Raw genomic sequence first — 43544 nt, 5'->3', positions numbered from 1 at the left:
GGGCAGCGGGTGCCGGGGCAGCAGCCGGAGTGGGAGCCGGGGCGGGTGCGGGGGCCGCACCGGCGCCGATCCGTGCGAGGGTCGCGCCCACGGCTACAGTCTCGTCCTCGGCGACGAGGATCTCTTGCAGGGTGCCCGCGACGGGTGAGGGAATCTCGGTGTCGACCTTGTCCGTCGAGATCTCCAGCAACGGCTCGTCGACGGCGACGTCGTCGCCGACCTGCTTGAGCCAGCGAGTGACGGTCCCTTCGGTGACGCTCTCCCCGAGCTCGGGCAGGACGACATCCTTCGCGTCTCCAGCGGGGGCCGAAGCGGCAGGAGCGGGCTCCGCGGGCGCCTCCGCAGCTGGAGCGGGAGCGGGAGCGGGCTCCGCGGGAGCCTCGGCGGGCGTCGCGGCGGGTGCGTCGTCGGCGGCGGGCTGACCGGCACCGTCGCCGATCTTCGCGAGGACTGCGCCGACCTCCACGGTCTCGTCCTCTTGCACGAGGATCTCCTCGATGACGCCGCTGACGGGGGAGGGGATCTCCGTGTCCACTTTGTCGGTCGAGATCTCGAGCAGGCCCTCATCGGCCTGGATCGTGTCACCGACCTTCTTCAGCCAGCGGGTGACCGTTCCCTCGGTCACGCTCTCGCCGAGCGCGGGGAGGACCACGGATGTGCTCATGACTGTGTCTCCTTCAGAAAGTCCGATGTCTGGTCTAGCTTAGTGACCCCCGCGACCGCCGGTGCGGAGACGGGAGTGCGGGCGTTCAGATGGCGTGCAGCGGCTTGCCCGCGAGGGCGAGGAAGGCCTCACCCAGCGCCTCGCTCTGCGTCGGATGGGCGTGCAAGAAGGGGGCGATGTCCTCCGGGTGGGCCTCCCACCCGACGGCCAGCTGTCCCTCGGTGATGAGCTCGCCGACGCGGTCGCCGACGAGGTGCACGCCGAGCACGGGACCGTCGGTGAGTCGCACGACCTTGACGATGCCCGCGGTGCCGAGGATCTCGCTGCGGCCGTTGCCGGCCAGGTTGTACTCGTAGGCGATCGCGGTGTCGCCATACGTCGCGCGCGCCGCGGCCTCGGTCACGCCGACCGAGGCGACCTCGGGATGAGAGTAGGTGATGCGCGGGATCGTGTGTTCGGGCACCGCGGTCGGGTTCAGTCCCGCGAGCTGCTCCGCGACGAAGATGCCCTGCTGGAACCCGCGGTGCGCGAGCTGGAGGCCGGGGACGATGTCGCCGGCTGCCCAGACGTGGGCCACGCTCGTGCGCAGCAGATCGTCGACGACGATGAAACCGCGGTCGGTCGCCACCCCGGCCTCTTCCAATCCGAGGCCCGCCGTGACGGGGCCCCGTCCAACGGCGACCAACAAGTAGTCGGCCGACAGCTCCGCGCCGTCCTCCAGCGCGACGGTGACGCCGCCGTCCGTCTGCGTCACCGAGGCGAACCTGCTCGCCAGCCGTGCCGTGATCCCTCGCTTGCGGAATGCGCGCTCGAGGGACTTGCTGACGGAGAGATCCTCGGCCGGCACCAGATGATCAAGGGCCTCGACGATCGTGACCTCGGTCCCGAGGGAGCGCCAAGCGCTGGCGAACTCGACGCCGATGACGCCGCCGCCGAGCACGATGGCGGATGCCGGGATCTCGCGCAGCGCGAGCGCCTGCTCGCTCGCGATGATCCGGCCGCCGAGGTCGAGACCCGGGAGGGTGCGCGTGTACGAACCGGTCGCGAGGACGACGTCGGCACCGCGGTAGAGGTCGTCGCCGACCGCGACCGCCGGGCCGGCTGCATCGACGACGAGCCGACCGACACCCGTGACGACGGTGATGCCGCGCGCCGTGATCAGACCTTCGAGCCCTCGGAGCTTCTTCGCGACGATGCCTTCGCGAAACGCTGCGACGGCTTCGGCATCGATGCTCTCGAGCGATGCCGTGATTCCGACGGATGCGGCACCGCGAACCTGATCGGCGACCTCGGCGGCGTGCAGCAGCGCCTTCGTCGGGATGCAGCCGCGGTGGAGGCACGTGCCGCCCAGGCGATCCTTCTCGACGAGGACGACCGATCGCCCGAGTTCGGCGGCGCGCAGTGCCGCGGCGTAGCCGGCGGATCCTCCGCCCAGGACGACGAGGTCGGCACCATGCTCGGTCATCGGGTCTCCCCCTCGATGAAGGCGAGCAGCGATCGCACCGTCGTGGCGGTGGGCCCCTTTTCGGTCGCGCCCGCGGCCACCTTCGTAGTGCCGCTGCCGGCGATGTCCAGGTGCACCCAGGGGATGCGGGGGGCGTCCTGCTGGTCGGAGACCCTGCCGACGAACCGGCGCAGGAACAGCCCGGCGAAGAGCGCTCCGCCCGTCGGGTCGCCGATCTTCGCGTTCTGAAGATCGGCGATCGGGGAGTCGAGCTCATCCTCCATGTGTTCGGGCAGCGGCAGTGGCCATGCCGCTTCGCCGACGGCGGTGGCGGCGGCGAGGTAGCGCGCCACAGCATCCTCTTCACCCATGACACCGGTATGCCGGGTGCCCAGCGCAACGGAGATCGCCCCAGTGAGAGTGGCCACGTCGAGGATCACATCGGGTCGGGTGCGGCTGGCTGCGACCAGTCCGTCAGCGAGCACGAGGCGTCCCTCGGCATCGGTGTTGAGCACCTCGACGGTCGTGCCACCCAGCATCCGCAGCACGTCGCCGGGACGGATCGCGCGGCCGGACGGCATGTTGTCGGCGACGCACATCCAGCCCGTGACGCGTACCGGAAGGGCGAGCTTCGCCACCGCCTGCACGACGGCGAGCACCGTTGCAGCGCCGCACATGTCGTACTTCATCCCGACCATGCTCGTCGGTGGCTTCAGGGAGAGGCCACCGGTGTCGAAAGTTATGCCCTTGCCGACGAGGGCGATATGGCGGTCGGCCCCGGTCGGCGCGTACTCGAGGCGCACCAGGCGGGGCGGGCGATCGGATCCCTGCCCCACGCCGAGGATGCCCCCGAAGCCGCCATCGGCCAACTCCCGCTCGTCGAGCACGGCCACATCGATGGGCAGTCCCGTCGCTGCCTCGAGTGCCGCCTCGGCGACATCCTGTGGGCCGAGCCACTCGGCAGGGGTGCTCACGAGATCCTTGACGAGTGCCATCGCGGCCCCGACCGCGCGGGCGTGCGTGAGCGCGTCGCCGGCCGCTTCGGCATGCAGGACGACACGAGACGCCCGGGTCGGTGCCGGCGACGACTTGTAGCCGTCGAAGCGGTACCCGCCGATGACAGCGCCCTCGGCGATCGCCCGCCACTGCGCCCCGGCGGCGTCGTTCGCAATCTTCGGCGCGCCGACCGCGAGCGTCCCGAAGCCGGTCGTGGTCCGCACTGCGCAACCGACGGCGTCGCGGAGCGCATCGGCACCCGGTGCCGACCCGGTTCCGACGACGACCAGCGGCTTCGTCGTCGCCTCCGGCGCGTAGGCGCGCACAATCGCCCCGGCCGCCCCGGAAAAGCCCACCGCCTCCAACGAAGCCCGCAGACCCGGCCAGTCGTCGAGTGCGTCGGCGGCATCGGCCAGCGGGGGAAGTGCGAGGATCAACGCGTCGGCCTCGGCCTCGCGCAGCGGATCGGTGGAGTGCGACAGCTCGGGGAACGCCATGCGTCCATCCTAGGTACGGCCCCCGCACCGCTTCCGACGACCGCTCCTGTTCGCTGTCAGCGCGACACGGTCCTGCCATGGCCGCAGCCTCGTACAGTGGTTTCATGCCCCTGAGCGGTCCCCTCTATGAGCGTGTCGCATCGGCGCCGCCGGTACCGGCTGGTCTGCCGATGGTCGTCGTGCTGACAGGGTTCACCGATGCCGGCGGCGCCGTCTCGCAGATGATCGAGGTGTTCCGCGACGACCTCGCCCCCGCCCCCGTCGTGGCCTTCTCTGCAGACGTGCTGCTGGACTACCGTGCGCGCCGACCGATCATCACGTTCGATGCCGATCACCTCGCCGACTACCGCCCGCCGCGCCTCGAGCTCTCGCTGGCCCACGACGCCCTGGGTCAACCGTTCGTGCTCCTCGCGGGCTTCGAGCCCGACTTCGCCTGGGATGCCTTCACCGAGACCGTCGTCGGCCTGGCGGAGGGGCTTCAGGTGGCGACGGTCACCTGGGTGCACGCGATTCCGATGCCCGTGCCGCACACGCGACCCATCGGCACCACCGTCAGTGGCACGCGCCGTGAACTGACGAAGGCGCACTCGGTGTGGCAGCCGCACACCCAGGTGCCCGCGACGGTCGGCCATCTGCTCGAACACCGCTTCGCCGAGAGTGGGGCGGCCGTCTCGGGGTTCGTGCTGCTCGTGCCGCACTACCTCGCCGACACGGACTACCCGGCGGCGGCACTCGCAGGGCTCGACAGTCTGTCAGTGGCCACAGGGCTCGTCTTCGACGCCGACACCGTGCGTGAGGAGAACCGGGAGTACCTCGCGAAGGTCGACGATCAGGTCGAAGGCAACGCCGAGCTCACGGCGATGCTGCACACTCTGGAGGAGCGGTACGACGCCTATATGGCCGGGTCGAGCCTCGGCCAGCCGATCATTCACACCGGCGACCTGCCGAGTGCCGACGAACTGGCCGCCGAGCTCGAACGGTTCCTCGCCGACCGGCGTCCCGACGACGACAAACGCGGGCTCCGTTGACGGAATGCCCCGGCCGGCGCGGGTGTTGATGATGTAGCGATGTCCCGGGTGCATTCGGCTCTTGCGCACGGCCGGGGCGATCATGTATGCGACAATGGAGGCCTGACCCGTTGTCAGCACCAGGGCGATTCCTCCATGAGAAACCCGGGGGCTTGACAAGGGTCATACTCCTGTCCGAAAACCCGGCTACTCCGCCGGTGAAAGGCAAGACGTGACCTCAGGCACGAAGACCACCCGCACTCGCAAGGTCGATGAGACCGAAGCAGCGGAGACCACCGCGGACCAGGCGGTGGCGCAGACGCCGAAGGCCGCGGCCAAGAAGGCGTCCACGCGCGCTGCCGCCTCGTCCGCCAAGACGACGCCGAAGACCAAGGCCGCGGCGAAGACCGCCTCGAAGACGGTGGCCCCGCACGAGGACGAAGAGGAGATCGACGACGACGTCGAACTCGATGAGGCCGATATCGACACTGCCGACGACGTCGTCACGGCAGACGATGCCGACACGGACGACGCGGACGAGGCTACGACGTCGGACAAAGGCGCGAAGAAGGGCGCTTCCGCTCAGGAGGACGACGAAGAGGACGAAGAGGGCACCACCAAGCCCGCGTTCACGGAGCCGTTGCCCACCGGTGCGATCGTGATCACGTCGAGCGACGAAGACGACGTCCCGGTGTACTCGACGCAGATCACGGGAGCGACTGCGGACCCGGTCAAGGACTACCTGAAGCAGATCGGCAAGGTCCCGCTGCTGAACGCGGCCGAAGAGGTTGAGCTCGCGATGCGCATCGAGGCGGGCCTGTTCGCCGAGGAGAAGCTGTCGCACATGTCTGCGGCCGAGAAGTCCGGCCAGCTGGGCCTCGACCTCCAGTGGGTCGCCCGTGACGGTCAGCGCGCGAAAAGCCACCTGCTCGGCGCGAACCTCCGCCTCGTCGTCTCGCTGGCCAAGCGCTACACGGGTCGTGGCATGCAGTTCCTGGATCTCATCCAGGAGGGCAACCTGGGCCTCATCCGCGCTGTCGAGAAGTTCGACTACACGAAGGGATTCAAGTTCTCCACGTACGCGACGTGGTGGATCCGCCAAGCCATCACGCGCGCTATGGCCGACCAGGCGCGCACGATCCGCATCCCCGTCCACATGGTCGAAGTCATCAACAAGCTGGCGCGCGTGCAGCGGCAGATGCTCCAGGACCTGGGCCGCGAGCCCACACCGGAGGAACTCAGTCGCGAACTCGACATGACCCCCGAGAAGGTCATCGAGGTGCAGAAGTACGGTCGCGAGCCGATCTCGCTGCACACGCCGCTCGGCGAAGACGGCGACAGCGAGTTCGGCGACCTCATCGAGGACACCGAGGCGGTCGTGCCGGCGGATGCCGTGGGTTTCACGATGCTGCAGCGTCAGCTCGAGTCGCTCCTCGATTCGCTCTCCGAGCGTGAGGCGGGCGTCATCCGCATGCGCTTCGGTCTGGGCGACGGCCAGCCGAAGACGCTCGACCAGATCGGCGACACGTTCGGCGTGACGCGCGAGCGCATCCGCCAGATCGAGTCGAAGACGATGGCGAAGCTGCGGCATCCATCGCGCTCGCAGTCACTGCGGGACTACCTCGAATGAGCGCCGACGTCCCGAACGACGGCAAGGCTCTCACGGTCACCGTCGACGGGACGGCGTTCGCGCGGATCCCGATCCGCACGCGCGTCGTCCTGCGCGGTGACGACCTCGACACGTTCATCGCCGAGTACGCCGCCCCGGTCGTCCGTGACGGCGACGTCCTGTTCGTAACGGAGAAGATCGTCGCGATCACCCAGGGACGCTCGTTCACGCTCGATGAGATCCAGCCGCGCGCGCTCGCCCGGTTCCTGTCGAAGTACGTCACGCGCACGTCGTACGGAATCGGGCTCGGCATGCCCGAGACGATGGAGATGGCGCTCCGGGAGTGCGGCACCCCGCGCATTCTGTTCGCCGCGGTCGTCAGCGCGGTGACGAAGCTCTTCGGTCGGCGCGGAGACTTCTACCGCATCGCGGGCGACAAGGCACGGGCCATCGACGGGCCTACCAGCGGCACGATTCCGCCCTACAACAAGGCCGTCGTGCTGGGACCAGATCGGCCCGCGGAGGTGTCCGCGCGCCTGCGGACGCTCCTGGCGGAAAAGAGCGGCGTCACTGTCGATGTCGCGGTCGTCGACATCAATGACATCGGCGGCAACATCCTCGGTTCGACGCTCGACAAACCGGGTGAGCAGCGTCTGGTGCGTATCCTGCGCGACAACCCCCTCGGCCAGGGGCATCAGTCGACGCCGCTGGGCGTCATCCGCGCCGCGTAGTCGTCGGTGGACGCGGCCGGTATCGTTGCGAAGGTTTCGATACGCCGCGCACAGGCGCGCGGCTACTCAACCTGACACGCAGACGGATCAACGCCGCTGCGCGGCATTGATCCGCCTCGTGTCACCAGCCCATGGCGGCGCGGTACCGCGGCAGGTGACCGTGACGGATGCCGGTGGCGGTCGGCTTGTTCTCGAAGACGCCCGCCCCCCAGTTGCCCTCGACGAGCACGGGACCGGATGCCGTCGCGACGATGTCCCAGCCCACGTACCGCACTTGGGGAACGACGAGGGCGACCTCGGTGATGAGCTCGCGCACCCGATCCACGTCGGGCAGCACGAAGTCCGCGATGCGGACGCCCGTATCGGGGTGCGTCCCATACAGTTCGCCGTGGATGTCGTAGCCCATGCCCATGGCGCGCCCGTCCTCGTGGAGCGTCGTGTAGAAGCCGCCGAACGCGCCCTGGTCGCTGACCTGGCCGCGGCCGAACTTCTGGGCCATGTTGATGATCTCCGCGGTGCCGTCGTCTTTGACGAACGTCGTGACGCGCGTCGTGTTCGCGGTGCCAGGGGCGATGCGCTCCAGCTCGGGATGCTGCACGATCCGCTCCTCGACGAGCACCTGACCGCGGCTGATCAACTCGGCGCGGAAGGCTTCCCAGTTCGTGATGCCCGTGGTGTCGTAGCGGCTGACCCCGAAACCGGACTTGCTGACCGGTTCCTTCCCGATGAGCACCGGGTGCCGCTGCGCGAACTCGCGCAACTCCTCGGCATCCGTGTTCTCGACGTCGAGCCACTCCCGTCCGAGGAACCGGTCGAACAGGCGGTTGAACTCCAGTTTGTCGTGGAAGTGATGCACGAATGCCGGGTCGTCGAACTTCTTGGACAACTCCAGCGCGAGGGGGCTCGTCACCCAGGTAGCGCGCTCACTGCGCGTGAGGATCGCGAAATCGAACTCGATGTAGTCGTTGAAGCCGACGCGGTGACGCGCCGCGGACCAGAGCATGTCCGCAAGCACGAGGGGGTAACTCTTGCCGTGGACCCGCGCTGTCTTACGGGCGCGCCCCGTCACCGAACCGAGGTCGAATCCGCGCGCCCGCTGCAAGAGGAAACGGAGGCGGTCGTGAAGAGCGAGACCGCTCGTGGTCATGGGCGTCCTTCCGGACCGATGGAACAAACGTCCCCAGTCTAGAAGGATCGTCCCGGAAGGGCCGGGTCAGCGCGCGTCGGCGAGCCGGGCCGTCTCGTCGTGCCAGCTCGTGGCGACGGCGCGCAGCTTCTCCTCGTACTTGCGTCCGTGGTGAGCACAGAACAGCAACTCGCTGCCGTTGACCTCGGCGGCGATGTAGGCCTGCGCACCACACGAATCGCAACGATCGGTCGCGGTCAGGCGGTGCTCGAGGACGGGCTCTGCGGTGGTTGACATGCTCATTTCGGGTTCCTCCTCGATGCGTCGGCTGTGGTGCGAGTGCTTCACATACAACCACGGGTCGGGCGCACGAATGCCGCGATCCGGTCACATTTCGCTGTACGCGTACGGTGTCCGGCGTTCGCAGCTGTCAAGAGGCCTTACTAGAGTGTGTCAGCGACGAGGTGTCGACGTGCCTGGATACGCTTGAGGATTGTGACCGCCGAGTACTCCGCCCATCACCTCCAGGTGCTCGAAGGACTCGAGGCCGTCCGCAAGCGTCCTGGGATGTACATCGGGTCGACCGACTCGCGCGGACTCATGCACTGTGTGTGGGAGATCATCGACAATTCGGTCGATGAGGCCCTCGCCGGGTTCGGCACGAGGATCGAGATCCTCCTGCACCCCGATGGCAGCGTCGAGGTGCGCGATCGTGCGCGCGGAATCCCGGTCGATGTCGAGCCGCGCACGGGGCTGACCGGCGTCGAGGTCGTGTTCACGAAGCTCCACGCCGGCGGAAAGTTCGGCGGCGGCTCGTATGCGGCATCCGGCGGCCTGCACGGCGTCGGGGCCTCCGTCGTCAACGCGCTGTCGGAGCGACTCGACGTCGAGGTCGACCGCGGCGGGAAGACCTACGCGATGTCGTTTCGTCGCGGCGAACCGGGGGAGTTCGCGGGACCGCGCCCCGACTCGCCCTTCACGCCCTACGACCGCTCGTCCCAGCTCCGGGTGGTGGGCAGGGCCCCCAAGGGCGTCACAGGCACTCGCATCCGTTACTGGGCCGACCGCCAGATATTCACGAAGGATGCCGCGTTCCACCTCGACGAGCTCGAACAGCGCGCTCGCCAGACCGCGTTCCTCATTCCCGGCTTGGAGATCGCGATCACAGACGATCGCGGCGATGAGCGGGTCGAGACGCGCTATCGCTTCGACGGCGGCATCTCGGAGTTCGCCGACTTCCTCGCCCCTGACGCGGGCATCACCGACACCTGGCGTCTCGCCGGTTCGGGAACGTTCACCGAGACCGTCCCGGTGCTGCAGCCGGGCGGCGCGATGGTCCCCACCGAGGTCCAGCGTGAGTGCGAGGTCGATATCGCGCTGCGATGGGGGACGGGCTACGAGACCGTCACGCGCTCATTCGTCAACATCATCGCGACGCCGAAGGGCGGGACGCACCAGTCGGGGTTCGAACAGGGCCTCATGAAGGTCATCCGAACGCAGGTCGAGCAGAACGCCCGACGGCTGAAGGTCGGGACGGGCGAAAAGCTCGAGAAGGACGACATGCTCGCGGGCCTTACCGCCGTCCTGACCGTACGGTTGCCCGAACCGCAGTTCGAGGGGCAGACCAAGGAGATCCTCGGAACACCCGCCGTGCGCACGATCGTCGCGAACGTCCTCGCGAAGGAGTTGGGCGCCCGCTTCGCCTCGACCAAGCGCGACGACAAGTCGCAGACGGCGCTACTGCTGGAAAAAATCGTCTCTGAGATGAAGGCGCGCATCTCGGCGCGGACCCACAAGGAGACGCAGCGCCGCAAGAATGCCCTCGAGTCGTCATCGCTGCCGGTCAAGCTCGCCGACTGCCGCACGAACGACGTCGAGCAGTCCGAACTGTTCATCGTCGAGGGCGACTCGGCGCTCGGCACGGCCAAGCTCGCGCGCAACAGCGAGTTCCAGGCCCTACTGCCGATCCGGGGCAAGATCCTCAACGTGCAGAAGGCCTCGATCAGCGACATGCTCGGCAACGCGGAGTGCGCCGCGATCATCCAGACGATCGGTGCCGGCTCCGGCCGCAGCTTCGACCTCGATGCCGCCCGCTACGGCAAGATCATCCTGATGAGCGACGCCGATGTCGACGGCGCGCACATCCGCACACTGTTGCTCACGCTCTTCTTCAGGTACATGCGTCCGCTCATCGAAGCCGGCCGAGTATACGCGGCCGTGCCACCCTTGCATCGCGTCATCGTCGTCCACCCAGGCTCCAAACCCAATGAGACCGTCTACACCTACAGCGAGCAGGAACTGCACACCCTGCTCGCGAAGCTGCAGAAGGCGGGACGACGCTGGCAGGAGCCCGTGCAGCGGTACAAGGGTCTCGGTGAGATGGATGCCGACCAACTGGCGGAGACGACGATGGATCGCGCGGGCCGACTGCTGCGCCGCGTGCGGGTGCAGGACGCCGAGGCGGTGTCCGGCGTCTTCGAGTTGCTGATGGGCAGCGACGTCGCCCCTCGGCGGGACTTCATCGTGACCTCGAGCGACCGCCTCGATCGCGAGTCCATCGACGCCTGAGTGCCCGGGAACGACGCGGGGCCCGAAACCGATCTGGGGGGATTCGGTTTCGGGCCATCGCCGCGGCATCGAACGCATCACTCCCGGATGACGATGGCGCCCGATGGGCTGCCCCTCGTCCCCGAAATCACGGGAGTCATGCGTTGTGCTCAGTGAAGAACTGACTGGGGACCAGTTCTTCGGCTGCCATCAGCTTACGGGCGCGCCTGATGGCCCGCATGTGGACGAACGGATGAATCGTCTGCAACTTTCGTCTATGCCGCGGGGCTGCTCAGTCGCTGAGCGGGAGGGCAGCGGTCACCACCCAGCCCTCCGGCCGGTGCCCCGCTTCGAAGGTGCCCCCGAAGACCCGGAAGCGCTCGCGCAGCCTGACGATGCCATAGCCGGATGACGGAAGGCCCGCTGTCTGGGCCAGTGGCGAGTCATCGGAGATTCGCAGGTGAACCCAGTCATGCTCAACGTACAGCGCGATCTGCACCGAGCGTGCTCCCGTCGCGTGCTTGAGGACGTTGGTCGCGCTTTCTCGGATGACGCGGATCAGCGCGAGAAGCGGGGCGTTCGGCAGCCGGAGTTCGTCGGGAACATTCACCTCGACGTCAATGCCCGCGTCGCGCAACTCCCGCACGGCGGTCGTGAGCGCGCCTTCCAGACTGTCGGGCGAAGGTACGCGCTCGGGCCAGAGGTTCTCCTCACCACGAACCATCCCGAGCACGCGGCGGATATCGCTGAGCGCCTGGACGGCGGCGTCGCGAATGGCGGTCTGAGACTGACTGCGCGTCTGCGTGTCCTCGGTGCGTTCCAGCACGGCGGCGTGGAGTGCGACGATCGTGATCTCGTGCGCCACGATGTCATGGAGCTCGTCGGCGATGAGGTCGCGCTCGTGGCGCAGTTGCTCGGCGACTTCACGCTCGGTTGCTTCCAGTTGCATAGCCAGTGTCTTCGCTCTCTCGAATTGCTGTCTGATGGTGAGGCCGATCACCAGGCTCAAGACGCTCAGCAGAGCTATGACGACCCCTCCGAGCGGCTGAAAACCGGATTGGGGGTTGGTGATCGCGACGAACAGCCAGATGCACCATGCGAACGCGTAGACCGCGGTCAGGGCAGCGCTACAGGTGAAAGCCACGAGACCGAGAATCGCCGCGGCCGTCAGCAGACTGGTTGCGACCCCTACGATGCTTGCTGCGATGATCATGCAGATCAGCGCGACGGTCGCAACCGGCGGTCTCCAGGCGAATACGGCCACAGCGAGGGTCAGACTCGTGGTCGCCACTGCCGACGCGACGTTCGTCGCATCGACGTTCGTCGCGCGAAACAGCGAATCCAGAATGAGCGTGGCGGCGACGACCGCAATGAGGGTGCGGCGAGCCAGCGTGCTCAATGGGCGGTACGCCCAGAAGGGGGCGCGCAAGTACTCACGCACGCTCGCGCTGACGGTGGTCACCTCGCGATTATCCCGCGATCGGTCGCTGGGAAGACGACGCGTCAGCGATCACTTCCAGATACCGAGCTGTTGTCCGAGCCAATACCACATTCGATTCACCTCCTGCAATGTCTCGAATCGATTCTTCAAACAGAGGTCCCGAAGCACGACCGACGAACGTCTATTGAGCTTGCGACTTTTGTCGATCTCGACGACGACGGGCGAGCGAACAGGCGTCCGTAAACTGTCGTTGTGGCTGAGGCGATCCGGGTGGTCATCGTCGACGACGAGTGGCTGGTACGCGCGGCGCTGCGTGTCTTCCTAGAGTCGGCGGACGGTTTCGAGCTCGTCGGCGAGGCGGAAAACGGTGCGGATGCCGTGTCGATGGCGCGTGCCGAGCGTCCCGATGTCGTGCTCATGGACGTCCAGATGCCGAAGATGGACGGCATCGAAGCGACGCGCCGTCTCACGCAGGAGTTCCCCGGCATCAAGATCATCGCCCTCACGACTTTCTCGACTGAGCGCGTGATCGTCCCGATGCTCAGCGCGGGCGCCTCGGGGTTCCTCGTGAAGGATACGTCGCCCGACCGGATACTCGACGCCGCTCGTCTCGCCCACGAAGGCGGCTATGTGCTGTCGCCGCGCGTAGCCAAAGAGCTCGTGGCCTCGGTGCAGCAGTCGGCGGCCGCATCGCCCCGGGGCCTCACACGTGAGGAAGAACTGACCGATCGCGAGCTCGAGGTGGTCACGCTACTCGCCCAAGGCATGTCCAACGCCGAGATCGGGGCGGCCATGTTCGTCTCCGAGGCCACCGTGAAATCGCATCTCGGCCGTATCACCGCCAAGTGGAGAGTCCGCGACCGCGTGCAGGTGCTCATCCGAGCGACGCAACTCGGGCTCGTCTCGCTCTCGTGACCACCCCTATCAGGAGATGACCGTGCCCACAGCGGCCACGACGGCATCAAGCGGCTGTCCCGATGCATCTCGCTTCGCGCCGGTGGACGGCAGCTGACGTACGGCTCCATCGGCACCGAGCGCCCGCGGCTCGACACCCACCCATGCGAGGGTGAGCGTGTTCTCGCCCTTCAAGAAGCGGTGCGCGCGCACCCCGCCGGTCGCGCGCCCCTTGGCGGGGAACTCTTCGAGCGGGGTGACTTTGCCGCTGCCCGCATCCGTTCCCACGATCGCCTGCGACGAGCCCGCGATCGTCACGACGACCACGCCGGTCGGAGCGGACACCGCGTCGAAGGAGATGGTCTCCGCGCCGTCGGAGAGTCGGATCCCGGCCATTCCACCCGCGGCACGGCCCTGCGGGCGCACGGCCGCCGCGTCGAAGCGCAGCAACTGCGCGTCGCTGGCGATGAAGACGAGTTCGGCGCCGTCCGGCGCAAGGGCCGCGCCCACGACGTGATCACCGGGCTTGAGCGCGATGATCTCGACGTCGTGCTTGCCGGCGACGAGTTCCGACGTGGCGACTCGCTTGACGACGCCCTGCGCGGTGCCGAGGGCGATGAGCACGTCTCCGAGCGGCACGATCGCGACGACGTGCTCGCCGCCGGGCAGACCGAGGTACTGGTCGGCGCGGGTGCCGGCCGCCAGTTGCACGGCATTTGCCGGAACCGAGGGAAGATCCACCGGTGAGAAGCGCACGAGCCGCCCCGCGGTGGTGATCGCACCGAGATCGCCGCGCGTGGTGGCGTCAACGGCGACGCGGATGCCGTCGTGCTTCGCCCGGCGGGACGGCACGACGACTCCTCCCTCGGCGGTGACCTCGGACCTCACCATTCGCCCCGTCGCGGAGAGGAAGACTCGGCATGGCTCGTCGGCGATCTCCAGATCGGTAGGCGCGGCGCTGCGCGAACGCGGCGCCACCGGGCCGCCATTGAGCAGCAGCGTGCGGCGCGGTGTACCGAAGGTCTCGGCCGCGGCATCCAGTTCTCTGGCCACCTGCCGACGCAGGAGCGCATCGCTGGCGAGCAGTTCCTCGAGCTGTGCGATCTCGGCACGGAGCGTGTCGCGCTCGCTTTCGAGCTCGATACGCGAGAAGCGGGTGAGGCGGCGCAGCCGAAGCTCGAGGATGTACTCCGCCTGCGGCTCGGAGAGGTCGAAGACGCTCATGAGCTTGCTGCGCGCCTGCTCCGTGTCGTCGGAGCCGCGGATCACCTGGATGACCTCGTCGATGTCGAGGATCGCGATGAGCAGACCCTCCACGAGGTGGAGACGCTCCTGCTTTCGGGCGAGCCGGTAGCGGCTGCGTCGCGTGACGACCTGGATGCGGTGATCGAGGTAAACGCGCAGCAGTGGCTTCAGGCCGAGGGTCTGCGGCTGCCCGTCCACAAGCGCGTTGTTGTTGATGCCGAACGACTCCTCAAGGGGGGTCAGCCGGTACAGCTGCTCGAGCACCGCGTTCGGATCGAAGCCCGTCTTGATTCCGATCACGAGGCGCAGGCCGTGATTGCGGTCCGTCAGGTCGTTGACATCTGCGATCCCGGTGAGCCTCTTCGCGCCGACGGCGTCCTTGATCTTCTCGATCACCCGCTCCACCCCGACCATATAGGGCAGTTCCGTGACGACGATGCCGGTCCGGCGAGGCCCGAGCGACTCGATCGATGCCTTCGCGCGGGTACGGAAGGAGCCTCTACCGGTCTGGTAGGCCTCCGTGATGCCGTCGAGTCCGACGATGATTCCACCGCCGGGCAGGTCGGGTCCCGGGACGAACTCCATGAGCTCCGCCGTCGTGGCGTCGGGGCTCTCGAGGAGATGCACGGCCGCGGCGACGATCTCGATGAGGTTGTGAGGCGGCATGTTGGTCGCCATACCGACCGCGATGCCGGAGGCCCCGTTGACGAGCAGATTCGGGAAGGCCGCCGCCAGGACGGCGGGCTGCTGGAACTGGCCGTCGTAGTTGGGGATGAAGTCGACGACGTCCTCGTCCAGGTTCTCGGTCAGCGCCAGCGCTGCCGGTGCGAGGCGCGCCTCGGTGTACCGAGCGGCGGCCGGTCCGTCATCGAGCGAACCGAAGTTGCCGTGGCCGTCGACGAGCGGCACGCGCAGCGCCCATGGCTGCGCGAGACGCACGAGGGCGTCGTAGATCGCCGAATCACCGTGGGGATGCAGCTTTCCCATGACCTCGCCGACGACGCGGGCACTCTTGACATGGCCGCGGTCGGGACGCAGCCCCATATCCGCCATCTGGTACAGGATCCGCCGCTGGACGGGCTTGAGACCGTCCCGGGCGTCAGGGAGCGCACGTGAGTAGATGACCGAGTACGCGTACTCGAGATACGAATCCTGCATCTCCGCCGAGACGTCGACGTCCTCGATGCGTCCATGATCCTCCGGGATGGACGCGCTGCGCGAAGCTGCCATGAATCTGCGAGGCTCCCTGTGGTCGGGCGGAGTCGGGACGGCGACGAAAAGAAGGATGGGCCTCGTCCGCCGTGTGCGAGACTGGCCCCGATGTCCCTCAGCCTACCCGCGGACCCGCCGTCGGCCCGGAGCCTCACCGACGTCGTGCCGCAACTGGTCGCCTCGCTCGATGGCGCGTCCGACTGGTTCGCGTCGGCGCGCTCGGCGGTACTGGTGCTCGTGGACGGTCTCGGCCGGGGCAACCTGACCGCGCGTGCTGGTCACGCGCGATTCCTGACCTCGAGGATGGGAAAGAGGGATGCCGCCCGCACCGTGTTCCCCACGACGACGGCGACGGCGCTGACGAGCCTCCTGACCGGCACCGATGCCGGAGTCCACGGCATCGTCGGTTACCGCGCCCGCATCCCCGGCACGCTGCGTGCCCCGAACCAGCTGAAGGGTTGGGAGACCGATGGATTGGATCCGCTCACCTGGCAGCGTGCGCAGCCACTTCTGGAACGGGAGGCTGCGGGCGGCCGACGCTGCTTCGTGGTGTCCGAAGCGGCCTACGCGACTACGGGGTTCACCCGCGCGCTCCAGCGCGGCGCGGAGTTCGTGAGTGCGGCCACCCCTCGTGAACGGCTGCTCGCCGCTGCGGACCTCGCCGCCGCCCACGCCGGCGCGCTGATCTACGTCTACCTCCCCGAACTCGACAAGATCGGCCATGCGCACGGCTGGGAGTCGGCGCAGTGGGTAGCGGGCCTCGAGATCGTGGATGCCGCCATCGCCGAGTTCGGGGGGCGCCTTGACGCACGGACCGGCGCCGTCGTCACGGCCGATCACGGCATGGTCGACGTCCCGGCTCACCGCCACGTGCTGCTGCGGGAAGGGGACGCGCTCTTGGGAGACGTCGAGATCGTCGCGGGGGAGCCGCGGCTGCTGCAGCTGTATGTGAGCCGCGGCGCGACCGAGGATGTGGCGGCACGTTGGCGTGCCGCCGAGGGCGGTCGATCCTGGGTGCTCACGCGCACCGAGGCGATCGCCGCCGGGCTGTACGGTGCGACGGTGGATGCCGAAGTCGTTCCGCGCATCGGAGACGTGCTCGTGGCGGCGCGTGCGATCGTCGCCTACTACGACGACCGGCTCGCGGACAAGAAGGCGCAACGCATGATTGGACAGCACGGTTCGCTCGCCGATCAGGAGCGGATCGTGCCGCTCATCCGGCTGGGCGCCTCCGCCGGTTGAACACCGCCGTCAGGAACCATCCTCGGTCCGCGCTCCGAAGACGATCTCGTCCCATGACGGCATCGAGGTGCGGCCCTTGCGGCGAGACACCTCGTTCATGACGGTGGGCTCGAGGTGCTCGTCGCCGTCGGAGCTCTCGCCGCCGTCGGCGTCGGCGGGTGCTTCGTCGTACCCGGGCTCGAGCGCATCGAACAGCGCAACGGGAGAATGCTGTGGCTCCTGCGTCGCCGCGGCGGGCACTCCGTCGCGCTGACCGCGTCGACGCCGCAGCGCTTCGAGGAGATCGGCGGTCTCGGCCGAGGTCACCGTCTGATCCGGTGCGCGTTTGATCGCGGCATCTTCCACCGCCGCAGCCACGGGAGTACGCACTTCCTGGCGAACGATATCGATCTCGGGCGCCCCGGACTCGCCGCCACCGTCACGCCGACGCGGCCCGAAAGCGCCGGAGTCGAACCGCGAGGAGTCCTTCAGCGGCGAGGAGTCCAGTGCGCGCAAACGGGGGATCAGGCCCTCGGGCAGCGATCCCTGGCGGGAGAGCTGGGTGGCATCGGCGTTCTGCGGCGCCAGGCTGCTACGGCGAGGGTCGAAGCCCCAACGGGCGTCGTGGTCGATGTCGTTCGCGGTGAACTCGAGCTTGACGACCCAGCCGGACTCCTCCTTCCAGCTGGTCCAGCGTTCACCGACGGCGCCGGCCTCGGCGAGCTTGGCGCGCACGGCGACGCCGAAGGTCGGCTGGGCGGTGCCGTCGATCTCCCCGGCGACGAGCACGGGTACGGCGAGTGCCTGGTCGACGACGTGCTCGCGCTCGGCCAGCACGGGGTGCTCGAAACGCTGCACATCCTCCAGCCGCGCGCCGAGTAGTTCGGCGACCTCTTCCGCGGAAAGCCCCGAGCGGATGTGGGACTGAATCTCGCGAGGACTGGGCCGAGAACCGCGGGGCTCGGCGTCGCGTTCGATGCGACGCAGTTGCGATCGCAACGTCTCGTCGACGGCGAGCGCGAAACGATCGCCCGCCTCCGTAGCGAGGACGAGCACGCGCTCTTCGATCCCGATGACTTTGAGCTGCTCCATGAGAATCGCCCCTCCAGATCTCTGCGTGGGCATCATTCGACTTCCCGGCCCATGCTGGCACGGCCGACCCCGCCGATCCGGGAATATCCCGGGCGCGCCGTCAGTTTCACGCGTCGCACCCGCCAGAAGCGGGGCTCACCGCGGCGGTCATTTGCGAAATGGGGAACCGTCGTGCAAACTATCGCCGCCCGCAGGACGCGCCTCGCGTTCGACCGCGGGCCGGCACTGGCACAACCTGGAAGTTGAGAGCATGGCGACCGACTACGACGCCCCCCGCAAGACCGACGACGACAGCGAGTCGATCGAGGCCCTGAAGGAGCGCGTCCCCGACAAGTTGTCCGCGTCCGTCGACGTGGAGGACGCCGACAATCCGTCGGGGTTCGAACTGCCCGGCGCCGACCTGTCCGACCTCGAGCTCGATGTCGTCGTCCTTCCGCCGCAGGAGGACGAGTTCACGTGCATCGAGTGCTTCCTGGTCAAGCACCGCACGCAGATCGACCACGAGACCTCCGCCGGGGCGGTGTGCATCGAGTGCGCCTGAAGCGAGAGTCCTCGTGACGTGACTCAGACTTTCTCGCCCCCACAGGGCGGCGACGCCCCTGAAAAGCGACAGCGCCCCTGAGAAAGCTGATGCGCTGAGTCTCCTTCGTGACGCCGGCCCGATGGCCGGCGTCAGTCGTGTCGGGTCTTCTCCGCGGCGCGTTGCGCTCGTTCGATGGCTGCGACCACCCGGTCGGGCGTCCGCGTGGAAAAGACCCACTCCGTCACGGGATCACGCGGGTCGGTGACGGGCACGCGCACGACCGGGTCGATCCCGCCGCGGAGGAGATGCCACGCGCTCCGCGGCAGCGCCGGACCCCGCGCAGAACGCGCCTCCGCCCCGACAAGACCGACGGGCGCCCCCAGTTGCGACACCGGGATATGCGCCCGCCCGACGCGTAGTTCGCCCCCCGACACGATCACGAGCGGGGAAGCGAACAAGAGCACGGTCATGAGGGACGCGGCGACGAGGATGCCGACGACGAGCGCGACCGTCGCGTCCAGCGGCACGAACACGAGAGCCACCATCGGCGCGACGACCGCGGCGCTGAGCAACACCCACAGCGAAGGGCTCAGCCGCTCGCGATAGTGGACATCGGTGGGAGAGGCGGCAGCGGTGGCGATGTGCATTACCCTCGTGGAGTGATCGATTCCGTGGACGTTCCCATTATCGCGTCGCACGTCCCCGCCTACGCCCACCCGGGTGACGCGGGTGCGGATCTCGTCGCCACCGAGGCTGTGCACCTCGAGCCCGGCGAACGCGCACTCGTCGGAACGGGCGTGCGGATCGCATTGCCTGAGGGCTTCGTGGCATTCGTCGTCCCGCGCAGCGGTCTTGCGGCGCGGCACGGCATCACGATCGTCAACGCCCCTGGCACCGTCGATGCCGGTTACCGCGGCGAGATCCGGGTGTCGCTGCTGAACACCGACCTCCACGCCTCGTACGACGTCTCGGTCGGTGACCGCATCGCCCAGGTGATCGTCATGCCGGTGCCGCGGGTACGCTTCACCCCCGTCGAGGAGCTCCCGCAGTCTTCGCGCGGCGAGCGCGGTTTCGGGTCGACGGGCTATCAGACAGGAGTCTCTTCGTGAGCGACGTCAACGGAACCGCCGCCGATGGCGGCCGGGCATCCACCGGTCCATTCGACGAGTCGGAGGCGAACCCCGTCCGCCCCTACATCGACCTCGGCGGCATCAAGGTGTTGCCCCGCGAGGGACTCAACCTGCGCCTGGAGGTCGAGGAGCAGTCCAAACGCATCGTCGCCGTCGGCCTCGACTACGCGGACTCGACGTTGCAGGTCCAGCCGTTCGCGGCACCGCGCTCCACCGGGCTGTGGGACGAGACGCGCGACCAGATCCGACAGCAGATCCGGCAGCAGGGTGGTCGCGTGGAGGAACGGGAGGGACCGCTGGGTCCCGAGTTGCTCGCCGAAGTCCCGGTCGCGGGTGCTGATGCCGCCACGGGCAAGCGTGTGGCCCGTTTCGTCGGCGTCGACGGCCCTCGCTGGTTCTTGCGCGGTGTCATCGGGGGAGCGGCCACGGGCGACATCGAGGCGGCCGGAAAGGTCGAAGACCTGTTCCGCTCGATCGTCGTGGTGCGCGGCGGAAGCCCCATGCCCCCCCGCGATCTCATCCCGCTGAAGATGCCCGCCGCACCGGGCACCGCATGAGCACGCCCGACGACGAACAGCCCGGCTCCCGTCTGTCGGGCGACGGCGACCGCACCGATCCCGTCGTGCCGCCGCCGGCATCGGCGTCGGAGATCCTCGGTCAAGCCCTGGGGGACGCTGCTCGCAAGGCGGGCCTGGACCCGAGCACCCAGGCACACACCGGTCACGTCGTGTGGGGAGCGATGGGTGGTTGGCGCGGCCTGCTGGAGAGCGTGATCCCGGGGCTCGCGTTCGTCCTCCTGTTCACGTTCACGCAAGACCTCGTGCTCTCGCTCGTCGTCTCCGTCGGGCTCGCCGCCATGCTCACCGTGGTCCGCCTCATCCAGCGTTCGACAGCGAGCGCGGCACTCGGCGGACTTCTCGCCACAGCTGCCGCAGCCGCGTTGGCGCTGTGGACGGGTCGGGGTCAGGACAACTTCGTTCCAGGGCTCGTCACGAACGCCGCTTACGGGACGGCGTTCCTCGTATCCGCACTCGTGGGGTGGTCGATCATCGGACTCGCGGTCGGCTTCCTCATGAACGAAGGCACAGCGTGGCGCGCTGATGCGCGCAAGCGGCGGGTGTTCTTCTGGCTCGCCATCGCGTGGGCCGCATTGTTCTTCGCGCGGCTCACCGTGCAACTGCCGTTCTACCTCGCTGGCGACGTCACGACGCTGGGAACGCTCAAGCTCATCATGGGACTTCCGCTGTTCGCGCCGCTGATCGCCGTGACCTGGCTGGCGGTGCGCGCCGTATATCCACGGCCGGATTCCCCTTCGCAGGCATGATAGATTTATCTTGACATCAAGATAAATTCTTCCCGGCACGGCGACGCGCGAGTAAGGGCTACCTCACTAGCCGGAGGCCGCGCCCGCGGGGAAGATGGAAGAGCGCGCCACACCCCGTGCGGTGCGAAGCGCACGCCGACGAAGGCGCCTGCGACCCAGGACGAAGGAGAGCACAGCATGTCCACTGTTGACAGCTTCGGAGCCAAGAGCACCCTGACGGTCGGTGGCACCGACTACGAGATCTACCGCATCGACACCGTCGCCGGCTACGAGAAGCTCCCATTCAGCCTCAAGGTGCTTCTGGAGAATCTGCTGCGCACCGAGGACGGTGCGAACGTCACGAAGGCGCAGATCGAAGCGCTCGGGACATGGGATCCGGATGCCGATCCCGACACCGAGATCCAGTTCACCCCCGCCCGCGTCGTCATGCAGGACTTCACCGGGGTCCCCTGCATCGTCGACCTCGCGACGATGCGCGAGGCGGTCACCGCTCTCGGTGGCGACCCGAGCAAGATCAACCCGCTCTCACCGGCCGAGATGGTCATCGACCACTCCGTCATCGCCGATCTGTTCGGCACCGAGAACGCCCTCGAGCGCAACGTCGAGATCGAGTACGAACGCAACGGCGAGCGGTACCAGTTCCTGCGCTGGGGCCAGACCGCCTTCGACGACTTCAAGGTCGTCCCGCCGGGGACCGGCATCGTCCACCAGGTGAACATCGAGCACCTCGCAAAAGTGATCTACGACCGGGTCGGGCGCGATGGCGTGCTGCGGGCTTACCCCGACACCTGCGTCGGAACCGACTCGCACACCACCATGGTCAACGGGCTCGGCGTGCTCGGGTGGGGCGTCGGCGGCATCGAGGCCGAGGCGGCCATGCTCGGTCAGCCCGTGTCGATGCTCATCCCGCGCGTCGTCGGCTTCAAGCTCACCGGCGACATCCCGGCGGGCGTCACCGCGACCGACGTCGTCCTCACGATCACCGACATGCTTCGGGGGCACGGTGTGGTCGGAAAGTTCGTCGAGTTCTATGGCGCGGGCGTCGCGTCGGTGCCGCTGGCCAACCGTGCCACGATCGGCAACATGAGCCCGGAGTTCGGCTCGACCGCCGCGATCTTCCCGATCGACGACGTCACGCTGGAATACCTGCGTCTGACGGGACGCGACGAGCAGACGGTCGCCCTCGTGGAGGCCTACGCCAAGGAGCAGAAGCTCTGGCACGATGCCGCGCACGAGCCGGTGTTCAGCGAGTACATGGAGTTGGATCTCGGGACCGTCGTCCCCTCGATCGCAGGCCCCAAGCGTCCGCAGGACCGCATCCTGCTGTCGAAGGCGAAGGAGCAGTTCGAGAAGGACATTCTGAACTACGCCGCGCCGAGCGTCTCGAACGACATCGTCGACCTCGAGTCCCAACACTCCTTCCCGGCCTCCGACCCGGGCGGCGCCCCCGGGGAGGAAGAGCCCGCGACCAGGCCGGTGCACATCTCCAGTGGGGCGCCCGCCTCGGCATCCAACCCTGTCAAGGTCACTCCGCCGGAGGGGTCGGCGTATCTGCTCGACAATGGCGCGGTGACGCTCGCAGCGATCACGTCCTGCACGAACACGTCGAATCCGTCGGTCATGATCGCGGCCGGTCTGCTGGCGCGCAAGGCTCGCAACAAGGGACTGAAGCAGAAACCGTGGGTGAAGACCACGCTCGGCCCGGGCTCCAAAGTCGTCACCGACTACTACGAGAAGTCCGGGCTCGACAAGGACCTCGAGGGCCTCGGCTTCTACACCGTCGGCTACGGCTGCACTATCTGCATCGGCAACTCGGGACCGCTCATCGAGGAGGTCTCCACCGCCATCAACGAGAACGATCTGGCGGTGACCGCCGTCCTCTCGGGCAATCGCAACTTCGAGGGTCGCATCAGCCCCGACGTCAAGATGAACTACCTGGCCTCGCCGCCGTTGGTCGTCGCCTACGCTCTGGCGGGTTCGATGCACTTCGACTTCGACACCGATCCGCTCGGCAAGGACACCGCCGGCAACGACGTGTTCCTCAAGGACATCTGGCCCTCGCCCGACGAGGTGCAGGAGGTCATCGACTCGTCGATCTCGCGTGACCAGTTCATCAAGCAGTACGCCACCGTGTTCGACGGTGATGAGCGCTGGACGAGCCTGCCGACGCCCGAGGGGCCGATCTTCGAGTGGGATGCCGATTCCACCTACGTCCGCAGAGCTCCCTATTTCGAAGGGATGTCGATGGACCTCACGCCCGTCGCCGACATCCACGGCGCGCGGGTGATGGCGACACTCGGCGACTCCGTCACGACCGACCACATCTCGCCGGCCGGCAACATCAAGGCCGGAACCCCCGCCGCGCAGTACCTGACCGAGCATGGTGTCGCGCAGAAGGACTTCAACTCCTACGGTTCACGCCGCGGCAACCACGAGGTGATGATCCGGGGCACTTTCGCCAACATCCGGTTGAAGAACGAGCTGGTCTCGGCCGTCAACGGCGGCCAGATCGTGGAGGGCGGATTCACTCGCGACTTCACACAGCCAGGCGGTCCGCAGTCGTACATCTTCGACGCGTGCCAGAACTACGCTGCCCAGCAGACGCCGTTGGTCGTCTTCGGCGGCAAGGAGTACGGTTCCGGTTCTTCGCGCGACTGGGCTGCGAAGGGCACTTCCCTGCTGGGCGTGCGGGCCGTCATCACCGAGAGCTTCGAGCGCATCCACCGCTCGAATCTCATCGGCATGGGAGTCGTGCCGCTGCAGTTCCCGGAGGGCCAGTCGTGGAAGTCGCTGGGTCTCGACGGCACCGAGATCGTCTCGATCGAGGGGCTGCAACAGCTCAACGAGGGCATCACGCCGAAGACCGTCAAGGTCACCGCGGCCCCGAGCGAGTTCTCGCCTGAGGGCAAGGAGACCGTCGTCTTCGACGCCAAGGTTCGGATCGACACCCCTGGAGAGGCCGACTACTACCGCAACGGCGGCATCCTCCAGTTCGTGCTTCGCTCGCTCGTGTGAGCATCGGACAGTTCGTTTCGCCCACTGCGCCGGTCCGCGCCGAGCGCACCGGTCGTGGCACGTACGCAGGCGGTCCGCTCGTGCACAACCGGCGCACTCTCGTCGGACGCGCGTGGGCGAGACCGCGACGTAGACTCGTGTGATGAGCCTGCTCGAGAAGGTCACGGGTCCCCGCGACCTCGACGACCTGTCGGCGGCGCAGCTGACGCAGCTCGCGCAGGAGATCCGTGACTTCCTAGTGCAGAACGTGGCGCGCACGGGCGGCCACCTCGGGCCGAATCTCGGCGTGGTAGAACTGACGATCGCACTGCACCGCGTGTTCGACTCGCCGCACGACCCGTTCGTCTTCGACACCGGTCACCAGTCGTATGTGCACAAGCTGCTGACCGGGCGCCAGGACTTCAGTGGACTGCGTTCGCGCGGCGGCCTGGCCGGGTACCCGCAGCGGTCGGAGAGCGAGCACGACGTCGTCGAGTCGTCGCACGCATCGAGCTCGCTCAGTTGGGCCGACGGCATCTCGCGTGCGCTGTCGCTGACGGGTCGCAAGGACAGGCACGTGGTGGCAGTCGTCGGCGACGGAGCGCTCACCGGGGGCATGACGTGGGAAGCACTCAACAACATCACCGACGACAACGACCGCAACCTCGTCATCGTCGTCAACGACAACGGCCGCTCCTACGCTCCGACGATCGGCGGCATGGCCCGGTACCTGAACCGGGTGCGCACGACGCAGCAGTACGAGAGTCTGCGTAAGGGGTCAGCCTCCTTCTTCCGGAGGCTGGGGCCAGCCGGCCACGCCGTGTATCGCGGCGTCCGCGGCGGAACGCACGGCTTTCTGTCACGATTCACGGATAACGCCGCCCTCTACTCGAACCTGGATATCAAGTACCTCGGGCCGATCGACGGCCACGATCTGGACGCCCTCGAGGAGACGCTGCGCCTCGCGAAGGCCTACGGCGCGCCGGTCATCGTGCACGTCATCACCGAGAAGGGACGCGGCTACGAGCCCGCCCGCAACGACGACGCCGACCAGTTCCACGCCGTCGGCAGGATCGATCCCGCCACCGGCGAACCGCTCGGCGCGACGGACGCCGTGGCCTGGACCGACGTGTTCGCGGACGCGCTGGTCGCGGCAGGTGAGCGACGGCAAGACGTCATCGCGATCACCGCCGCAATGCTGCGTCCGACCGGGCTGCAGCCGTTCGGGCAGCGCTTTCCCGACCGCGTCTATGACGTGGGCATCGCGGAGCAGCATGCCGTCACCTCCGCCGCCGGCCTCGCGTTCGGTGGACTGCACCCGGTGGTCGCGATCTACGCGACGTTCATGAACCGCGCCTTCGACCAGGTGCTGATCGATGTCGCGCTGCACCGCGCCGGGGTGACGTTCGTGCTCGATCGCTCCGGTATCACGGGACCCGACGGGCCGAGTCATCACGGCGTGTGGGACCTCGCGATGCTGCAGTTGGTCCCCGGCATCCGCATCGCCGTCCCCCGCGACGCCACGCGCCTGCGCGAAGAGTTCGACGAGGCGATCGCCGTCGGGGATGCGCCCACCGTCGTCCGGTTCCCCAAGGGCGCCGCCGCTGCGGAACAGCCCGCCGTCGAGCGGCTGACCGACGGCACAGACGTGCTGTGGCGTCATGGCGAGCAGGACGTGCTGCTTGTGGGCATCGGATCCATGAGCCAGTTGGCGGTCGACGTCGCCGAGCGACTGCGCGCGCAGGGCATTGGCGCGACGGTCGTCGATCCGCGCTGGGTCGTGCCGGTGCAGCCGTCCATCGTGACACTCGCGGCATCCCATCGCCTCGTCATCACGATCGAGGACGGGATCCGCGTCGGCGGGATCGGGACGCGCGTGCGTCAAGTGCTGCGCGAGGCCGGCGTCGACACCCCCGTCGACGAGTTGGGGCTGCCCGACGAGTTCATCGGCCATGCGACACGGGAGCAGATCTTCGAGGATGCCGGCCTCTCGGCCACCAAGATCGCACAGGACGTCGTGGCGCAGGTGCTCGGTACGCGCATCCCCGTCGCCCGTCCCACCAGTGACACCGGCGCGATCTGGACCGTCGCCGATCATGAGCAAGAGCAGCCTCGCCCCGAGCCCCGCAGCGAGCACCAGGGGCTCTGACCCGAAAGTCTCGCATCCCCGACGCAGACTTTCTCGCCCCACGGCGCGGCAGCGCCACTGAAGAGCTGATGCGAGAGTCTCGTGACATGACCCAGACTTTCCCGCCCCACGGCGCGGCAGCGCCACTGAAAAGCTGACCCCCGAGTCTCGCCTCCCTGGACAGGTGTTCTCGCCCCCACGGCGCGGCAGCGCCGCTGAGAAGCCGACCCCGATCCGGCGCTACGCGCTCTGCAATGCCGCGACAGCGCCCGCCCAGGAATGCGGGATGGCCTCCGGCCGTGTGCCGGTGTCGGTACCGGCGATCGCCTCCGAGAGCAGATATCCGTCGGTCAGCGCGTCGCCGGTGATGACGACCGAGAGCAATTCGATGCCGCAGGCGGCCCGGACGTTCTCGGCGCACGCGGTGAGCACCGCGGCAGACAGGTCCGCGTTCAGCGGCAGGTCGACGCGCGGGTCACTGCGCACGAGGTCGCGCAGCGCCGCACCGACGATGTTGCCGGTGCGCTCGGTGACGTGCACGACCTCGAGCTCGAACACCCGAAGGTCGGCACCCGTGACCACGGGCCGCCAGTCGAAGGACGCGTGCACGAGGTGCTGCCGACCGGCAGCGCCGGTGAGTTGCCGCGCGGGCAGATCGGTCGATCGTACGCGCGTGTCCACGCGCCGGTACCACGCCAGCACCGGGAAGACGGCGTGGGTGCCTGGCCCGAGCACCACGACATCTCCCGCACGGTGCCCGCGTCGGGAGTGTCGGCGCACGAGGGGGCGCCCGTTGCGGGTACGGATGGCGGCCTCCCCCTCGTCGATGGTCACCAGCAGCAGCTTGAACAGGGCCGGGACGACCAGCAGAACGGTCAGCACCGCGCCGCCGGTCTTGATGAGCGCGTTCATGTTGCTCGTGCCGAACAGCGAGGTGATGGTCTCGATCACACTCATAGGATGCCGCGTGCCGTCGCCCGCTCCGGGACAGATCCACGCCGCGCGATCAAGAGTTCACCCACCCGTCGCACGCTGTTGGGTCGGGGAACGGTGACTGCAACCCGTGGAACGATGAAACGGTGAGCACCGCCAATCTGTCCCGCGACGAGACCTCCGCCCGGGCGCGCACGATCAGGCTCGACGAAGTCGAGGTCGACCTGGACCTGAGCCGGGCCGCCGACCTCACCGTCGAGACCTTTCCGACAACGGTGACGCTGACCTTCGACGCGGAGGTCGCGGAGACCTGGATCGACTTCCTCGGCGCCTCGGTCGATCGGCTCACCGTCAATGACGTCGCCCGCGAGGTGGAATGGGACGGCGCCCGCATCCGCCTCGACCGACTCTCCGGCCGCAACACCGCGACCATCCACGCGCATGGCCGATACAGCACGTCGGGGGAGGGGCTGCACCGCTTCCGGGATCCCGTGGATGGCGAGGTGTACCTCTACACGCAGTACGAGCCGGCCGACTCCCGCCGCGTCTACCCGGTGTTCGAGCAGCCTGACCTCAAGGCGCGCTGGCGCTTCACCGTGAGCGGCCCGGCGGGCTGGCGGATCCTCTCGAATGGCGCAGAGACCGCGCGCGAGGATGTGCCCGGCGGCATCCGCGTCTCGTTCGAGGAGACGCCGCCGCTGTCGAGCTACCTCACCGCCGTCGCGGCCGGTCCGTATCACCGCGTCGACGGCACCTGGCACGGTGGTGTGGTGAACGCCGTGGGCGACGCCGACCGCGCGGTCGCGCTCGGAATCCTCTGCCGCGCGTCGCTCGCGCCGCATCTGGTCGACAGCGGCGATGCAGAAGAGATCCTCGACATCACGAGGCGTGGCCTCACGTTCTTCGAGAGCGCGTTCGGCACACCCTACCCGTGGGGGAAGTATGACCAGATCTTCGTGCCGGAGTACAACCTGGGGGCAATGGAGAATCCGGGACTGGTGACCTTCACCGAGTCCTACGTCTTCCGCGGCGCGGCGACCGCCGCACAGCATGAGGCTCGTGCGAACACGATCCTGCACGAGATGGCGCACATGTGGTTCGGCGATCTCGTCACGATGCGGTGGTGGGACGACCTCTGGCTCAAGGAGTCGTTCGCCGACTTCTCCGGCGCCTACGCCGCGGCGTCCACCGGCCTGTTCCCCGACGCGTGGGCGACGTTCGCGAGCCGCCGCAAAGCGTGGGCGTACATCCAGGACCAGCTGCCGACGACGCACCCGATCGTCGCCGACATCCTCGACCTGGAGGCGGCGAAGCTCAACTTCGACGGGATCACCTACGCGAAGGGCGCTGCCGTGCTCAAGCAGCTCGTCGCGTTCGTGGGGGAGGAGGTGTTCCTCCGCGGCGCGCAACGGTACTTCGCCGACCACGCGTTCGGCAACACCACCCTCGACGATCTGTTGTCCGCCTTGGAAGCCGCATCGGGGCGTGACCTGCGCGCGTGGAGCGCAGCGTGGCTGGAGACGACGGGGATGTCGCTGCTTCAGTTCGAGCGCGAGACCGACCGGCTCGTGCAGACCTCTCCGCGGCCGCACCGGCTGTCGCTCGGCCGCCTCCGGTTCGACGGCGATCGGCTCGTGCCCATGCCGCCGACACCGCTCGAGGTCCACGAGGCCCGCACCGCCATCGCCGTCGACCTGGAGCAGGCGGACCTCGTCATCCCCAACGTCGACGACGCGACGTACGCGAAGATCCGGCTCGACGCGAGATCGACGGATGCCGCCGCGCGCGCCCTTTCGTCGATCGACGACACCGTGGCGCGCGCCGTCGTCTGGGCGGCGCTGTGGGATGCCACGCGCGACGGCGAACTCGCGGTCGCACGGTACCTAGGGATCGTGGCCCGACACGCCCTCGCCGAGCCGAACGTCGCGCTGCTGTCGGGCGAGCTCGCTCACGTCGACTACGCCATCGGCCACTACGCCTCCGCAGGATCGCGCGACGGTCTGGCCCGCGGCTGGCTCCAGACGGTCTGGGATGCGTTGCACGCGGTCGAGCCGGGCTCCGACGCACAGTTGGCCTGGGCCCGCGCCCTCGCCGCCGCCGCGGCACGCGATGAAGCCCATGCGGCCGACATCGCCGCCATGCTGCGGGGTCGCGTTCCGGCGCCGGACGGCCTGCGGCTGGATCCCGATCTGCGGTGGAGCCTGCTCATCGCCCTGTCGGCGACCGGCCATGCGACGATGGCGGATGCCGATGCGGAGCTCGCTCGCGACGCCACCGCGTCCGGTGCCGTCGCGCACCGCACCCTGCTCGCCGCGCGCCCCGAGGCCGCCGTCCGCGAAGGCGCCTGGCGGGCGGCGTGGGACGACCGCACGCTCAGCAACGATCACCTCGACGCGACGATCACCGGTATCCGCGCCGGTGATCGTCGCGATCTCGTCAGCGCGTTCGACGACGACTACTTCGCCCGCCTTAGCGGCGCGTGGAACGACCGGAGCATCGAGATCGCACGGCGTCTCGTGCGCGGGCTGTTCCCGGCGTCCGACACCCTCACTCCCGTGGATGAGTGGCTCGAGGCGAACACCGGCGCGCCGGGTGCCCTGCGGCGCCTGGTGATCGAGCAACGAGACCACCTCGCCCGCGACCTGCGCGTGCGCGCAGCGCAATCGCACCTCTAACTCGGAAGTCTCGCCACGTGAGGCACGCCTTCTCGCCCCACTGGCGCGGCAGCGCCACTGAAGAGCTGAGCCGCAAACCGCGTTTCGACTCCTCGCTGGCGCTCGTCGCTCAACGAGCGGTGGGGTTTCCCGTGCGTTGAGCGAGCGCAGCGAGTCGAAGCGCAGTTCGCTCTCAGGCCCCGATGCCGCGTATCGGCGGGTGGTGGAACGTGTCGCCGAAAGCCCGTTCCGACGCGCCCTCTCGATCGAGGTAGGGCGAGGCCCCGCCGTCGATGAAGGGCCAGCCGGCGCCGAGGATGAGGCAGAGGTCGATGTCCTCCACCTCGGGCACGACACCCTCGTCGAGCATGAGTTTGATCTCCTGAGCGAGCCCGTCCTGCACACGTGTCAGGATTGCGTCGGCAGATGGCGGGGTCTTGCCGACGGCATCCTTCACGACCTTCAGGGCTGTCTTCGTGAAGCCCGTGACGCGACCGCCTCTGTCCTTCTCGACGACTTCGGGAAGTTCCGCGAGGGCATGGAAGTTCTCGTTCGCGTAGAAGCGGTCGGGGAAGGCGCGCGCCATCGTGTCCTGCACGTGGGCGGCCACCTTCCACCCGACGAGATCGATGAGCTGGAACGGACCCATCGGCAGCCCCAACGGCGCGAACGCCTGCTCGACGTCGGCGACGGGTGTGCCTTCGTAGACGGCGCGGGCGGCCTCGCCCATGACCTTCGCAAGGAGCCGATTGACGACGAAGCCCGGAGCATCGGCGGTGAGCACGGCGTTCTTGCCGAGGCCCTTCGCCACGACGAAGGCGGTCGAGAGCGCGGCATCGGTCGTGTTCGGTGTCCTGACGATCTCGATGAGCGGCATGACGGCGACCGGGTTGAAGAAGTGGAATCCGACGAGCCGCTCGGGGCGGGCGAGCTTCGCGCCGATCTCCTCCACCGACAGCGACGACGTGTTCGTCGCGAGGATCGCGTCTTCGGCGACGATCTGCTCGATCTCTCCGAACACGGCTTGCTTGACGCCAACCTCCTCGAACACGGCCTCGATGACGAAGTCGCAGTCTGCGTACGCGCTCTTGTCCGTCGTGCCGGTCACGAGCGCACGCAGCTTGTTCGCCGCGTCCGCATCCAGCCTGCCTTTGGTCTCGAGCTTGCCGATCTCGTCGTGGATGTAGGCGACACCCTTGTCGACGCGCACCTGGTCCAGGTCGGTGATGAGCACCGGTACCTGCAGCTTCCGGACGAACAGCAGCGCGAACTGGCTCGCCATGAGTCCCGCACCGATGATGCCGACCTTGGTGACCTTCTTCGCGAGCTCCTTGTCCGGCGCGCCGACGGGTCGCTTGGCACGCTTCTGCACGAGTTCGAAGGCATACATGGATGCCGCGAACTGATCGCCCGTGGCAAGATCTGCGAGGGCCTCGTCCTCACGAGCGAAACCCTCCGCCTTGTCCTTCGGGGAGGTCCCGCTCTTCGCCTTCTCCAGCAGTTCCAGTGCTGCGTAAGGAGAGCGGGGTACGATTCCGATCTTCGACTCGAGCATCCCACGCGCGACCTTGATCGCGACGGGCCACTTGACCGTCCGCTCGATCCTGCCGGGGACGTTCTTGCGCTCGACTTTGGTCGCGCCGGTCAGCACGCGGTCGGCCCACGCGAGCGAGCTCTCCAGGAACGTCGCAGCCGGGAAGATCGCATCGAAGATGCCGTAGTCGAATGCCTGTTGCGGCTTCAGCATGCGGTTCTGCTTGAGCGGGTTCGAGACGACGACCTCGAGCGCATTCTCGATGCCGATGAGGTTCGGCAGCAGGTAGGCGCCGCCCCACCCCGGGATGATCCCGAGGAACACCTCGGGCAGCGCGATCGCGGCCGCCGACGCGTCCACCGTGCGATAGTCCGAGTTCAGTGCGATCTCGAGGCCCCCCCCGAGGGCGAGGCCGTTGACGAAGGCGAAGGTCGGGATACCGAGGTCGGAGAGCGACCCGAGGACCTTGTGCCCGAACTGCGCGATCAGCCGCGCGCCGTCCTTCGAGCCCACCTTCGTGACGTCGGACAGGTCGGCGCCGGCGGCGAGGATGTACTGCTTGCCGGTGATGCCGACTGCCTGGATCTCACCGGCGGCGCTGCGCTCCTTGAGCCCGGCGAGCGTCGCGGCGAGCTCCGTGAGCGTCGCCGGTCCGAGGGTGTTCGGGCGGGTGTGGTCGCGGCCGTTGTCGAGGGTGATGAGGGCCAGCACCGCTCCGGAGGGCAGTGTCACGTCGCGCACGCGCGAGTGGGTGATCACTTCGTCCTCGGTCAGCGCCTGGAGGGGGGAGAAGTCGATCCCCGCGTACTGTTCAGCAACTGTCTTCGTCATGGCTCAGCGCTTCCCCTTCTTGCCGTTGTAGTGGAGGTTCTCCCAGATGACGGAGCCGCCCTGCCCCAGACCTACGCACATCGCGGTCAGCCCGTAGCGCACGTCGGGGCGTTCGGCGAACTGCGCAGCGAGCTGGATCATCAGGCGCACCCCGGACGCCGCAAGGGGGTGGCCGAGGGCGATCGCGCCGCCCCACTGGTTGACGCGCGGGTCGTCGTCGGCGATGCCGAAGTGGTCGAGCAGCGAAAGGACCTGCACCGCGAACGCCTCGTTGAGCTCGAACAGTCCGATGTCGGCGATCGTGAGTCCCGCCTTGGCGAGCGCCTTCTCGGTCGAAGGGATCGGGCCGATGCCCATGATCTCCGGCTGTACGCCGGCGAACGCGAACGAGACCATGCGCATCTTCGGCCGCAGGCCGAACTCCTTGACGGCCCGTCCGCCAGCAACGATCGACATCGTTGCGCCGTCGGTCAGCGGCGAGGAGGTCCCGGCGGTGACGCGCCCGTGCGGGCGGAAGGGCGTCTTCAGCGCTGCGAGATCGGCCATCGTCGTCTGAGGTCGCCGCCCCTCGTCCTCGGTGGCCAGACCCCAACTGCCCTCGGCGTCCTTGATCGCGACGGGCACGAGGTCGGGCTGGAATCTGCCCGCCTCGTACGCCGCCTGCGCCTTGTGCTGGCTCAGCATCCCGAAGCGATCGCTGCGCTCCTTGGTCAGCTGCGGGAAGCGGTCGAAGATGCGCTCGGCGGTCACGCCCATGTTCAGCGCGCCCGGGTCCACCATCTTCTCGGCGACGAACCGCGGGTTCGGGTCGGCGTTGCCACCGATCGGGTAGTGGCCCATATGCTCGACGCCACCCGCGAGGGCGAGGTCGTACATGCCGGAGCCGATCGCCGCGCCCATCATGGCGACGCTCGTCATCGCTCCGGCGCACATCCGGTCGATCGCGAAACCGGGCACCGTCTGCGGGAGACCCGCGAGGATCGCCACCGAGCGGCCCAGGGTCAGTCCCTGTTCGCCGGTCTGGCTGGTCGCAGCGATCGCGACGTCGTCGACGCGATCGGTCGGAACAGCGGGATTGCGTTCCATCAACCCGATGGTCGCCTTGACGGCGAGGTCATCGGAACGGGTGTTCCAGTACATGCCCTTCTCGCCGGCGCGCCCGAACGGGGTGCGCATGCCGTCGACGAAATAGACGTCCGAAAGCTCGGCCACACTGCCTCCAAAGTTTGAGATTGAGTCCAGCGTACGGTGACACTCAGTCTCGCGTAATCGCTTGGATCGATTCTACGACGTCGCGTCCGAGGAGTCGGCGATCGGGTGCAGAGAATCCACAAACGCCTGCGCGATGACCGGCGAGGTCAGCGCGATCTGCCATGGCCGGGCGCCGTACGCGGCGAGCGCGTCGGCGATGGATGCCGCGTCTACCTCCTCGGGAGGCGCCCACGCCACGCGACGGAGGGTGTCCGGGGTCAGCAGGTTCTCCGTCGGCATCCGCAGGTCCCCCGCGAGTTGCTCGACGAGCGGCCGCGCGGCCTTGAGACGCGCGTCCGCGATGGGGTTACGATCCGCCCAGGCCCGCGCCGGCGGTATCCCGTCGCCGGGCGCGCGCTCGGTCGGCAGCAGCGGATCAGCGCGTCCGGCCTGGATCGCAGCCCACCAGCGGTCCAGCTGGGTGCGGCTCGCGCGACCCGTGAAGTCCTTCACGCGCGCCAGTTCCTGCTTGCTGGCGGGTTCGGCCAGCACCGCCGCAACGAGCGAACGATCGGGAACGAGCCGCCCGGGCGAGGTGTCCTCCTCCTGCGCGAACTCCTCACGGGCGAGCCACAACGATCGAGCGACGGCGAGCGCGCGGCGCCCGCGCACCGTGTGCAGGCCGCTCAGACGACGCCACGGCTCTTCTCGGGCGGGTTTGACCGGTCGCTCACGGACGGTCTCGAACTCCTGGGCGGCGATCTCGGTCTTGCCTTGCTCGGCGAGCTCGGCGACGAGCACGTCGTAGACGTCGACGAGGTGCAGCACGTCGAGAGCCGCGTACTCGAGCCACGGCTGCGGCAGCGGGCGCGTCGACCAGTCCGCCGCCGAGTGCGCCTTGGCCAGCGTGATCCCCAGGGCTTCTTCGACGACGGCACCGAGACCCACCCGCTCGTGGCCGAGCAGCCTCGCCGCGAGTTCGGTGTCGAAGATCGACGGCGGCACGAGGCCTGCTTCGCGCAGCGACGGCAGATCCTGGCTCGCGGCGTGGAGGATCCACTCGGTGTCGCCGATCGCCTGTTGCAGCGCAGCGAGATCTCCGATCGCGGGCGGATCGAACAGGAAGACTCCCGCCCCCCGGCGAAACACCTGGATGAGATACGCGCGCTGCGAGTAGCGGAAGCCGGAGGCACGCTCCACGTCCACGGCGACCGGCCCCGTTCCCCCGGTGAGGACCGTCGCGGCAGCGGCGAGACCCTCGGCATCCGCGACGACGTCGTACTCAGCCACGCGACCCCCCGCGGACGCCCGACGCACGGTGCGCGCCGAACACGGCAATCCCCTCCGACCCTGGCGGCAGCCCCGCCAGCATGCAGACGAGCTCCGCCCAGGCGTCGACGTGCGCCGTGAGGTTTCCACTGGGCGACCAGGATGCGCGCAGCTCGATCTGCGCGCCATCGCCCTCATCGGCAAGGGCGCCGAACCCCTTCGACAGGGTCTTGGTGGCGGTGCCGGACGCCGAGTCGAACCGCGCTCCGCGCGCGTGCAGGGCATCGAGCAGCCACGACCATGCAACGTCAGCGAGGAGGGGATCGACGCCGATCTCGGGCTCGAGCGGTGCCTGGGCGAAGCAGACGACACGCCAAGGCCCGCCCCACGCGTCCGGCTCCTGCGGGTCGTGCAGCAGGATGAATCGGCCCGTGCCGTAGTCGGAGTCGACGCCTTCCGCGGAGGGACGCACATCGCCGGCGAAAGCGATCGCCTCGGGCGCCAGCGAACCCGGCGCGCTGATCTCACGCACGGTGAAATCCGCACGGAAGGTCATGTCACGCAGCGCCTCCGCAACGGCGTCGAAGACCGGCGGAACAGAGTCATCCACGGCCACAGACTAGAATGACCAGACGATGAAGGCATCCAGGCGCGCCGCCGTCGACGGCTCACGATTCGGCGCACTGCTGATGCTGCGTTCACTTGCGGTGGCGCTATCCGCCGCTCTTCTCACGACCGTCTCGCTGCTCGCGGTCGTGGCGATCCGCCTGGCGCGTCGCGTCGTGACACCGGCCTCTCGCGCCGCCGACACGCGCATCGTCGACATCGACGTGCCCGCGCAGACGATCACGCTCGCCCGCACCCCCGACACCGAGCTGCCGGGGCGCTACGGCCTGTTCACCCGTGGTACGGCGGACTACCTGAAGGTCGGGTCTGTGCTCGCCAGCGACGCGAACACAGTGAAACGGAAGCTCCTCACTCAGGTGACCGGTGCCGCCTCGCTCTCGGCGGACGCGGCGTTCAGCGGCTGGTACTACGAGCGTCCGGAGGAGCTCCACCTGCCCTTCACGCTCGAGCACGTTCCTTCCGCAGTGGGCACCTGTCCGGCATGGCTGTTTCCGGCCGACGATGCGGTCACGGAGCCGATCTGGGTCATCCAGATTCACGGCCGCGGCACGACTCGAGCGGAATGCCTGCGAGCGGTACCCGTGTTTCGCGCCCTCGGCATCACCTCGCTCCTCGTGTCGTATCGCAACGACGGTGAGGCACCGCGCTCGCGCGCCGGCACCTACACTCTCGGGGCCACCGAATGGCGTGACGTCGACGCCGCGATCGGTTGGGCACGGCACCACGGCGCACGGCGCATCCTGCTGATGGGATGGTCGATGGGCGGCGCGATCGCACTGCAGGTCGCGCTCGGCTCGGCGCACCGCGAACTGATCGTCGGTGTGGTTCTGGATTCACCCGTCATCGACTGGCGCACCGTGCTGTCCTACCAGGGCAAGGCCCTCGGGCTTCCGGCGCCGGTCACCGACCTTGCGATCGGCGCATTGCGCACCGAATGGGCAAGCGCCGCGACACGCGTCGACGGCTCGATTCCCTTCGACCGGCTCGACATGGTCGCGCGGGCCGACGAGTTACGGTATCCGATTCTCATCCTGCACAGCGATGACGACGGCTTCGTGCCCTCGAGTGCGTCTCACGCGCTCGCCGCAGCGCGGCCGGACCTGGTCGACCTGCAGGTGTTCACGACCGCGCGCCACACGAAGCTGTGGAACTACGATCAGCGGCGCTGGACGGACGCGATCTCGCGGTGGCTGCGCGTGCACGGGCTCGCGCCCGCGGAGGCGGCGTCGTGACCGCCGCCGTCACAGGCGTCGTGCGGCTGCGCGAGCGTCGGCCGGAGGTGTCGGGTGCCGAGATGGTCGCTGCGCTCGTGCCACCCCCGCAGTTCGACGACGCGACCTTCGATACGTACCGGGCCGATCCGCACTTCCCATCGCAGCAGGAGGCGAAGGATCTGCTCGCGTCCTTCAGCCGCGGGGGAGCACCGGCCGAGCGTGGCGGGCTGTTCCGTCGCGCCAAGAAGGCCCACGACCTCAAGCCCGGCGTGTACCTGGACGGCGGATTCGGCGTCGGAAAGACGCACCTGCTGGCATCCATCTATCACGCCGTGCCGGCACGCCGGAAGTACTTCGGCTCCTTCATCGAGTACACCGCGCTCGTCGGGGCGCTCGGCTACCAGAAGACCGTCGAGCTGTTCCGCGGCGCGGATCTGCTGTGCATCGACGAGTTCGAACTCGACGACCCGGGCGACACGATGGTGATGACGCGCCTGTTGGGCGAGCTCGTGCCTACCGGCACGAGGCTGGCGGCGACGTCGAACACGCCACCCAACGCCCTCGGCGAAGGCCGGTTCGCGGCGCAGGACTTCCTGCGCGAGATCCACGCGATGGCGGCGAGTTTCCAGACGATCCGCATCGACGGCACCGACTATCGTCAGCGAGCGCTCGATGGCCACGCCGTCGCGCTCGACGACACCGGCTACCGCGAGGCGATCACGGACGCCGCGGCACACGCGGTCGTCTCGGACGATGCCTTCAGCGACCTCATCGACCATCTCGCGACCGTGCACCCCTCTCGTTATCTGCGCCTCATCGACGGCGTGTCGATGATCGGTCTGCGCGACGTGACCACGCTGGAGGACCAGTCCGCCGCGCTGCGTCTGGTCGCCTTCGTCGACCGCGCCTACGACGCCCAAATCCCGGTGCGCGCCACCGGACGGGCGCTCGATGGCGTCTTCAGCGACGAGATGCTCGCCGGCGGGTATCGCAAGAAGTACCTACGCGCCATCTCGCGGCTTGGCGCGCTGACCCACTCGTGAGCGAATCCCCGGCCAACGTGCGGTCGGCATTCAGATGCTCGAAATGCGATGTTCACATTCGCCCTCGGGATGTAACCAGCGCGAAACACGACACGCACGCCGCCGGTAACCCCGTATCGCGAAACTAGTCGCGCCCGGAGAGCCGCAACCCGAATGCGCGCGGTCGCTGCGGGGCCTTGAGTAACACGACACGAATGAGGATTCTCATGGATTCAGGCAATTTCGCTTGGTCGATCGCGGCGACCGCACTGGTTTTGTTCATGACGCCCGGTGTGGCGTTCTTCTACGGCGGATTGGTGAAGGCCAAGAGCGTCGTCAGCATGATGATGCTGAGCTTCGGCGCGATGGGTCTCATCGCCGTGCTGTGGGTCGTGTACGGATTCAACATGGCCGGCATCGCGGAGCGCGAGAGCTGGGGATTCGAGTTCTCCGGCAATCCGTTCACCGAGAACTTCGCGCTGGCGGGCTATGACAGCGCCACGCTGGTCGGTGCCACGTTCGGCGCGACCTTCGCGATCATCACGGTCGCCCTGATCTCGGGCGCGATCGCGGACCGCGCCAAGTTCGGTGCGTGGATGATCTTCGCGGGTGTGTGGGCCACTCTGGTCTACTTCCCGGTCGCCGCGTGGGTTTGGGGTGCGGGCGGTTGGATCTACACGCTCGGCGCGGCATTCGGCTTCGACTACAGCACGATCGACTACGCGGGCGGCACTGCGGTGCACATCAACGCCGGCGCCGCGGCACTTGCCCTCGCCCTGGTTCTCGGCAAGCGCGTCGGCTTCCAGAAGGGCATCACCAAGCCGCACAACGTGCCGTTGGTCATGCTCGGCGCCGCCATCCTGTGGTTCGGCTGGTTCGGCTTCAACGCCGGCGCGGAGGGCACCTTCGGCCTCCTCGGAGAGGACAACGCGTCCGCGGGCCTGATCGTGATCAATACGCTCGGCGCGACGGCGGCGGCCGTGATCGGTTGGATCGTCGTCGAGAAGATCAAGGACGGCAAGCCCACCGCCGTCGGCGCCGCATCCGGCGCTGTCGCGGGTCTGGTCGCCATCACGCCCTCCTGCGCGAACCTCGACCCGATCTGGGCTCTCGTGCTCGGTCTCCTCGCCGGCGCGGTCTGCGCCGTCGCGATCGAGCTGAAGTGGAAGCTCGGCTACGACGACTCGCTCGACGTCGTCGGCATCCACATGGTCGGCGGTTTCATCGGCTGCTGGTACCTCGGCTTCTTCGCGATCGGTACCGGGCTGTTCACGGGCGGCAACGGTGGCCAGCTTCTCCTGCAGGTGATCGCATCGATCGCCGTGGCCGTGTACTCCTTCGTCATCGCGTACGTCGTGGGCCTCATCATCGAGAAGACGGTGGGCTTCCGCGTGAAGAACGAGGACGAGATCGCCGGTATCGACACGGTCGTCCACGGCGAAGAGGGCTACGCGCTCGCTGACTGACGACTCGCACACAGCACGACGCAGGGGCGTCGGATCCGCGGATCCGACGCCCCTGCGTCCGTTCCCGCTATCGTGGCGACATGGGCACGCGCAATCGCGACGGCTACCTCGCCGGTCTCCTCAAAGGCATCATGAACGTGTTCGGCGGGGGATCGGCCACGATGGAGATGCCAGCACCGCGGACGACGCGAGAGGACGCGCGGACGGCGCGCGCCCCGGCATCCGCACATTTCGCCGCGGTGGCCGCCGGTTCGACGGCGACACTCGAAGTCGACCCGCCCGCCCGTGATCGACTCCGTATCACGTATGCTCCTGACCGCGACGGCGACCCGGACGCCGGCGAAGTGGTGTGGACGTGGGTGCCGTATGCCGAGGGCGACGGTCGCGGCAAGGATCGCCCCGTCCTCGTCGTCGGGCGCCAAAGTGCGGAGCGCGTGTATGCGGTGCGGATGACGAGCAAATCCCACGACGGAGACCGCGACTTCCTGTCGATCGGCTCCGGGGCGTGGGACTCGAAAGGACGGCCGTCCTGGGTGGATGTCGATCAGCTCTTCAGCGTGCACCGCAAGGGGATGCGCCGCGAGGCGGCAGCACTCGACCTCGAGCGGTTCGCGGTCGTCGCCCGCGTGCTGCATCTGCGCTACGGCTGGCCGGTGGGGGACTGACCCCGGCATTCCCCGGCATCCGAGGTTCAGGCAGCGGGATCGGCCTCGACGGGTCTTGCGGTGGAGGAGAGCGACTCGAGGAGGTCTGCGCCCCGCCGCTGCACGTCGAACTCTCGAATGCGGGCGCCGAGACGGGCCGCCGCTGCGCGGTGCGGACCGTCGGCGAGCAGTTCTTCGATTGCGGCACGGATCGACTGCGATGAGGACGTGCGGCGGATGCTGCGCCCAGCGCCCGCGTGCTGGATCTGCCTCCCGACGAAGGTCTGGTCGCCGGTGGGTGTCGCAGGGGTGCCGGTCAGGACCGGAGCAGCACCCGGTCGCCCCGCCCTGGGTACGGCGGCGAAGTTGTCCCTGCGTAGCGCGCTGATTCAGCCGACGTTGACACCACCGGCCCGGAGGAAGTGAGGGAGGGTAAGCAACTGCCCGAGAGCCATTGCGGCGGCGCCGCCGACATAGAACCAACCGATCGCCGGCTCCAGGAAGAGGAACGACACCGCCGTGACGGCGACGAACACCCAGGTGACCGCCCATGCCCACCGCGCGCAACTTCTGTACGGCCAGATCAGTACCGCGAGGGCATAGAGACCGAGAGCGATGAAAACCGGGAAGGTGAGTCGCTCGACGAGCGCCCCCCGATAGCGGAACAGCCCCACGACGTGGTTGAGGGTGAGGCCAGCAATGAGGAAGAGGAGCAATCCCCATCCGATCCAGAATCGCACGGGGTTCGGTCGGGCAGCGGCGGTGTCGGTCATAGCCCGATCCTGCCCGGATCGCGGACATCCAGCATCCGTGGAACCACTGGCTTCAGCGCGACGCGAACGATAGTCCGGCAACGGCCTCGTCCAGCCCGGGTCCCGCGACAAGGTCGGGATCGAGCAGGAGATCGCACAGCGTCCGATGCAGCCACGCCTTGAATCGCAGGTAGTCCCAGCCGCTGCGCTGCACCAGTTCGAGGTAGGTCTCATGGCTGAGAATCGTGTGGCAGATGTCGGTTGCCGATGCGACAGTGAGCCCCAGACGTAGCTGCCCGCGATCGTGTATCGCTGCCACGACCGCGCCCATGCCTGCTTTCCGGCCGACGTTGATTCGTGTCCAGAGTGCGTCCACCGCCGGATCGACGAGCGCTGCCTCACGCGTCGCATGCGCGAGCGGAGCGACACGCGCGTAGATGTCGACGCCGTGGTCGACGACCAGCCCGATCGCGCGGCGCGCGTCGGCGGCGCCCATAGCTTCTACGAACCACGTGCGATCGACCACCGGAGGCGCGTCAGCCGTTCCCGCAGATCGGTCCTCGACCGTGGCGCTGAGCAGTTCGGGCTTGGAATGGAAGACGAAATACACCGTCTGCACCGCGACCCCGGCGCGATCAGCGACGGCCTGCATGGTGGTGCGAGCATAACCAATCGAACCGAAGAGGTCCGCGGCAGCATCCACGATTCGGGCGCGCGTCGCCCGGGCGCGCTCGCTACGCACGTTGGCCATGCCGCAAGAGTAGTCCCGTCGGATCGCTGGATGTCGATACTAGTGTGCGCCTCTAGTGATGATGTATAGTCGCGCTCACACGCGATGGGGAGGCTGCAATGAACACGACGGCGATGACACGGACCGCCTCAACGCTGACGATCGTGGGCGCCCTGCTACCGGTGACGTTCGCCGTGGCTGTCTTGCTCCCGCCTGCGGGGCATCCGGATACGTGGGCGTACCCGACCGCACCGTGGCTGTTCGCGGTACTGTCGGTTCTTCTCGCCGTCGCGCACCTGCTTGTGCTCGCCGGCTTTGTGGCAGTGGCACGCACGACAACTGGCGCGGCACGTGTGTTCGCGTGGGTCGGAGCTCTGGGGACGCTTCTCGTCGCGGCTGCCGAGGTGTGGTCGGCGTTCATCGCAACCGAGCCGGCCGCCGGTTCCGCCGCCGAGACGCTCAGCTACCTGTACACGGCCTCGTCGTTGCTCATCATCGTGGGCTCGATCGGCGCAGGCGTCGCACTGCTGCGCACCTGGCGCGACGCGGGCTTTGCGCTCCTCGTTTCCGGTGCATACCTGCTACTGATCGCGACGCCGGTTCTGATCATCGCAGACGCCGTCACGCGCACGATCGTGCTCACGATCTGGGGCTTGATCTATGTCTGGCTCGGACTCGCGCTCCGGCGCTCAACTCGCCACCCGTAGCAGTGTCAGCGTGAGGCCCGGAGAAGCGCGCCGAGCTGGTCGCCGCCTACCAGGCAGGTGAGCCCGTGCGATCCATCGCGGCGAGGTTCGGAGTGCACCGCGGCACGGTGTCCGAGTTCGCCCGGCAGGCGGGTATCCCAGCGTGGGAGCCGGGACTGGACGCTGAGAGGGGCGCCCGCGCGGCCGCGCTCTACGAATCCGGTCTGACGCTCGCGCAGGTGGCCGAGCAAGTGGCGGCGAGCGTGGAGGCCGTGCGCGCGGCGGTGCTCGCCGAAGGAGGCGCGATTCGGCCGCGGGGACAGGTGCCGCGCGCTGCGGGCTGAGGTCACTTGTCTCCGGTGACGTTCTTGGGTGTGACGATCAGGGCAGGCACGGGGCACGTCGCGATGGCGGCATCGAGGTCGGAGTCCGTGAAGATGTACGGCGCCACCTCGGGCACCACGATGCGCAGCAGATCGCGCACGTCGCCGATGCGCTCCGTAAGGCCGGTGCGGGTGGAGAACACCGGCTCATTGTGAGCCAACCTGTTGCGAAACTTCACGACCCTCGCCACGAGGTCATGAACTGCGGCGCGGCGGGTGCCGCGCGGAAACGCGCGGTGCAGGACCGGGTTCCAGACCAGGGGTGCCCGCTCGGGCAGGGTGAGGTTCGCCCAGAATCCGAAGGCGAGAGCTGCTACGACCTCGCCGTGGCTCGGGTTCGCGCCCAGGCCCCGGCGGGCGTCGGCGATACGTTCCAGGCTGGTGCGGTTGCGGGTGCGCTGTCGGGCACGGGCCTTCGCGATGCCCTGCTCCTGCCGGAACAGCGGCGAGGTCGGGTCGATCGTCCAGTTCGGGAACGTGACGCTGAGTTCGCGGTCGTAGGCGTTGCGGAGGGCGACTTCGAGGTGTCCGACATCGACCAGGCCGGCGGCGGCCACGCGGGAGTTCCAGCGATACAGCGCCAACCCGAGGTCGTGGTCACCACCCGCGGCGTTGAGGTAGCGTTCGTAGCGGGGATCGCTGAGCCAACTACGCGCAGCGGCTTCATCGAGTCGCTGTTGTCCGGCGCTGATCATATGGCGTATCCTAGTTTCATCGCCCCGCGGACTAACCGTCCTCTGTCGGCTCTCCGGAGTCGATCAGGCACCGCGGGGCTTAGTCTTGCCCGGCTGCGGATCGGGCGCGGGCGCTCGGAAGCCTCGGTGGACCTCTGACCACGGTCACGTCGCCGGGGCTCAGTCTCTCCCTCGACAGCCGTATCGGTGTCGGCCCGGTAGGTCTCGGGGGGCTCGGCCCGGCGCCGCTCCATGCGGCTCCGTCCTGTCTCTTGCAGCGTCAGGCGGATCGCTTCGCAGAGCTTGTGCAGGTCGGGCGGGTACCGGTGAAGGCCCGCACCGAGAAGGACCGTTCCTCGTAGCGGCGCCTCTCGGCCTGGCGAACGTCTGAGCTCATCGGGCTACGCTCGCTTCCGAGTACTGGACATGGCCGGCTGCCTCGTCCTGCTGTCGAGCCTGCCGGCGGTCGACGGCCTCATGGACACGGACGGCCTGATGCAGCTCGTCGGCGGCAGCAAGCGCGGACGCCGCGCCGGCGTCAGGGTTGCCGAAGTCGTCGTGCACCCGGCGCTGGGCGGTCAAGTGCGCCGCGGCGAGCTGGTCGAGCACCTGCCGCAACGCCCGCACCTCACCCAGCAAGTCCCCGATCACCGGGTACGGGTCGGGGAAAGAACCGGGAAGCGTGGGCGAGGCCGCGTAGCGACTGATACGCCTCGGCGGAGTCTTCAGGGGGCATCGAAGGTCGGCATGGTCGTGCCTCCTCACCTGGCAGGAAGCCCCGGAGTGTCCGGGACATCTGACAGGTGCGCCTCCCCGCCTGCCTACGTGGCAAGTGCGACTGCTACGCGAGTGCCGTTCGGATGGCGTCAGCGTCCAGGACGCCACCGAATCGGGAGGGGTGGAACTCGATGATCGTGTGATGCGCGAGACCCTGGAGGGCGAATGGTGCCCGGGAGACGGCGGCCTCGACCGCTCCCTTAGTCCCAATGCCGTTCGGTTAGCGGGTGTGGGGTGTTGTCAAGCGTTGGCGCGGCGCGGCGTGGGCTGGAAGTGACGTAGCTCTTGTAGGAGTGGATCTGTCCGCCAAGACCGATCCGTCCCACAAGAGC

General features: G+C 68.1%; 37 protein-coding genes. 19 read left to right on the top strand and 18 right to left on the bottom strand.

Annotation, left to right across the window (positions count from 1 at the left end; translation table 11 throughout):
• The 3 genes from WBP48_RS06840 to WBP48_RS06830 form a co-directional block, all read right to left on the bottom strand.
• The coding region (locus WBP48_RS06840; protein ID WP_424438024.1) for a biotin/lipoyl-containing protein at window positions 1-664 on the bottom strand (664 nt) is incomplete at its 3' end.
• A gap of 85 nt (window positions 665-749) precedes the next feature.
• A complete protein-coding gene (gene lpdA, locus WBP48_RS06835) occupies window positions 750-2129 on the bottom strand; it encodes a dihydrolipoyl dehydrogenase (RefSeq protein WP_424438021.1) in 1380 nt (459 codons plus the stop codon).
• Window positions 2126-3601, bottom strand: coding sequence for a leucyl aminopeptidase (locus WBP48_RS06830; RefSeq protein ID WP_424438018.1), 1476 nt, complete (start codon window positions 3599-3601; stop codon window positions 2126-2128). The genes lpdA and WBP48_RS06830 overlap by 4 nt, the downstream gene beginning before the upstream one ends.
• A gap of 104 nt (window positions 3602-3705) precedes the next feature.
• On the opposite strand from WBP48_RS06830, the gene WBP48_RS06825 reads away from it, so the two are divergent.
• From WBP48_RS06825 to WBP48_RS06815, 3 genes are all read left to right on the top strand, one after another.
• The gene (locus WBP48_RS06825) at window positions 3706-4629 is read left to right on the top strand and encodes a proteasome assembly chaperone family protein (protein WP_424438015.1); all 924 of its coding nucleotides are present in this window, start codon (window positions 3706-3708) and stop codon (window positions 4627-4629) included.
• Between the two features lie 211 nt (window positions 4630-4840).
• Window positions 4841-6238 carry an RNA polymerase sigma factor gene (locus WBP48_RS06820; protein WP_424438012.1) on the top strand — a complete coding sequence of 466 codons (1398 nt, stop codon included), beginning with the start codon at window positions 4841-4843 and terminating at the stop codon, window positions 6236-6238.
• Window positions 6235-6948, top strand: a complete 714-nt coding sequence (locus WBP48_RS06815) for a coenzyme F420-0:L-glutamate ligase (protein WP_424438009.1) — start codon at window positions 6235-6237, stop codon at window positions 6946-6948. The genes WBP48_RS06820 and WBP48_RS06815 overlap by 4 nt, the downstream gene beginning before the upstream one ends.
• A gap of 121 nt (window positions 6949-7069) precedes the next feature.
• Here WBP48_RS06815 and WBP48_RS06810 read toward each other — a convergent pair whose 3' ends face one another.
• Window positions 7070-8095 (bottom strand): sugar-transfer associated ATP-grasp domain-containing protein, encoded by a 1026-nt coding sequence (locus WBP48_RS06810; protein ID WP_424438006.1) that lies wholly within the window; start codon window positions 8093-8095, stop codon window positions 7070-7072.
• 66 nt (window positions 8096-8161) lie between these two features.
• Window positions 8162-8377: a DUF7455 domain-containing protein gene (locus WBP48_RS06805; RefSeq protein WP_424438003.1), complete on the bottom strand. Its 216-nt coding sequence runs from the start codon at window positions 8375-8377 to the stop codon at window positions 8162-8164.
• 192 nt (window positions 8378-8569) lie between these two features.
• Between WBP48_RS06805 and WBP48_RS06800 the strand changes: the two genes are divergently transcribed.
• Complete coding sequence (locus WBP48_RS06800; protein WP_424438000.1) at window positions 8570-10642, top strand: DNA gyrase/topoisomerase IV subunit B; 2073 nt, start codon at window positions 8570-8572, stop codon at window positions 10640-10642.
• Between the two features lie 271 nt (window positions 10643-10913).
• Here WBP48_RS06800 and WBP48_RS06795 read toward each other — a convergent pair whose 3' ends face one another.
• A complete protein-coding gene (locus WBP48_RS06795; protein WP_424437997.1) occupies window positions 10914-12083 on the bottom strand; it encodes a sensor histidine kinase in 1170 nt (389 codons plus the stop codon).
• Window positions 12084-12314: 231 nt separating this feature from the next.
• On the opposite strand from WBP48_RS06795, the gene WBP48_RS06790 reads away from it, so the two are divergent.
• Complete coding sequence (locus WBP48_RS06790; protein WP_424437995.1) at window positions 12315-12977, top strand: response regulator; 663 nt, start codon at window positions 12315-12317, stop codon at window positions 12975-12977.
• Window positions 12978-12986: 9 nt separating this feature from the next.
• Here the strand turns inward: WBP48_RS06790 and WBP48_RS06785 are convergent, their stop codons facing one another.
• On the bottom strand, window positions 12987-15431 hold the full coding sequence (locus WBP48_RS06785) for a DNA gyrase/topoisomerase IV subunit A (RefSeq protein ID WP_424437992.1): 2445 nt from the start codon (window positions 15429-15431) through the stop codon (window positions 12987-12989).
• A 90-nt stretch (window positions 15432-15521) separates the two neighbouring features.
• Here WBP48_RS06785 and WBP48_RS06780 point away from each other — a divergent pair, with 90 nt between their 5' ends.
• The gene (locus WBP48_RS06780) at window positions 15522-16655 is read left to right on the top strand and encodes an alkaline phosphatase family protein (RefSeq protein WP_424437989.1); all 1134 of its coding nucleotides are present in this window, start codon (window positions 15522-15524) and stop codon (window positions 16653-16655) included.
• A 9-nt stretch (window positions 16656-16664) separates the two neighbouring features.
• Here the strand turns inward: WBP48_RS06780 and sepH are convergent, their stop codons facing one another.
• On the bottom strand, window positions 16665-17726 hold the full coding sequence (gene sepH, locus WBP48_RS06775; protein WP_424437986.1) for a septation protein SepH: 1062 nt from the start codon (window positions 17724-17726) through the stop codon (window positions 16665-16667).
• A 250-nt stretch (window positions 17727-17976) separates the two neighbouring features.
• Here sepH and WBP48_RS06770 point away from each other — a divergent pair, with 250 nt between their 5' ends.
• On the top strand, window positions 17977-18267 hold the full coding sequence (locus tag WBP48_RS06770; protein WP_424437983.1) for a DUF4193 domain-containing protein: 291 nt from the start codon (window positions 17977-17979) through the stop codon (window positions 18265-18267).
• A 131-nt stretch (window positions 18268-18398) separates the two neighbouring features.
• Here WBP48_RS06770 and WBP48_RS06765 read toward each other — a convergent pair whose 3' ends face one another.
• Window positions 18399-18896: a DUF3093 domain-containing protein gene (locus WBP48_RS06765; RefSeq protein WP_424437980.1), complete on the bottom strand. Its 498-nt coding sequence runs from the start codon at window positions 18894-18896 to the stop codon at window positions 18399-18401.
• 12 nt (window positions 18897-18908) lie between these two features.
• On the opposite strand from WBP48_RS06765, the gene dut reads away from it, so the two are divergent.
• From dut to dxs, 5 genes are all read left to right on the top strand, one after another.
• The gene (dut, locus tag WBP48_RS06760) at window positions 18909-19358 is read left to right on the top strand and encodes a dUTP diphosphatase (RefSeq protein ID WP_424437977.1); all 450 of its coding nucleotides are present in this window, start codon (window positions 18909-18911) and stop codon (window positions 19356-19358) included.
• Window positions 19355-19936 carry a DUF3710 domain-containing protein gene (locus WBP48_RS06755; RefSeq protein WP_424437974.1) on the top strand — a complete coding sequence of 194 codons (582 nt, stop codon included), beginning with the start codon at window positions 19355-19357 and terminating at the stop codon, window positions 19934-19936. The genes dut and WBP48_RS06755 overlap by 4 nt, the downstream gene beginning before the upstream one ends.
• On the top strand, window positions 19933-20703 hold the full coding sequence (locus tag WBP48_RS06750; protein WP_424437971.1) for a DUF3159 domain-containing protein: 771 nt from the start codon (window positions 19933-19935) through the stop codon (window positions 20701-20703). The genes WBP48_RS06755 and WBP48_RS06750 overlap by 4 nt, the downstream gene beginning before the upstream one ends.
• A 177-nt stretch (window positions 20704-20880) precedes the next feature.
• Complete coding sequence (locus WBP48_RS06745; protein ID WP_424437968.1) at window positions 20881-23718, top strand: aconitate hydratase; 2838 nt, start codon at window positions 20881-20883, stop codon at window positions 23716-23718.
• A 142-nt stretch (window positions 23719-23860) separates the two neighbouring features.
• On the top strand, window positions 23861-25846 hold the full coding sequence (gene dxs, locus WBP48_RS06740) for a 1-deoxy-D-xylulose-5-phosphate synthase (RefSeq protein WP_424437965.1): 1986 nt from the start codon (window positions 23861-23863) through the stop codon (window positions 25844-25846).
• Between the two features lie 219 nt (window positions 25847-26065).
• Here dxs and WBP48_RS06735 read toward each other — a convergent pair whose 3' ends face one another.
• The gene (locus WBP48_RS06735) at window positions 26066-26782 is read right to left on the bottom strand and encodes an SPFH domain-containing protein (RefSeq protein WP_424437962.1); all 717 of its coding nucleotides are present in this window, start codon (window positions 26780-26782) and stop codon (window positions 26066-26068) included.
• Window positions 26783-26904: 122 nt separating this feature from the next.
• Between WBP48_RS06735 and pepN the strand changes: the two genes are divergently transcribed.
• Window positions 26905-29433 (top strand): aminopeptidase N, encoded by a 2529-nt coding sequence (gene pepN / locus WBP48_RS06730; RefSeq protein ID WP_424437959.1) that lies wholly within the window; start codon window positions 26905-26907, stop codon window positions 29431-29433.
• Window positions 29434-29605: 172 nt separating this feature from the next.
• Here pepN and WBP48_RS06725 read toward each other — a convergent pair whose 3' ends face one another.
• From WBP48_RS06725 to WBP48_RS06710, 4 genes are all read right to left on the bottom strand, one after another.
• The gene (locus WBP48_RS06725) at window positions 29606-31777 is read right to left on the bottom strand and encodes a 3-hydroxyacyl-CoA dehydrogenase NAD-binding domain-containing protein (protein WP_424437956.1); all 2172 of its coding nucleotides are present in this window, start codon (window positions 31775-31777) and stop codon (window positions 29606-29608) included.
• Window positions 31778-31780: 3 nt separating this feature from the next.
• Complete coding sequence (locus WBP48_RS06720; protein ID WP_424437953.1) at window positions 31781-32989, bottom strand: thiolase family protein; 1209 nt, start codon at window positions 32987-32989, stop codon at window positions 31781-31783.
• 72 nt (window positions 32990-33061) lie between these two features.
• Entirely contained in the window at window positions 33062-34258 is a 1197-nt protein-coding gene (locus WBP48_RS06715; protein WP_424437950.1) for an HRDC domain-containing protein, read from the bottom strand.
• Window positions 34251-34793, bottom strand: a complete 543-nt coding sequence (locus tag WBP48_RS06710; protein ID WP_424438030.1) for a DUF3000 domain-containing protein — start codon at window positions 34791-34793, stop codon at window positions 34251-34253. The genes WBP48_RS06715 and WBP48_RS06710 overlap by 8 nt, the downstream gene beginning before the upstream one ends.
• A 79-nt stretch (window positions 34794-34872) precedes the next feature.
• Here WBP48_RS06710 and WBP48_RS06705 point away from each other — a divergent pair, with 79 nt between their 5' ends.
• The 4 genes from WBP48_RS06705 (at window position 34873) to WBP48_RS06690 (ending at window position 39231) form a co-directional block, all read left to right on the top strand.
• Window positions 34873-36096 (top strand): alpha/beta hydrolase family protein, encoded by a 1224-nt coding sequence (locus tag WBP48_RS06705; RefSeq protein WP_424437945.1) that lies wholly within the window; start codon window positions 34873-34875, stop codon window positions 36094-36096.
• A complete protein-coding gene (zapE, locus tag WBP48_RS06700) occupies window positions 36093-37121 on the top strand; it encodes a cell division protein ZapE (protein WP_424437942.1) in 1029 nt (342 codons plus the stop codon). Before WBP48_RS06705 ends, zapE begins: the two co-directional genes overlap by 4 nt.
• 206 nt (window positions 37122-37327) lie before the next feature.
• A complete protein-coding gene (locus WBP48_RS06695) occupies window positions 37328-38566 on the top strand; it encodes an ammonium transporter (RefSeq protein WP_424437939.1) in 1239 nt (412 codons plus the stop codon).
• Between the two features lie 80 nt (window positions 38567-38646).
• Window positions 38647-39231, top strand: a complete 585-nt coding sequence (locus WBP48_RS06690) for a type II toxin-antitoxin system PemK/MazF family toxin (protein ID WP_424437936.1) — start codon at window positions 38647-38649, stop codon at window positions 39229-39231.
• Window positions 39232-39599: 368 nt separating this feature from the next.
• Here the strand turns inward: WBP48_RS06690 and WBP48_RS06685 are convergent, their stop codons facing one another.
• Both WBP48_RS06685 and WBP48_RS06680 read right to left on the bottom strand, forming a co-directional pair.
• Window positions 39600-39983, bottom strand: coding sequence for a hypothetical protein (locus WBP48_RS06685; RefSeq protein WP_424437933.1), 384 nt, complete (start codon window positions 39981-39983; stop codon window positions 39600-39602).
• 52 nt (window positions 39984-40035) lie between these two features.
• Window positions 40036-40713, bottom strand: coding sequence for a TetR/AcrR family transcriptional regulator (locus WBP48_RS06680; protein ID WP_424437930.1), 678 nt, complete (start codon window positions 40711-40713; stop codon window positions 40036-40038).
• A 98-nt stretch (window positions 40714-40811) separates the two neighbouring features.
• Between WBP48_RS06680 and WBP48_RS06675 the strand changes: the two genes are divergently transcribed.
• Entirely contained in the window at window positions 40812-41399 is a 588-nt protein-coding gene (locus tag WBP48_RS06675) for a hypothetical protein (protein WP_424437927.1), read from the top strand.
• A 35-nt stretch (window positions 41400-41434) separates the two neighbouring features.
• Window positions 41435-41722: a helix-turn-helix domain-containing protein gene (locus WBP48_RS06670; RefSeq protein ID WP_424438027.1), complete on the top strand. Its 288-nt coding sequence runs from the start codon at window positions 41435-41437 to the stop codon at window positions 41720-41722.
• Between the two features lie 2 nt (window positions 41723-41724).
• On the opposite strand, the gene WBP48_RS06665 is transcribed toward WBP48_RS06670, so the two are convergent.
• Both WBP48_RS06665 and WBP48_RS06660 read right to left on the bottom strand, forming a co-directional pair.
• A complete protein-coding gene (locus tag WBP48_RS06665; RefSeq protein ID WP_424437925.1) occupies window positions 41725-42456 on the bottom strand; it encodes a hypothetical protein in 732 nt (243 codons plus the stop codon).
• A 372-nt stretch (window positions 42457-42828) separates the two neighbouring features.
• Window positions 42829-43086, bottom strand: a complete 258-nt coding sequence (locus WBP48_RS06660; protein WP_424437923.1) for a hypothetical protein — start codon at window positions 43084-43086, stop codon at window positions 42829-42831.
• Between the last annotated feature and the right edge of the window lie 458 nt (window positions 43087-43544).

The organism is Microbacterium sp., from assembly GCF_049661145.1.
Classification (GTDB): Bacteria; Actinomycetota; Actinomycetes; order Actinomycetales; family Microbacteriaceae; genus Microbacterium.
This window is presented reverse-complemented; position numbering and strand designations above follow the sequence as displayed.

Excerpts from the sequence above, each read along its gene's own strand:
- WBP48_RS06780 (WP_424437989.1), top strand. The coding sequence starts at position 15,522 with ATGTCCCTCAGCCTACCCGCGGACCCGCCGTCGGCCCGGAGCCTCACC.
- dxs (WP_424437965.1), top strand. The coding sequence starts at position 23,861 with ATGAGCCTGCTCGAGAAGGTCACGGGTCCCCGCGACCTCGACGACCTG.
- WBP48_RS06750 (WP_424437971.1), top strand. The coding sequence starts at position 19,933 with ATGAGCACGCCCGACGACGAACAGCCCGGCTCCCGTCTGTCGGGCGAC.
- WBP48_RS06830 (WP_424438018.1), bottom strand. The coding sequence starts at position 3,601 with ATGGCGTTCCCCGAGCTGTCGCACTCCACCGATCCGCTGCGCGAGGCC.
- WBP48_RS06805 (WP_424438003.1), bottom strand. The coding sequence starts at position 8,377 with ATGAGCATGTCAACCACCGCAGAGCCCGTCCTCGAGCACCGCCTGACC.
- WBP48_RS06690 (WP_424437936.1), top strand. The coding sequence starts at position 38,647 with ATGGGCACGCGCAATCGCGACGGCTACCTCGCCGGTCTCCTCAAAGGC.
- WBP48_RS06705 (WP_424437945.1), top strand. The coding sequence starts at position 34,873 with ATGAAGGCATCCAGGCGCGCCGCCGTCGACGGCTCACGATTCGGCGCA.
- WBP48_RS06675 (WP_424437927.1), top strand. The coding sequence starts at position 40,812 with ATGAACACGACGGCGATGACACGGACCGCCTCAACGCTGACGATCGTG.
- WBP48_RS06685 (WP_424437933.1), bottom strand. The coding sequence starts at position 39,983 with ATGACCGACACCGCCGCTGCCCGACCGAACCCCGTGCGATTCTGGATC.
- sepH (WP_424437986.1), bottom strand. The coding sequence starts at position 17,726 with ATGGAGCAGCTCAAAGTCATCGGGATCGAAGAGCGCGTGCTCGTCCTC.
- lpdA (WP_424438021.1), bottom strand. The coding sequence starts at position 2,129 with ATGACCGAGCATGGTGCCGACCTCGTCGTCCTGGGCGGAGGATCCGCC.
- WBP48_RS06810 (WP_424438006.1), bottom strand. The coding sequence starts at position 8,095 with ATGACCACGAGCGGTCTCGCTCTTCACGACCGCCTCCGTTTCCTCTTG.
- WBP48_RS06680 (WP_424437930.1), bottom strand. The coding sequence starts at position 40,713 with ATGGCCAACGTGCGTAGCGAGCGCGCCCGGGCGACGCGCGCCCGAATC.
- WBP48_RS06825 (WP_424438015.1), top strand. The coding sequence starts at position 3,706 with ATGCCCCTGAGCGGTCCCCTCTATGAGCGTGTCGCATCGGCGCCGCCG.
- WBP48_RS06695 (WP_424437939.1), top strand. The coding sequence starts at position 37,328 with ATGGATTCAGGCAATTTCGCTTGGTCGATCGCGGCGACCGCACTGGTT.
- WBP48_RS06745 (WP_424437968.1), top strand. The coding sequence starts at position 20,881 with ATGTCCACTGTTGACAGCTTCGGAGCCAAGAGCACCCTGACGGTCGGT.
- WBP48_RS06735 (WP_424437962.1), bottom strand. The coding sequence starts at position 26,782 with ATGAGTGTGATCGAGACCATCACCTCGCTGTTCGGCACGAGCAACATG.
- WBP48_RS06725 (WP_424437956.1), bottom strand. The coding sequence starts at position 31,777 with ATGACGAAGACAGTTGCTGAACAGTACGCGGGGATCGACTTCTCCCCC.
- WBP48_RS06815 (WP_424438009.1), top strand. The coding sequence starts at position 6,235 with ATGAGCGCCGACGTCCCGAACGACGGCAAGGCTCTCACGGTCACCGTC.
- WBP48_RS06665 (WP_424437925.1), bottom strand. The coding sequence starts at position 42,456 with ATGATCAGCGCCGGACAACAGCGACTCGATGAAGCCGCTGCGCGTAGT.
- WBP48_RS06765 (WP_424437980.1), bottom strand. The coding sequence starts at position 18,896 with ATGCACATCGCCACCGCTGCCGCCTCTCCCACCGATGTCCACTATCGC.
- WBP48_RS06770 (WP_424437983.1), top strand. The coding sequence starts at position 17,977 with ATGGCGACCGACTACGACGCCCCCCGCAAGACCGACGACGACAGCGAG.
- WBP48_RS06785 (WP_424437992.1), bottom strand. The coding sequence starts at position 15,431 with ATGGCAGCTTCGCGCAGCGCGTCCATCCCGGAGGATCATGGACGCATC.
- WBP48_RS06710 (WP_424438030.1), bottom strand. The coding sequence starts at position 34,793 with ATGACCTTCCGTGCGGATTTCACCGTGCGTGAGATCAGCGCGCCGGGT.